This window comes from Corynebacterium urinipleomorphum, from assembly GCF_900155535.1.
Taxonomy (GTDB): domain Bacteria; phylum Actinomycetota; class Actinomycetes; order Mycobacteriales; family Mycobacteriaceae; genus Corynebacterium; species Corynebacterium urinipleomorphum.
Map to the genome: position 1 here is coordinate 1 of NZ_LT706962.1, position 55,331 is coordinate 55,331.

Here is a 55,331-nt window from a genome sequence, read left to right on the forward strand (position 1 = left end):
ATACACCAACCAACAAACCACAACAATTGTTCAACCCCGACACGGGCGAAAACACGCAAAAAACGCAGACAAAATGACCTGCCGCGTCCACTATGCAGTATCTGACACACCACACACCCCTAACGTGTGGCCACACAGAACAGATAACTCAATAACCCGCACACACACTCGTGTGATGCGACCATGACACAAACCCCCAAAGGTGTGTCGGTGGTTGATAGCGGTGGGGAAACGCCCGGACCCATTCCGAACCCGGAAGCTAAGCCCACCCGCGCTGATGGTACTGCACCCGGGAGGGTGTGGGAGAGTAAGTTACCGCCGACCAAAAACTTAATTTAACGCGGCGCTCCTCGAGGAATAGACTCCTCAAGGAGCGTCGCTTTTTCGTGTTCTATACCCCGTAATCGGCTTCAGGAGAATTGATTCGATGAGTGTTCTATCCGGCCTGTTGTTGTTCGCCATGGGCATCATGGCCGGCATCATCAACTCTGCAGTTGGTTCGGGTTCGCTACTGACGCTGCCCGTGTTGTTGGCCCTTGGCGTCCCTCCGGGAGTGGCGGTGCGCACGAACACAATCGGCATGATGTTCGCGTCCTTCGGTTCTGCCTACGGTTTCCGGAATGAGACGAAGAGGGAGATGCCGTATCTCGGCCCACTTATTGTGGCGACCGTTCTTGGTGCGGCTGCCGGCTCGCTGCTTCTGCTGTTCACGCCCTCTTCAGCTCTGGATTGGGTCATTCCTGTTCTCATCGTTGTTGCTTTGATTCTTGTGATCTTCCAACAGAGGTTTGTGCAGGCGTTCTCGAAGAATCAAGTTGTCAGTGAGGAAGACAGCGACGGCTTCATTGGTCAGCCGTACAAGAGGCCGGGGCTTGTCGGTGCGATGGGACTGGCGTCTATGTACGGTGGCTTCTTCACGGCTGCCCAGGGTGTTCTGTATATGGCGATCATGGGTGTGGGCACCGGCCATCCGTTCAAGGACGTGAACCCTGTCAAGAACTTTCTCTCCATGATCGTGAACACGGTCGCGGCGCTGGTCTACCTGGTGGCGTTTGTGTTCTTCGACGCGGAGATCCTGTGGGTCGGTGTGGCGGTTCTGGCAGTGGGCGGTTTGATTGGCGGCCTGGTCGGATCGCGGATCGCTAAGAGGTTGTCTAATACGTTCCTGAAAGGCCTGATCGTCGTCGTGGCGCTGTACGCGCTGGTGCGGCAGTTCATTTAGACGATCCACAAAGCGTCAAGGAGCCGGGCCCATTGTTGGGACCCGGCTCCTTGAGGTTTGAAGCGGCAGAGGCGTTTACTTCTTCACAATGCCGTAGGAGTTGTACAGCTCCACTTCACGTTCTTCGCCCGTGTGCAGGTCGCCCTTCACCTTGTAGAAGTCGATCTTGAAGGTGTCGTCGGTGACGGTGTAAACGGCGAAGCACTGGACCGTCGACTGGCGGTAGTTCTCGTGCTTGTGGTCGAACTTCGGGGTGTCGAACGGCTGCTCGGCGACGTCGTAAAGGGAGTTCCAATAGTTGACGTCTTCCTCGGTCATCCAGTCGAGCTTCGGGCGGACTTTGTGGACGTGGTCGACGCCCTTCTTGTAGATGGCGTCGTACGCTTTGGTGCCCGACGTGTTCGGGATGATGTAGGTGACGCCTTCGGGGTTGACGTGGTGCTCAACGCCGTCGATGGTCTCCTTCTCGGTGTCTTCGACTTCACCGTAAGAGAAATTATCCGGGGTGTACACGAGGGACTTGGTGCGGGTCAGGTTGTGGTCGTGGCCCTGGAGGACGAGGTCGACTCCGAGCTCGTCGGCGATTTTCACGAACTCTTCGCGGGTGACTTGTACGTCTTTGTCCTGAAGAGCGTGGTAGGAGGCCGAGTATACGGGCTTGTGGTACGTCAACACGATCCACTTCGCGCCGGCTTCACGCGCTTTGGTGATATCCTGCTTCGCCCATTCCATCTGCTTTTTGCCGATCGCGCCCTGCTCCGGGTTGTCGTCCGATTCCTTGTTGTCGTTGGTGTTCAGGACAACGAAGTGCACGCCCGAGTGGTCGTAGGAGTAGTAGGAGCCACCGTCAATAGCGCCGTCAGTGACCGGTGCGTTGGTGTGCTCGTTGAATGCGGTGAGGTCCTTGCCGTCCTCCCACAGCAAGTTGTATTCGTCGTGGTTGCCGGGAGTGTATGCGTGGGGCAGGTTGAGGTTGGCCTTGCGGGACATGTTGAGGTTGTCTACCCACTCGTCTTCCACCGCGGCGGTTTCCACGAAGTCACCTGTGTGCACGGCAAAGTTAGCGTTCGGGGCGACCTCCATCGCCTTTTCCAGGGTGTTTGCGCCGTAGGCAGCCTCGTTGTTGACGTTGGCGTTCCAGTACGCGTTCTGTGTGTCGGTGTAGTGGATGAACTGCACCTCCTCAGCGTTCGGGTCGGAGGTAGTGAAGGTTCCGGTCTCGGAGAAGCCTGAGGATTCGGAGCCGACCTGGAAGTAGTACTTCTTGCCCGGTTCAAGGCCGGTTGCCTTGCTCTTGTTGCTGTTCTCTTTGACGTCGACGAGTTCGAGGTAGCCGATGCTCGGGCCTTCGGAGGTCCACTTGGTGTTTTCGCGGGTGATCTGCTGGTCGGTGAAGTAGCCCTTGATCTCCTTGGGCTTGCCTTCGTCATCGAGGATGAATTCGTCTTCGTCGTCGGTGGTTGCGGCGGCGTAGATGTAGTAGCCGTCTTTGTCGCGCTCGGCGTAGCGGCTGGTCACCTCGGTGGTCTCGGCGGGGAATTCCATGGCTCCGGACATGTCTTCCTGGTCGGAGACGCGGAGCATTGAGTCGTCGAGGTCGTCCTTGGTGTACCAGTTGAAGGCCATCTCGGTGGACGGGTCCTCCGTGATGTTCATTGCGATGCGGTCGGGCTCGTTGTCGACGACGACCTCGGCCACCTCAGGCTTGTCGTCCTGGAGTTCGATCAGGTCGAGGCCGTTCTTTTCCCCGTAGACCGGGTCGATTTCTTTCGCCTCAGTCTCGGTGTTCGTTGTTGTGGCGGTTTCTTCCACAGTCTCGTTGTTGGACGAGCATGCGGTGAGAACGACCGTCGTTCCGGTCAGGACGGCGAGAAGTTTGAAAGATGTGGATTTGGAGTGCACGGTTAAGAACCCTTCGGCAGTGTGGATACTGTCACTATCCACACTGCATGGTTGGGGTTAACTGGCCGTTGCCTTAGTCTGACCTCGTGGTGAACCTGGTAATAGTTTTCACTCCAGGGGGAGGAGGTTCATGGGGGTGGCTTTGACGTCGTCAAGCTTGGTGCGTGCTTTGTCGAGCATGTGCCACTGGTCCTGCGGGATGGCTGTGCGCGCTTGTTTGACCACGTTCTGGTCGGGCGTGGCCCATGCGATGGGCATCGGGGTGACTTCCTGCCAGTGGTCTTTGTCGCGGGTGGTGCGGCGGCCGCCGACGGCGACGGAGGGGATCTTCGTGCCCACTTTCGGGTCGTCGATGCCGGGGATCGAGGAGACTGTGCGCAGTGCGGCGGCGTATTTCGGCGGGAGGGATTCGTCGACATTGATGTTCACTAGCGCCATGAGCACCATGTCGCGCGGGTTGACTTCGGCGATGACGGCGGGTGCGAGCGGGTAGCGGTCGTAGAGTTCCTGCGCGCCGCCGACGGAGCGGGGGACCATGAGGCCGACGATGAGCATCACGAGGCCGAAGGGAACGAGGCCGATCACGCCGAACCAGCCCCATGCGGAGTTATCCGGAGTCAACGTCCACAGGAGAACAGCCGCGACAACGCAGATGACGAACAAGCTGACGCCCGAGATGGTCACCTTGCGGGTGTCGCGCAGCATCTCGTTGTGCTTTTTGGCGAATTCCTCGTCGACGTCGAAGTGAAAGCGATTCATAGCTTTCAAGTCTAAAGGTCGGCTGCGTCCACGAGACGGTAGGCGTATCCCTGTTCCGCGAGAAAGCGCTGGCGGTGCTGGGCGTACTCGGCGTCGAGGGTGTCGCGGGCAACGACGGTATAGAACAACGCCTCCGCGCCGTCGGCTTTGGGGCGCAGCAGCCGTCCGAGGCGCTGGGCTTCCTCTTGGCGCGATCCGAATGTCCCAGATACCTGGATGCCCACGGCGGCTTCGGGCAGGTCGATGGAGAAATTCGCCACCTTCGACACAACGAGCGTCGCAATGTCGCCGTTCCGGAACGCGTCGAAGGCTTCTTCGCGCTTCTTGGTGGATGTGGTGCCGCTGACCAACGGTGCGCCCGTGCGCGCGGCAATGTCTTCGAGCTGCTCGATGAACGCGCCGATGATCAGGGTCTGCTGTCCAGCATGCCGGGCAAGCAGCTTATCGACGACCCCCAGCTTCCCTTCACTGCACGCCGCCAGGCGGTACCGCTCCCGGGTCTCGGCGGTGGCGTACATCATGCGCTCGTCGTCGGTGAGCGTGGTGCGTACTTCGACGCACTCGGCGGTGGCGATGTAGCCGGCCATTTCGAGTTCTTTCCAGGGGGCGTCGTAACGCTTGGGGCCGATGAGGGAGAAGACGTCGTCTTCGCGGCCGTCCTCGCGCACGAGGGTGGCGGTGAGGCCGAGGCGCCGGCGTGACTGGAGGTCGGCTGCCATACGGAAAACGGGGGCGGGGAGAAGGTGTACCTCGTCGTAGATGATCAGGCCCCAATCGCGGGAGTCGAATAGTTCCAGCGCTTTGTATTCGCCCTTCGTTTTACGCGTGACCACTTGGTAGGTGGCGATGGTGACGGGACGGATCTCCTTGCGTTCGCCGGAGTACTCGCCGATTTCGTCGGAGGTCAACGTGGTGCGGCGCAGCAGCTCGTCGCGCCACTGGCGGCCGGCGACGGTGTTGGTGACCAGGATCAGGGTCGTGGTTTGTGCCTGCGCCATTGACGCCGCACCGACGATGGTCTTGCCGGCGCCGCACGGCAGGACGACCACTCCGGAGCCGCCTTCCCAGAAAGATTCGGTGGCGTACTGCTGGTAGTCGCGCAGCTCCCAGCCATCGTGATTGAGCTGGATCGGATGGGATTCGCCGTCGACGTAGCCGGCGCGGTCGTCGACGGGCCAGCCGAGCTTGGTCAGTTCCTGCTTGATCCGGCCGCGTTCGGAGGGATGGACGGGGACCGTGGTGGCGTCGATAAGCGTGCCCACCATTGGCGCGATCTTCTTGTTGCGGGTGATCTCGGTGAGGATCGCGGCCTCGTCCGCCTCGAGGATGAGGCCGTGCGCGGGGTGCTTGAGCAGGCGCACGCGGCCGTAGCGCGCCATGGTCTCGGCGACGTCGATGAGGAGCGCCTGGGGGACGGGGAAACGAGAGTAGCGCTCGAGGACGTCCACCGCTTGCTCGGCGTCGAAGCCGGCCGCCCGCGCATTCCACAGGGCCAGGGGAGTGATGCGGTAGGTGTGCACGTGCTCCGGCGCGCGCTCCAACTCCGCGAAGGGGGCGAGCGCAGCGCGTGCCGCCCCCGCTTCCGCATGCGCGACGTCGAGGAGGACAGTTTTATCGGATTGCACGATGAGCGGACCGTCACCTAAAGGCATGGGGGACATTATGCCCGCCTGGTGATGGTGAAGCGCTGGCGGGGCTTGGAACGCTAGGCAGAGCCACAGGGCGAGGTACCTAAAATTGGTACTATAGGCCCATGGCTAAAAACACTTCGGTGACTCTCGGGCCGCATTATGAGGAATTCATCGCTCAAATGGTGGCAAGTGGGCGCTATGCAACGTCTAGTGAAGTGATACGCGCTGGCCTCCGCATGATTGAAGACTATGAGCGGCGGCTCGAGGTCTTGCATCGTGAGATCCAGAAGGGGGAGGAATCGGGGCTTGTAGAGGACTTTGATTTCAATGAATTCATAGAAAAGATGAAGCGTGGCGATGACGTACCGGCTTAGGGAAGAAGCCGTTGAGGACTTGCGGGGGATCTGGTCCTATTCCGAGGCTCAATGGGGGCCAGCGCAAGCGGAGTTCTACTTGCGAACTGTGGAAAGGCAATTTGAATGGATTGCTGATCATCCCACGTCAGGAAAGCTTGTTCCGGGGATTCCTGGGTATCGCCAACGGGCCGCAGGTAGTCACATGATCATCTATCGTCTCGATGATCAAGGCGTGATTGTCATTCGCGTACTCCATCAAAAAATGGACCCGTCCCGTCACCTCTAAGGTGCGCGGGAAGGATCCAGGCAGAGAGGTTAACCCCGCAGCGCCTCCGACCATGTGGTGGTCTTGCCGTTGTTGAGAATGGAGCGGCGGTAGATGCGGGCGGTGACCCACACGACCGCGAGGGTTGCTACGGCGGCGATGGCCAAGGATACGGCGAGCTGGCCGCCAGTGAAGTCGCCGGCAGCGTAGGACAGCGGCGCGGCGAAGATAGATACGGGCGGGATCCAGCTCATGACCTGCATCCAAGTGGCGTCGGTGCTCATCCAGCCGAAGGCGGGGACGTAGGCGCTGGCGAGGATGAGCAGCAGGACCGGCATCTGGGTGGACTGCAGGTCCTCGGTGCGCTGCACCATTGCACCGGCGGCGGCGTAGAGGCCGCCGAAGAAGACCATGGCCAGAAGGTAGGCGACCAGCATGACGGGGAGGACGGACCAAGCGATCTCAATGTCGTCGAGAAGCCCGGTGACCTGCAACCCGATGAACCCGGCAGCGAGCAGGATCGCGGTGGAAATGAATCCGAAGACGAGGTTGCCCAGGATCTTGCCGGCGAGGAAGTCGAAAGGGCGCACGGTGGAGAGGATGAGCTCGACGACGCGGGAGGACTTCTCCTCCGTCACACGGCTGCCCACTTGGGCTGCGAAGGTGATCACCATGAACACGATGAGCATGATCAGGATGAAGACGGTGAGCAGGCGGATGAAGTCTTGTTTGGAGGCCTCGTCGTCTTTGCCGGCGTCGAGGTCGCCGATGTCCACCGGGACGACGTCGATGGCGGGAGCGGCCGCCTGGTATTCAGCAGGCGAGATGCCGAGCTTCTCTAGCGCGGTTGCCTGGGAGTAGGTCTCGGCGAGGGCGTCGACGCTGCTCATCACGCCATCGTCGGGGAAGCCGTCGGAAACGACCTGCCATGTGTCGTTCTCGGCGATGAGTGCGGCTTCGACGTCGCCGTCGCGCACGAGACGCTCAGCGTCCGCACGGTCAGCGGCATCGCGCGGTTCCAAGCCGGAGCCGTCGAGCAATTGCTTATCGACGTTCACCACAGCCACCGATTGCGCCTTGTCCTCCGGGTCCTTGTCCTTCTGCCAGGCGGCGAAGCCGATGCCGCCGATGATGGCCAGCAGCATGATCAGCAGCGTGATCACCACGGATTTCTTGCTGAAGAGGATCTGGATTTCGCGCTTGGCGGTGGTCAGGATGGTGTGGAGAGGGGAGTAGGTGCTCGTATTCATTACTTCACAACCTCCTTGAACAGGTCGGTCAGGTCGGGGACGACGCGGGTGAATTCGTGCACGTCACCGGCGGCGAGAGCGGCGCGGAGGATGCGCTGGTCGTCGTCAGCGGAGGTGGTTTCGAGGGTGACGTGGGTGGGGGTGTCGTGGATAAGCTGCGTGCCCTCCGGGAGCCATCCGCGGGCTGTGGTGCCCACGCGGAAGCGGACGGGGCCTTTAGTGCGCAGGTCGTCGACCGTGCCTTCGGCGACCATGCGGCCGCGGGTGACAATACCGACGCGGTCGCACAGGCGCTGGACAAGGTCGAGCTGGTGGGAGGAGAAGACGACGGGGACGCCGCGGCGTGCGCGGTCGGTGAGCATGGTGCTCATCACGTCGACGGCGACGGGGTCAAGGCCGGAGAACGGCTCGTCGAGGATGAGAATGTCCGGATCGTGAATGAGCGACGCGGCGAGCTGGACGCGCTGCTGGTTGCCCAGCGAGAGGTCGTCGAGCTTGTCGTTCACCCGCTCGCCTAGGCCGAGTCCGTCGAGCAGCTCGGTGCCCCGCTGCTTTGCGGCGGCGCCGTCCACGCCGTGGAGCTTGGCCAGGAAGACGAGCTGGTCGAGGATCTTTTCTTTGCCGTAGAGGCCGCGCTCTTCGGGCATGTAGCCGATGCGGCGGCGTGAGGCGTCGTCAAGCGGGGTGCCGTCGAGAAGTACCTCGCCCGAATCTGCCTCGAGCACGCCGAGCGCGATACGCATGGTCGTGGACTTGCCGGCGCCGTTGGAGCCGACGAAGCCGTAGAGCTCCCCGTCGCCGACGGTGAAACTCATCCCGTCGAGTGCTTGCGTGTCACCGAAGCGTTTGTGCAGGTCCCTGATTTCTAGCGTGGTCATTTTCAGTCCTCTTTGCGGTTGAAGGTGATGGCGTAGCCGATCATGGGCAGCGGATAGACGATGAGGAAGGTGAACAGCATGAAGTAACCAGCGGCTGTGAGCGCTGTGCTGTCGGGTGCGTCACGGAGCGAGCCTGTGAGCAGAAACGCGAAGCCGCCAATTCCTGTCAGCAGTGAATATGCGCTGAGGGTGCGCTTTCGCCAGGTGCTGAGCACGCTGCGCTCGTATTCGTCGAGTTCTTCCTCGGGGGCGGTGTCGGCGTTGTTGTTCGCTGCGCGGAGCTTGGACCAGCAGAGCATGCTGACCAGGATTCCGGGGATGAGAAGCGCTTTGAGGATCCAGCTCTCGTCGACAATCAATCCGGCAACTGTGCCGCCGAGCGCGACAGCGATGCCGAGCCAGAACACCGCGATCAGCGCGCTAGTGCCATTCTGGGTTTTGTATTTCATTTCGGGTAGAGCTCCTTCGACATGGGGGCGAACTCATCATGGGAGAACACGGCCTCGACGGGGAGGTCGAACACGTCGCAGATGCGGAACGCTAGGTCGAGGCTTGGTGAGTGGTCTCCGCGTTCGAGAGCGCCGATGGTCTGCGGGTTCACGTCGATGAGCTCCGCGAGCTGAGCGCGCGACATGTCGCGTTCTGCCCGCAAGACGCGAACCCGGTTGTGAATCGGGATCTTCGGTTGTTTTCGTGGTGACACACAAGTAAGTGTTGTATAACTACAACGAACTGTCAATGAATTGAACGAAAAAAGTGAGATGAAGGCCGTCGGGATAGCATGAAGCTATGACTGCGACAATCACCTCCCCAGCCGCGCACCTGGTTCGCGAATTGGGATCGGACCAGACCATTTCCACCCGTCAGATCGACCGGATCAAGTACGCGCACGACGCGTCGCACTTCCTGTACACGCCGCAGGTGGTGGCGGAGGCGCGCAACGCGAATGATGTCGCTGCCGCTTTCCGGGCATCGATTTCTTCCGGCACGCCGGTGGTGCTGCGCGCGGGCGGCACGTCACTGTCCGGGCAGGCCGGAGGCGGGGGAATGCTTATCGACGTCCGCAAGCACTTCCGCGGCGTCGAAGTCCTCGACGCCGGCAAGCGCGTGCGGGTGCAGCCCGGCTCGACAGTGCGGCAGGTCAATGCGCACCTCGCCCCCTACGGGCGGAAACTGGGGCCTGACCCGGCGTCGGAGGGTGCGGCGACCTTGGGCGGCGTGATCTCCAACAATTCCTCCGGCATGGCGTGCGGCACGCGGTACAACACCTACAACACGCTTGAGTCCTTGACGTTCGTGCTGCCGTCCGGCACCGTCATCGACACTGCGCACCCGGATGCGGAGGCGCAGTTTGCGCGGGAGGAACCCGAGCTCGTCGAAAAGCTCGAGCAATTGAAGCGCCGCGTTCGAGGCAATGCGGAATCCGTGGCGAAGATCGAGCAGCACTTCGCGCTGAAGAACACGATGGGCTACTCGCTCAACGCATTCCTGGATTTTGATACTCCGCTGGAGATCTTCACCCACCTGCTCGTCGCGTCCGAGGGCACGCTGGCATTCATCGCCGAGGCTGTCCTCCGCACGGTGGAGGTGCCCAAACTGAAGACCACCACGATCGCGGTGTACCCGACGATCGACGCGGCGACGCGTTCCCTGCCCGCCCTGTTCGATTCGAAGGCGGCCACGCTCGAGCTAATGGACTCCCGCTCCATCGCTGTCGGCCGCGGTTTCGACTCCGTGCCAGAGCAGATCACCGGCTTCGAGCTGGACCAGCATGCCGCTTTGCTGATCGAATACCACGCGAACGAGGAAGAGCAGCTGCGCGAATACGAGCAGGCGGGCACGACACTCCTGAGTGAGCTGGACTTGTCCACCACGGCGGAGTTCTCCACCGACCCGAAGCAGGCGGCCAAGGCATGGGCCTTCCGCAAAGGCCTCTACGCGCAGGTGGCTGAGGCGCGCCCGTCCGGGACGACAGCCCTGCTCGAGGACATTGCCGTGCCTGTCGAGGACCTCGCCGACACGTGCGGCGGGCTGCAGCAGCTATTCGACGAATACTCCTACGACGACGCTGTCATCTTCGGCCACGCCAAGGACGGCAACATCCACTTCCTCATCACCGACCGGTTCGAGGGCGACGAGAACCTGGGCCGCTACGACGGCTTCAACGAGGCGATGGTGGACCTGGTGCTCGGTGCCGGCGGCAACCTCAAGGCGGAGCACGGCACCGGTCGCGTCATGGCGCCGTACGTGCGCCGCCAGTACGGCGACGAGCTCTACGAGGTGATGGTGGAGGTCAAGCGGGCCGCCGACCCGCGCGGGGTGATGAATCCGGGTGTGATCATCACCGAGGACGAGCGCGAGCATATGAAGAATTTCAAGCTCAACCCGCAGGTCGAAGACGAGATCGACTCCTGCGTGGAGTGCGGCTACTGCGAGCCGGTGTGCCCGTCGCGCGACCTGACCATGACGCCGCGCCAGCGCATCGTCGTGCGGCGCGCCCGCGCGCAGGCGATCAAGGACGGCGACACCGAGCTGGTCAGGCACATCGATAAGGAGTACCAGTACGAGGGCATTGACACGTGCGCCGTCGATTCCATGTGCGTGACGGCCTGCCCGGTGGGTATTGACACCGGCAAGTTCATCAAGTCCCTGCGCCGCGGACAGGCCGGTGCCGTGGAATCGGCTGGCTGGGCGGCGGCCGCGAGAGCCTGGGGGCCGGGCAATAAGCTCGCCTCCACAGCGCTAACCGGTGCGCACTACCTGCCCGCCTCGCTGGTGGAGAAGGTCACCGATGTCGCCCGCGCACTCGTCGGCGAAGACACGGTGCCGTCCTACCGGCCGGAGCTGACCAAGGGCGGTGTCTCCCGCTCCAAGGCGTTCGGCACACGCATCGGCGACCCGAACGCAGAGCCCGTCGGTGTGTTCGTGCCCGCCTGCGTGAACTCCATGTTCGGCCCGCAGGGCGAAGGCATCGGTGCGTCCGCGGCATTCGCAAAACTCGTCGAGCGCGCCGGGCTGTCGCTCGTCGTGCCGGAGGGCATCGACGGCATGTGCTGCGGCACCCCGTGGGCGTCGAAAGGCATGGCCACCGGCCACGACATCATGCAGCGCCGCGTGAACGACGAGCTCATCGCCGCCACCGACGGCGGCCGCCTGCCCGTCATCGTGGACGCGACCAGCTGCACCCACGGCTTCATGGACATGGCGGAGACCATCGGCATCACTGTCATCGACGCCGTCGCGTTTGTGAACGACGAGGTGGTGGACAAACTCGAGGTTTCCACGAAGGTTGATTCGATCACGATCCACCCGACGTGCTCCGCCACGCACCTTTCGCTTATCGACGCCCTGACGCAGGTCGCCTCCGCCGCCGCCGAGAAAGTCAACGTGCCACCGGAGTGGAACTGCTGTGGCTACGCCGGTGACCGCGGCATGCTCCACCCGGAGCTGACTCGCGCCGCCACGAAGCGCGAGGCCGAGGAGGTCGCCGAATTCGGTGCACAGTGCCATGCCTCCTCGAACCGCACGTGCGAGCTCGGCCTGACCGCAGCGACGGGCCGGGATTATGAGCACGTCCTGGAGGTGCTCGAGCGGGTGAGCCGCTAAGCCAGCACCACTTTGGTGATGCGCGGCAGTGCGATGCGCACCACCGAGTCGGTGGCGGCCACGTGCACGTCGACCTGCCCCGCGGTGACAGACAGCGGCCGGGCGGTCAGGGTTTGACCGCGGCCGTTCTTGTCCACGTAGCCGAGGGTGACCTGGCGTTTCCCGCGTGCTGCCGCCCGCAGAGTCTCGAGGGTGTCGCCGGTGGAGTGTTCCGTCGGCACCTCCCCGGACCGCAGGCGGGCGATGATCTGATTGGCCTGCTCGTCGGTGACGGTGGTCGGCCGCGGCAGGTGGGAAGGTGTCGCGGGGACCAGTGCAGGTTCAGGCGCCATGTTCAGCTGCGCCCCAGTCTCATCCTCCGCGGTGGGTTGCAAACCAGCTTTGCGCAGCGCGACCATGAGCTTCGGCAGCGGCAATTGCGACACTGCCACGGTCGGTGCAAGAGGGCGGAGAAGCGCACCGAGCTTCTCCGTTGCCGTCGTGATAAGTGCCGGGTCCGCACTGCGGATGTAGCTCACTGCCGCGCCGGCGCGGATGGAGCCGTGGGTGCGGGCGATGTCGTCGACCAAGAACGTGATGCCCTGTGGGACCTCGCCAAGGACGTGCGCGTCCAACCACGCGTGAATCTCGTCAGCAGTCAGTCCGTTATCCAACCCCCGGCGCACAGATGCGTCGGTGAGGCGCCACACGCTGGCCACTCCGGGGGATTCAAGCTCCGCGATGGATTCCATGAACGCGCCCATCTCCGGCTCCAACGGTCCGGGCGCGAGAACAGTGAGATCCGCCTGCGCGATCAACGTGTCGACGGCCGGCGGGACGAGAGCACGCGTGGCCGCTGCGATGTCTTCACCGTCGAGCAAAGCGGTGAGGGGAGTGGACGCGGCCGGGGTCGCGTCGAGGGCACCGACGAACTGAGCTTCCCCCGCCACTGTGTCGATGAACGTTGGAGGCAGTTGGGACGCCGCCAACGGCGCGTGGAAGAAGAGGCTTAAGGGATCACCGTGGTGGCGGAGCACAGTCAAGCGGGCACCGCGGGCATCGGGGGAGTGCATCTCGGGGGAGAGCAGCTTCTCGTCTGTGTCCGTGCGCCACGGGGATGCGGCCCAACCCACAAGCAGAATCGCCCACTGATCGGGCAACGTGGCGTCAAGCCATGTCAATGCGTCCCGCGTCGCGGCGAGAACATCAGTGTCGTCTACATTGCCGCGCCCGATGAGGCCGGCAGATTCACCAACGGTGATCAGCAGGGCGGGATCGAATCCCAGGTCCTTGCTCAAGTTCGTGCGGGCTCGGACACCCACGGAGCCGTCTTTGTTCAAAGCGACGGGGTCGGCGAGCAACAGTGTGATCAGTTGGCGTAGCTGGCGCACCGCATCGAGTCCTTGAGTCGCCGCCGCTTGATCGACGGCATCCTGGTCGATGTCTTTTTCCATTGGCTCGGTCATGGGGAAGGTTCGCGGGGGATGACCGCGCAGTACGTCTCGGACGGGCCGGGGGAGACGGACTGTGGAGGAGTCCACGCGGACAAGGAGACCTTGGGTGATAAGCCTGGCGATGGGCGTGCCCGGGTCCGCATCCGGTGCCGCCGCTTTGGTGGTGCCCACTCCGCCGTTGACGGCGAGAGTCTCCAGGACTTTCCGCTCCGGGGAAGAAAGATCATCCATGAGCTCGGCGAGGTTGTCGGGCACAGGATCGGTGACCCGCCAGCCGGATGGGACGGCGCTGAGTACTCCCGGAGCTATTCGCAGCTCGTCGTCTGGGCCGAAAACGAGGGCGAGGGAACGGAGGTTGTCGAGCTTCCCAGCTTCAGCTTCCGTGGTGGCGTCGAAGGGGTCGAATTCGGCACCGGCATCCGCAAGGCGCTCGAGGAGGGCGAGATCGGGGGCGGTGAGATGTCGTAAAGCACGCGCCATCGACCCTGGAAGCGTGAGCCGCGTTGCTAGCGAACTCATCTGCGGCGGCGCGGGGAAGAACGCGTCGGGGCGCGCAGAAATGAGCGCGCGTAGCGCCGAGTCGTCGAGCTGGGTGAGAGAGCGGGAGAAGGAAGTCATTGCGGGGGTGAGTTTACGTGCGTTTCCGGCGGTGACGTGAAAGAATGAGGCTTATGGCTAAAGACGTTGACAACATCACCCAGATCAACCCGGCGTGGCCTGCGCACACCCCGGGTAACGGCCACCCGGTGACGGAGATTTCCTCCAAGCTCGCGGGTGCCAACAGCCCCTTCGGCAACGACCTGATCTTGCCCCGCCCGTGGGAGGAGACCGGCTACGTGCACAACACTCTGCGCATCAACACCGCGCAGTAAGTCCGCGTACTGAGGGAGCCGCGCACTATCCCCGGTGAGGGGTGCTGCGCGGTTTCTTTCGCTTAGATGAAATAGACAAAGCGGTATGCTTAATTGGGCCACTTTCTAGACTAATTGGTATGTAGATTGTAGACTTCCCAGTGTTTTGCTAACTCATAACAAGCACTGGAGGTTTCCATGGTTGTGACCGGCTTGGCGGTCGGCGCCGCCCTCGGCATCGTCATACAGCGCGGACGATTCTGCGTAACGGGTATGCTGCGCGACGTGTTCCTGCAAAAGCAGGGGCGCGGTCTCGTCGCTTTCTTCATCGTCATCGCTGTCCACGCGATCGGGTTGGCGGCGCTCACGTCGTTGGGCGTCATCTCGCCGGAGTACCGCACCTTCGCCCCGCTCGCCGTGGCCGTCGGTGGGTTCATCTTCGGCCTTGCCATCATCCTGGCCGGCGGTTGCGCATCGGGCACCTGGTACCGCTCGGGCGAGGGCCTCGTGGGGTCGTGGTTCGCGCTCCTCTTTTACGGTCTTTCCGCCGCCGCGATGAAGAGCGGCTTCCTGTCGGGGTTCAATGACTGGATGAAGCAGTGGGACACCGGCTGGACCACACTGCCGCAGACATTCGGCGTTTCGGCGTGGTGGTTCGCCATTCCGCTGGCTCTTGCCACCGCCTATGTCGCGCAGCGCTACCTCACACGCGACGCGGCGAAGCCGAAGGTGACGCTGCAGCAGCCGTGGTACCGCAAGCCGCTGCACCCGTACACCGCTGGTGCGGTCATCGGTCTGCTCGGCGTCCTGGCCTGGCCGCTGTCTGCGGCGACCGGGCGTAACGACGGCCTTGGAATCACCACCCCGTCCGCGCACCTGATGAGCTACATCACCACCGGCGACGGCAAGTTCTTGAACTGGGGCACCCTGCTCGTCCTGGGCATCCTGGTCGGCTCCTACATTGCCGCGAAGGTCTCGGGCGAATTCCGCATCCGCGTTCCGGACGCCCGCACCTCCGTCCGCGCGATCTTCGGCGGCATCGGAATGGGCGTCGGCGCATCGCTGGCCGGCGGATGCACCGTAGGCAACGGCATGGTTCAGACCTCCCTGTTCAGCTACCAAGGCTGGGTGGCTATGGCCTTCATCGCGCTCGGTGTATTCGTCGGCGCGAAGCTGTGGCTGAAGCCGTCCGGTGTCAAGCAGGGCAGCGCCGACTCTGGGGTGTACACCACTGATGAGTCCATCAGTGACCCGCAGCTCGCCGGTGTGGCGTCCCGCGAGACCGAGGTGGAGGAGGCGCCGAAGTTCAATATCGTCTCCGCTGGCGGCGGTGTCGGCCTGAAAACCAAGCCGAAGCAGGCGACCACGGCCCGACCCTTGGGCAACGGCCGTTACGCCCTGGACACTCTCGGCGCGGTGTGCCCGTTCCCGCTGATCGAGGCAAAGCAGGCCATGTCGGAGCTGGAGCCGGGTGAAGAGCTGGTCATCGACTTCGACTGCACCCAGGCCACCGAGTCCATTCCGCAGTGGGCCGCCGATAACGGCCACAGCGTGAAAGGCTTCGTTCAAAACCAGAACGCTGGCTGGCAGATCACAGTGGTCAAGTAGTCGGGCATAGAAAAAGGGCGCTCTCCCCGTGATGGGGATGAGCGCCTTTTGGCGTGTTGGCTGAAGATTTAGCCGAGGTACTGCTTCTTCACACCGTCCACGTAGTCGTTGACGTTGGCCTGGACGGCAGCGCCGACAGCCTGCGCGTCACCAGCGAGGACAGCATCGACCAGGTCCTTGTTGGCCAGGTAGAACGCGTTGTAGTCGTTGCGGTTTGCCTTGTAGGTGGCGGTCACCTGAGCCGGGACAGCGATGCCGCGGTTGTTCAGCTCGCGGGTGATGGAAGAATAAACAGCGTCAACCTCGAACTCGGCGCTCTTCGGTGCCGCAGGCTTCGGGGCAGCGGGCTTCGGAGCTGCCGGCTTCGGGGCCGGCTTGTTTGCCGAGACGTTGCGCGGGGTCGGTGCGGAGTTCAGGCCCAGACGTGCGGAGCATGCCGGCCATGCGCCCCAGCCCTGGCTGGCGAGGGTCCGCTCTGCAACAGCGATCTGCTGCTCGCGGGTGGCCTGGTGTGGAAGGGCTGCGAACTCTCCGCCACCGTATGCGCGCCACGTTCCGGCGGAGAACTGCAGGCCGCCGTAGTAACCGTTACCGGTGTTGATCTGCCAGTTACCGCCAGCCTCGCACTGAGCCAGACGGTCCCAGTCGGAGTCCGGGGCGGCGGAAGCGATCGGGCTCACCAGGGCGGTGGTGGCCAGAGCTGCGGTGGCACCGGCGACGGCCTTGGTGGTGAAGTTACGGTTCTGCTTGCTGTGTCGTCCCATGCGGGTGTGTTTCCTCTCTTGTTCTACGTCTGCGAGGTGAGCTGTCGGGTTCAGGCTGAGGTTGTGGGCGCCTGGCCGCTTGTGGCGGCTTCACCCCGAGCGGATCGCTCCGCGGTGCACGACATCTGTCGCGCGGGTGGGTCCCCCGCTTTTGTCCTATGGATTTGTACTCGGGTACTTGCTTGTTCTCGTGCCAGCCGGACAAAACTGAACGTGGCTGGCAGATATAAAGGTCACGCCCGTTCTCGGGGCATGCCCAAGACTGTATCGGTTTATAACGATTGAGTCACGTTCCTGGCACGTTTTGTGATGCGTGTGAAAAGTGTGGCTTGAATAGGGGCCACCTAAGGGGCTCTCACCTGTGGAAAAGTGTGGAAAGTGACGTGCCCCACAAGGTGCTGTGCCAGCGTGTCGCGTTCAGGCGGGACTAGGCGCTCGGGGACGCGAGCGCTACACTGAATCCTTTGAATTATTTCGACCATCGGTGGTGATCGCGCATGCCAGTAGGAAAAGTGAAGTGGTTCGATGCCGAGAAAGGCTTCGGATTCGCCTCTAACCCGGGGGACGAGGATGTCTACGTGGGTAAGAACGTCTTGCCCGAGGGCGTTGATGAGCTCTTCGCTGGCCAGCGGATCGAGTTCGACTTCGCGGCCGGCCGCCGCGGCCCCCAGGCGCTGCGAGTGAAGGTGCTCGATGAGCCGCGCCGTCGCCCGGTGCACCGCCGCAAGCCGGCGGAGCTCGCCAGCATGCTCGCGGATGTCATGTCCATGCTGGAGACCCAGGTGCAGCCGGCGTTGGATGCGGGGCGCTACCCCGAGCGCAAGGAATCGCGCCAGATCGCTGAGATTCTCCGCGCGGTGGCCAAGGAACTCGACGCGTAGACGCCTGCCCGACGTTCTAACTAGCCTCCGTCGTGAATGCCCACGTGGTCACGACGGGGGTTTCTTCGTTATTGTCGTCCGTACCCACGAGGAGTGCGGAGACTTCCATGACTACGAGACGGGCCTCGTTACCGTCGTTGTCGGTGGTCAGCGGGATATCCACCTCATCGGCCTCGCCGGGGGTGAAGGTGCGCTCGGTGTTCGCGGCCGGGTCGTCGTAAATGCTCAGCACAGACCATTGCTGCTGCGCGACATCCTTCGGCACGCTGATGCGGATGGACTCGGCACCGGTCGCGTCGATGCGCGCGACATCGCCTTCCGGGCACTCGGCGCCAAACTCGCACACGCTGAACGGCCGCGAGACCACATCTTCTCCGTCTGCGGTCGCTGTGACTTCAAGCTGGTCGGGCGGAGTGGTCGGGCGGCTGTCCTGCCAGTTCAAAAAGAAGTACAGGCCAGTGACGATGGCTATGACTGAGACCGCGATCAATGCCACCGTGAGTGCGGTATTGGACTTTCCTGCCTTGCTTTCCACCATGACTACGCAGTCTAACGTTGCGGTGTTTACGGAGGATTACTTCGGTTCAAAGGTGACCCGGTACATGTCCGGCCAGCGTTTTCCGGTGAGGTAGAACTCGCCGTCGCTGCCCGGGATGTGGGCGATGCCGTTCAGGACGTGGTTGGGGTCGGGGGTGGCGTTGTTGGGGAGGGCGGAGGCGTCGATACGCGCCTCGATACGGCCTGTCTCGGCGTCGATGCGCACGATGTCTGTGGTGGTGAACACGTTGGCATAAATGTCGTCACCGACGCACTCCAACTCGTTGAGGCCTGTGATCGGTTTGCCGTGGTAGCGGACGGTAAAGCGTCCGCGTTCCGTGAGCGTGTCCGGATCCATTCGGCGCAGTTCGGCTGAGCCGTCAGAGAAGATCACCTCGTCCGCATCCTGGCGGTAGCAAAGCCCCCATCCTTCGCCGTCGAAAGCCGCCCGGTCGACCTCCTCGAGCGTGGTGGCATCGCGCTTGATGGCGGTGTTGTTCTGCCACGTCAGCTGCCACAGGTGGTCGCCCACGCGCGTGATGCCTTCTCCAAAGAATGTCGGGTCAAGGTCCTTGCTGGCCAACTCTTTTCCGTCAGTGGTGGTGCGGTAGATGCGGGATTCACCCTCCATGCCGGTGGCGACGTAGAGCGTTCCGTCCGGTGCTACCTCGAGGCCTTGCGTGAAGCTCGTTTGATCGAACGGGAGCGTCTCGTCCACTTTCACAGTGAGCATGTCCACCATATCGGCGGTGTCCACCACCTCTTCTGTTGTGGAGTTGTCCCCGGAACCTGCAGGACTGCAGGCGCTCATGAGCGCTGCGAGGGAGACGATGGACACGGACGACACGACGGCAGCGGCACGGGGGAGATGGACCATAAGGTCTATCTTGCAACAGCGTCGGCCATAATGGTGTGCGTGCCCCGGAGAAGAAACGACAAGAAAGCAGGACCGTTGCTCGGCGACCGCGCGGTGCGCATTGCGCGCGAGGCGTTGCTTGAGCTCGACCACGGCGAGGTCGGCGACCACATCGGCGTTTCGGGGCTGAGCTCCAACGTGGCCACTCACCGGTTTGAGGCGGATGTGCCCGGTTATCCCGGCTGGGAGTGGAATGCGGTGTTGGCGTGCGCGACCGGGACGGACTACATCACCGTCAACGAAGTCGCGCTCGTGCCCGCACCAACGGGCGACGCATTGCAGGCGCCGGACTGGGTGCCCTACACGGAGCGGGTCCGCCCCGGCGATTTAGGGCCGGGCGATCTCATGGAGCCCGCACCGGATGACGAGCGTCTCACCGACGATTCCTTCTCCAAGGACGCGGTGGTGTTCATGGGCCGGGATACCAAGCAGTATCTGACAACTACCGGTTTGAAGGACGCGAAGGAGCGGTGGCGCCGCGGGGAGTTCGGCCCGAATTCGGAGCACGCATCACAAGCCGCGCTTCAGTGCCGCACATGCGCCTTCTACATTCCCGCGGCGGAGCCGGTGGGCAAGAACTTCGGCATTTGCGCTAACGAGTACTCCGCGGACGGACACGTTGTTTCCGCAGTGTACGGCTGCGGCGCGCACTCGGAGACAAAGGTGGACATCGAGGACGCAACGCCGCGCAGCGAGCTTTACGACGACGAAAAGCCCCTGTACTAGCCCCTCCCGCCCACACCGCTCATTTTGATTTTCGCGCTGTCAGTGGGACGCTATTGCCGTTATTGACATGCAAACGTCAGGGGAATCACAGTGAGTGACACGACGAACACGTCCGGGTCCACGAAGGTGGCCGGCGCACCAAACGGGGCAGAAGAACAGTCTTCCGGTCTCGACCGTTTCTTCCACATTTCTGAGCGCGGCTCCACCGTCGGCCGCGAGGTGCGTGCCGGTGTGGTCACGTTCTTCGCCATGGCGTATATCGTCCTGCTCAACCCGCTCATCCTGGGCACCGGCGCCGATTCGGGAGGCACCGTGCTGGGCATTCCGCAGGTGGCAGCGGCCACGGCCCTTGTCGCCGGCATCATGTGCATCCTGTTCGGTGTGGTGGCCAACTACCCGTTCGGCATCGCGGCCGGCCTGGGCCTGAACACCCTCGTCGCAGTCACGCTGGTGGGTAATGAGGGCCTGACATGGCCTGAAGCGATGGGTCTCGTGGTCATCGACGGCATCATCATCGTGCTGCTGGCCATCTCCGGCTTCCGCACTGCAGTGTTCCGCGCGATCCCGCCGTCGATGAAGGCCGCGATCGGCGTGGGCATCGGCATGTTCATCTCGCTCATCGGTTTCGTGGACGCGGGCTTTGTCCGCCGCATCCCGGATGAAGCGATGACCACGGTCCCGGTCCAGCTGGGCATCAACGGCTCCATCGCGTCCTGGCCGACGCTGGTCTTCATCCTCGGCCTGTTCATCTGCGGCTTCATGGTGGCGCGCAAGATCCCGGGCGGCCTGTTCATCGGTATCGTCCTGAACACCCTCATCGCTCTGGCTGTCGAAGCTGCTACCGGCGCAGGCTCGTCCGCGGAGAACGGCCCCACTGGCTGGAACCTCGCTGTGCCGAGCCTGCCGGATTCCCTCGGCGGCATCCCGGACCTGTCCATCGTGGGCAAGGTGGACCTCATCGGTGCCTTCACCCACATCGGTGTGGTCACCGCATCGCTGCTGGTGTTCACCCTGGTTTTGGCTAACTTCTTCGACGCGATGGGCACCATGACGGCACTGGGCCGCCAGGCTGACCTCGTCGACGAGAACGGTGAGCTGCCGGACATGAAGAAGGCTCTTGTTGTCGAGGGCTTCGGCGCTATCGTCGGCGGTGCGGGCTCCGCGTCGTCCGCCACCGTGTACGTCGACTCCTCCGCAGGCATTGCCGACGGTGCGCGCACCGGTCTGGCCAACATTGTCACCGGCCTGCTGTTCCTGGCCGCGATGTTCTTCACCCCGCTCTACGAGATCGTGCCCATCGAGGCAGCCGCACCGGTGCTGGTCATTGTCGGTGCGCTGATGATGATGCAGGTGACCGAGATTGACTGGACGCAGTTCCACATCGCCTTGCCGTCCTTCCTCACCATCGTGGCCATGCCGTTCACGTACTCCATCGCCGACGGCATCGGCATCGGCTTCATCACCTTCGCGCTGTTCGCGGTCTTCGCGGGCAAGGCGAAGGAGGTCCACTGGATCATGTGGCTGATCTCTGCGCTGTTCGTGGTGTTCTTCGCCATGGACCCGATCATGGCGGCGATCTCCTAACACCATGATTGCCATCACCGACCCCGCCGATCCGCGGCTGGATGACGTCCGAGACCTAAAGACCATGGACAACACCAAGGGCCTCGTGTTCGGCGAAGGCCCGCTTGTGGCCGGTCGCGTCATTGATTCGCGCTACCCGCTGCGGTGCGTCGTGGGATTCGAGAAAAAGCTCGCCACATTCTTCGCCCAGCGGGCAGAAGAGGGCTTGCCGCCTATCGACGTCCCCGTGTACTCCGTCACCCGCGAACTGCTCGCCGAGGTCGCCGGTTACGACATGCACCGCGGACTCATCGCGGTAGCGGACCGGGCGCCGGAATGGCCCGTCGATAAGCTGCTGGACGCGAACACGCTCGTGGTACTGGAAGGGGTCGGGGACCACGAGAATATCGGCGCGATCTTCCGCAACGCCGCCGGCATGGGTGTCGATGGTGTACTGCTCGGTGCGGGCACGGCCGATCCGCTGTACCGCCGCAGCGTCCGCGTGTCCATGGGGCACGTGCTGCGCCTCCCGTTCGCGCATCTCGAGGGCACCGTGACCACGTGGCAGCGCTCGCTCGAGCAACTGCGCGAAGCCGGGTTCCACCTCGTCTCGCTCACCCCCGACGAGCGGGCGGAGCATCTCGCCGACGCGCTTGTCGACGGCACCGGTGCCCCCTACGAGAAAGTCGCCCTCCTCGTCGGCGGCGAAGGCCCCGGCCTGACGGAGCACGCGATGCGCGCCACCGACATCCGCGCTCGCATCCCCATGGCGAACGGCACGGACTCCCTCAACGTGGCCACCTCGGCCGCGATAGCGTTCTACGAGAGGGACCGCTCACTCAACCTCAGCCGTTAACGGTCCGAGTGGCGGATCTTCTCCACGACAGTGTCTTTGAGGTTCCGCCAGCGTCGTGTCAGTCCCCGGCCGACACGACGGGCAGCGGCTGCCGACGCGTCCGCGAGTTGGGCGAACTCTCCGCCCTGGTCCTCGTCGCTAGTCTCCTCGTAATCGTCGTAGTCCGCGTTCGGGCTGGCGAACTTCGCGGCGACCTCCGTGACATCCTTCGCCTTCGGTTCGCGCGGCTCCACCTTCGGCTCCGGGCGGCCGTCCACGGCATAACCGACGACGTTGATGTCCGGCCCGCTGGGGGAGACATCAACCCCGAGCCATGCTGATTCCGCGGCGTGCATGAGGTCCACCGGCTCGAAAGGCAGGGAGATCCCGCCGATCTGTTCCGCGCGCTCTCCAGCCCAGAACGGGGCCTCGAACGGCTCGGGCAGACCGAGGTCCTCCAATAGCGCGGTGCGGGTGGCACTAAGGCTGCGGGTGACGGTCTCACCGGCGAAGTGCGCGAACCCGCCGTAGCCGGCGCCCTCACCGATTCCTTCCGCGAGCACGTACACGTCCGATGCAGGCACGGCGGACAGGAGCTCCGGGGAGATCTCCGACAGCTTCCCGCAATCCTCAACGAAGGTCTGCAGGACTGCTACGCCGGGGTATCCCGCGATGTAGAACTCCGCCCGGGACGGCTTGGTGGACCGGTTGAGGGGGAATTGGCCGATTGGAGTAATGGGCCATCGCGGATTCAGTTGCGCCAAGAGTTTGCGGCCGAATCCGCGGTCGGCTTTAGGTTCCGCCTCCAGCACTGCTGCCGGGTTAGCTGCGCCCACGTACCAAAAAGTCACTACTGCCGGGAAGCTCATAGTTCCCGCCTACTTCGGCCGCTTGGTGTTGGTGCGCACACCGAGAAGCACGTCCTCCCAATGCGGGGTGACAGCTTTTCTGCGGCGTTTCTGTGGTTTGTCCTCCGCATCGGGGTTCTGCAGGAACTCGCCCTCGGCGAAGACGTTGGGCTGCGTCTGGGTGGTGGACAGCTCGTCGTCGCTCTCACTGGCCGCGTTGTCAGACTGCTGCGCGTGAGCGGTGTCCTCGTCGTCCCACTCTGGTTCGTCGACGGGAACGTAGCTATTGCGCGCGGACAAGGAGCGCACCGGCTGGGCAAAGGACGGGTCGATGAGGTCCGCCGCGACCGGGTCGCGCGGTTCAGTGGTCGCCGGGCTGCCCATGGAACGGCGGAAGAACCATTCCGCGCTGTGCTCCTGCAGGCCCGCCTGCCACGTCACACGCACGACCCATGGCTCGCCAGCTTCGCGGACCGCATCCCAGTGAGCTTCGGACAAGGCGTGGCCGCGCGCAGCGAAAGCCAGCGCCAAGATCTCAAAGAGAGTGTCCGGCGCGGTACCGTCATCTCGCACCGGGTGCGACTGCTTGGCGGCCTCAGCCACCTGAGCGCGCTCCAACAAGACCGGGTGGGCGTAGGGCTCCACGCGGCTTTCGGCCACACCCATTTCCTCCGCTAGTGCTGCGGTATCCGCGCCTGCGCGGATCCGGGCCTGGATCTCATTCGGACGCAGCGACAGGGGAGTGGAGAAGAGCGGGTCCGGCTCCACGGGAGTGCGCACGGGTTCCTCAGGTTCAGCCTGCTCCACCTGGGCTATCGGTTCCGGCTCGAGCGGCTGCTCAGGCTCATCGTCTTCGGCCCGTTCGCTGAACTCAGCCGGATCGGCGGGCTCAGCGGACTCTGCGGGCTCAGCAGGGGACTCGAAGTCCTCGCCGGAGTAGACGGTGAAGGTGGGGCGGGACGGTTCGTCGATAAGCTCGGCGTCGACGATCTCGTAATCGTCGCGGGAATTGTCAAAGGTGTCGGTGTACCCGCCGGAGTAGTCGCGCTGGGCCTCGAACAGGACGGGATCGGGTTCGCCCGCCTCGCGGAGGTCGGCGCGGGGGATGCGGAACCGCTCGCCGTCATCGGTGCGCAGCACCCAGACGGTGTCCGTCGATTCTTCGGCAACTACAAAGAGCTCGCGCATCCCCAACTCCTTACACGGGTGTCGTTCACTGACCTACCTTAACGGCTGCGAACCCCCTTATTTCGCACCGACTCCCTGGCCCAGAAGGAAGTCGATCGCGCCGGTCAGCTTGGTCACGTCCTCGGTGTCCACTGCCGGGAACATGCCGATGCGCAGCTGGTTGCGGCCCAGCTTGCGGTACGGCTCCGTGTCGATGATGCCGTTCGCGCGCAGCGCCTTAGCCAGCTCAGCGGCGTCAATGGACTCGTCGAAGTCGATCGTGCCCACCACGTAGGAGCGCTTGTCCGCCTCCGCGACGAACGGGGTGGCGTGCTCGTGGTTCTCCGCCCAGGAGTACAGCGCCTCGGAGTTCGCGCGGGTGCGCTTCACCATGCCGTCGAGGCCGCCGTTCTCGTTCATCCACTTCACCTGGTCGGCGAGCATGAGCAAAGTGCCCACGGCCGGGGTGTTGTAGGTCTGGTTCTTGCGCGAGTTGTCCACGGCTGTCTGCAGGTCCAGGAACGCCGGAATGAAGCGGCCGGACTCCTTGATCTTGGCGATGCGCTCGATCGCCGCCGGGCTCATCGCCGCCAGCCACAGGCCGCCGTCGGAGGCGAAGGACTTCTGCGGGGAGAAGTAGTAGGCGTCGGTCTGAGAAATGTCGACGGGGAGGCCGCCGGCACCCGAGGTGGCGTCGATAAGCACGAGCGCGTCGGTGTCCGGGCGGGTGACAGGCACCATCGTGCCTGTGGACGTCTCGTTGTGCGCCCATGCGACCACGTCTGCGTCGGTGCCGTCGAGCGCACTGGGGTCCGGCGCGGTGCCCGGCTCGGACTCGACGATTGACGGCTCCTCGAGCCACGGTGCCTGCTTGGATGCTTTAGCGAACTTGGAGGAGAACTCACCGTAGGTGAGGTGGGCGGACTTGTTCTCGATGAGACCGAAGGTCGCCGCGTCCCAGAACGCGGTCGCGCCACCGAGGGACAGAACGATCTCGTAGCCTTCCGGCAGCGAGAACAGCTCGGTCAGACCTTCACGCACGCTACCGACGAGGTTCTTCACCTCGGGCTGGCGGTGGGAAGTGCCCATGACAGTGATCGCGCCTTTGCTCAGCGCCTCGATCTGGGAAGGCCGCACCTTGGACGGGCCGCATCCGAAACGGCCGTCGCCGGGCGCGAATTCTGCGGGAAGTGCTGGGTAATCAGTCATGGAAGCCCCTTTACAAATCACGTGAAAGTATGCAGTATTCCGTTTACTTTAACTGAAACACTGCGTCCACCAGATGGAATTATGCACGGGGTTCGGCGGGGGTACTTGTGGTGGTCCCCGCTAGCGCAAAACAGTGTCGCGGTTGTCACATCTGCTGATAGAGTTGGCTCATGTCAATTTCGGTGCATGCTTATGTGTGCGGGCGACTACCTCTTTTTATGGTGGTCGCGCCGGGGCCGGGCACGCACCGCCCAACGACTCTGTGAAAGGTTCACTGTGGCTTCTGAGAATCAGGACAAAGCGGTACTGCAGTACCCCGGCGGCGAGTACGAGATGGACTTCATCCGTGCCACCGAGGGCAACGACGGCTTCGTCCTAGGTAACCTCCTAGGCGAGACCGGCCTGGTCACCTTCGATCCGGGGTACGTCTCCACCGGCTCGACCGAGTCCAAGATCACTTACATTGACGGCGATGCCGGTATTCTCCGCTACCGCGGTTACGACATTGCAGACCTGGCTAACAAGGCCACCTTCAACGAGGTCTCCTACCTGCTCATCAACGGTGAGCTGCCGACGACGGATGAACTGGAGAAGTTCAACGACAACATCCGCCACCACACCCTGCTGGACGAGGACTTCAAGGCCGCGTTCAACGTCTTCCCGCGCGACGCCCACCCGATGGCGGTGCTGGCATCCTCCGTGAACATTCTCTCCGCCTACTACCAGGACCAGCTTGACCCGTTGAACGAGGAGCAGCTGGACAAGGCCACCGTGCGCCTGATGGCTAAGGTGCCCATGTTGGCTGCATACGCCTACCGCGCATCGCAGGGTAAGCCGTACATGTACCCGAACAACGCACTGAACCCGCGCGAGAACTTCCTGCGCATGATGTTCGGTTACCCGACGGAGCCGTACGAGGTCGACCCGGTCGTCGTGGACGCCCTGGACAAGCTGCTCATCCTGCACGCGGACCACGAGCAGAACTGCTCCACCTCCACCGTGCGCATGATCGCCTCCGCGCAGGCCAACATGTTCGTCTCCATCGCCGGCGGCATCAACGCTCTGGCTGGCCCGCTGCACGGCGGCGCTAACCAGGCTGTGCTTGAGATGCTCGAGGACATCCAGAACAACAACGGCGGCGACGCTTCCGACTTCATGAACCGCGTGAAGAACAAGGAAAAGGGCGTCCGCCTGATGGGCTTCGGCCACCGCGTGTACAAGAACTACGACCCGCGCGCCGCCATCGTCAAGGAGTCCGCCCACGAGGTGCTCAACCACCTCGGCGGCGACAGCCTGCTCGACCTGGCTATGGAGCTCGAGGAGATCGCGCTGAGCGACGACTACTTCATCGAGCGCAAGCTGTACCCGAACGTGGACTTCTACACCGGCCTGATCTACCGCGCGATGGGCTTCCCCACGGACTTCTTCACCGTCCTGTTCGCCATCGGCCGCCTTCCGGGCTGGATCGCCCACTACCGCGAGCAGCTGGCAATGAACTCTAAGATCAACCGTCCGCGCCAGATCTACACCGGCGCAACCCAGCGCGAGTTCGTCCCGCGCGACCAGCGGTAATGATCCCTTCGGGCAGTCGCTTCTAAGCTGCCCGAAACTGAGCGCGATTCCGCCGATCTGAGAAACCGGGCCTATAATGGCCCGGTAATCTTTTCGGCGGTGTCGCGTTTTTGCGTAGAGCGTCTGTGCTAATCCGTGCGCATGATCGCCGCACCGAATGTCAAGGAGAATCTTTTATGGACAAGCCGACCATCGACGTCCCCAATGAGCCGGCCCCCACTGACCTCGTGATCGAAGACCTCGTCGTGGGCGAGGGCGAAGAAGCGCAGGCCGGCGGCATGGTCAAGGTCCACTACTTGGGCGTTGACTACCAGACCGCTGAGGAGTTCGACAGCTCCTGGGACCGCGGAGAGGCCGCTGAGTTCCCGCTCGCCGGACTCATCGAGGGCTGGCAGGACGGCATTCCGGGCATGAAGGTCGGCGGCCGCCGTCAGCTGACCATTCCGCCGGAGAAGGCGTACGGCCCGGCAGGGGGCGGCCACCCGCTGTCCGGCCGCACCCTCGTCTTCGTCATCGACCTGCTTGAGGCGAACTAAATGGGCGCCGCTGACCACTTCGAGTTGAACAGCGGCGCTTCCATGCCGCGGCTCGGCCTGGGCACATACAAGCTCGACGGTCCCGCATCGGAGACCGTTGCGCTCATCCGCCGCGCTATCGAGCTCGGCTACCGCCACTTCGACACCGCGTCCCTGTACGGCAACGAGGAAGCTGTGGGGCAAGCGCTTATCGACGCTACCCGTGCCGGCGACGTCACCCGCGAAGAGCTCTTTGTCACCTCGAAGCTGTGGAACGACGACCAGCTGCGCGCGGCGGAGGCGTTCGGGGAATCCCTGAAGCGCCTGGGCCTGGATTACTTGGACCTGTTCATGGTGCACTGGCCGTGGCCGCAGAACGGCACGTACGTCGACGCGTACCGCGCGTTGATTGAGGCTCGGGACCGCGGCGATATCGTCTCTGTCGGCGTAGCCAACTTCTACGAGGAGACCCTCGATGCGTTGATCGATGCCACCGGTGTCGCTCCCGCAGTGAATCAGGTGGAGCTCCACACCGGTTTCACTCAGCCGGAGCTGCGCGCCTACCACTCCGAGCACGGCATTCTCACCGAAGCGTGGGCTCCGTTGGGCAGGGGAGAGATCCTCGGCGAACCCGCGATCACTGAAACGGCCAAGGCCTACGACGCCACACCCGGCCAGATCGCGCTGGCGCATCTTTTGGCCCACGGCATTTCCGTCATCCCGAAGACAGCCAACCCGGAGCGGCTGGTTGAGAACTTCGGCGCGCTAGACATCACGCTTAGCGACAACGAGGTGGCCCGCCTCGACGCGGTCCAGGGCCGCCGCCAGTCCAACGACCCGCGCACCTTCCCGGGGTAATTCCGAGCTATTTGATGAACTGGCGGGCGAACTCCGCCGCGTTCTTCAGGTCTTGCGCGTTGAGGTTGCGCGCGAAGTTCTCAGCCTCCGAGGACAAGCCTTGCGGGGTGGGGTTGGAGGAGAAGTCCGGCAGTGAGGAGTTCTCCGGGATCCTGTATGCCGGCGCTGGCTGCGGCTGCTGCTTCGGCTGGGTGAGCTGCGCGTCGATGGACGGCTTGGCCTGCGGCCCCGGTGCGGGAGCACCGGTCTGCCCAGGCTGCCATTGGCCCCAGTCGGTGGTGTAGACGTTGTTGATGTCGCAAAGGTGGCCGTCGATATGCGTCTGCCACTTCGCCTTCTGGTGGATATTCGCGCGCGGGTGCAGTTTGCCGCCTGAACCCCAGTCATGCTGCCAGAAGTAGGTACCGATGCCGTCTTCAACGCACCACTGGATGGTGTTGTAATTGCCATACACGCCCGTCTTCAGGCCGGCGGCCGCCAACGCTGCTTGGAAAGCCCGCAGGTAGGGGCGGATCTGGTTGGTGTATTGCTCACGCGTCGGGTTGTCGTCGATGGCGACGTAGATCGGTTTGCCGTTCGGGCCGCCTGCAGCGCGGTGAAGTTGAATTGCCTGTGGGGCGTGGGTGGCGGCCCCGACAGCTCCCTGCAGCCAGTCGGCGGTGGTGGCGCGGCCGAACTGGTAGACGGAGGCGGTGAACAGGCCGTTCGCAGCGAAATCCTTGGTCTCGGCGATCCGGACTGGCTTCGCCTTCATCCAGCTCACTGAGTCCGGTCGGGCATGAGAGACGTAGCGCACGGCACCCATGTGTCCGGCTGCTTTGATGGAGCGGCCCGACGGCACGCCGGCTGCGTAGTCGAGCACGGTGCCAATGGGGCGCCGGTTCTGTGCGTCGGCGGACGGAATGCGGGTCACCCCGGCGACGCCAGCCGTGCCGAGGAGTGCGAGAGCCGAGGCTCGGCCAAGGAAACGGCGGCGGGAAAAAGCATTGCTATTCACATGCGCAACACTAGCAACATGAATAACAAGTATCCAGCGCAAATGAAATAGTCTCACAAGGACCCTTGTTTTCTCGACTGGAAAATGTCATGCTTGCTCATGTGGAAAACAAGGGAGATGTCATGAATCCGAATGAGGTGAATGAATCGCTCGCGGCCGTCCGCGACATTGAGGCCCGCGCCGCGCAAGCGCCTATCCCGTGGGGGATGATCACGGTGGCCGGCATTGTCTTCGGTCTCGGCATCGGCATCATGCTCGCCGGCCATGTCTGGGGGCTGTTGGTCCTCGTTGCGGCGATGGTTGTGATGCTGGTTCTAGATACTGGCAGTCAGCGAACTGTCCGTACAGCCGTGAAGCAAGACGTGCAGGCGGAAGAAAATAACTGGAGCTGGAAGAGGTTCCTCGGCTTCATTGCCCTGTACACGGTGGCCTACATTGCCATGCAGGTCTTCGCGGACCGCTACCCCGAAGGCAATACTGCCGTCGGGATTGTCGTAGGCACGATCGTGGCTGCGGTGACAATCGCAGGTTACGGACTGACGTGGAGGCGGTGGCATTGATCGACCCAGTCATTCACCCCCTGAACCGTTTGAAGATCTGCGCGGCTTTGCGCGCTGGCGGGGCGACGGAGGGGACGACGCGCCGTGAGATGAAATTCTCCCGGCTACGCGACATCACCGAGCTTTCGGATGCCACGTTGTCCAAACAGCTCACTGTCCTCGAGGAACATGGGTATGTCTCCCGTTTCCGCGAATACGGCTCGAGCCGGGCCAAAGACACTGTGTGGGTGACACTCACGCGGGCGGGCGAGAAAGCTCTTGAAGGGCATCTGGAAGCGTTGAACCGTTACGCCGAGCCACAGGACGACAAAGCTCAGGCCCCTGCGGAAGATTAAAGGTTCCCCGCGGCGAACGGAAAAACCGCCTACGTGCGGGCGGACGTGACAGCAGCGATCACGTCGGGGTCCGCTGTCTCCGCGTCGACGGCGACCGGGTCCATCGGGCCGGCGTCCGTCGGAGTCTCGTGGCGGGGGAGGCGCAGCACCGGGCACACGATCGGCACGCCGGCGTCGTTGATGATGCGGGCGGAAATGCCATAGACGCGCTCGAGAAGTTCCGGGGTGAGCACTTCCGCAGGGGTGCCTTTCGCGATGGCGTGTCCGTCCTTGATCACTAGCAACTCATCGCAGAAGCGGGCGGCCAAGTTCAGGTCGTGCAGTGCGACGAGTGCTTGGCGGTCGTCGCCGCGGACCTCATCCTGGATGATCTGCAGCAGCTCCACCTGGTGGCGGAGGTCGAGGGCGGAGGTGGGTTCGTCGAGAAGCATGACGCGCGGTGAGCGGACGAGCATCTGCGCAACAGCGACGAGCTGGCGCTGGCCGCCGGACATGTCCGAGATCATGCGGTCCGACAGTTTGGTGATGCCCAGGCGGTGCATGACCGCCGCCGTCTTCTCTAGTGCGTTTCCGGTTCCTTCGCCGCGGCGGCGGGCGGAGACCATGACGGACTCGAAAGCGGTCAGTGTGGCGCGAGAGAGCATGTCCTGCGGCACGTACCCCACGGCCTGCACACGTTCCTTGGGCGTCAGCGCGCGGCCGTCGACGACGATGTCACTGCTGCCGTCAGTGGGTTTGTTGATGCCGGCGAGGGTCTTCACAAGCGTCGATTTACCGGCGCCGTTCGGGCCGATGAGGCCGGTGATCTTGCCGTCCTCGAGCGGGCCGAAGGTCATGCCGTCGATGATGGTGGCCCGCCCGTACCTCACCGTGAGATTGCTTGCGCTGATGGCCATGAGGCTTAAGCACTCCTTCCGCGGGTGCGGGTGAAGATCAGGAACACGAAGAACGGTACGCCGACCAGAGAGGTGATGATGCCGAGCGGGATGGCCACGCCCGGAATGATCGACAGGGAGACGGCGTAGGCGAGGCTCATCAGCATGGCGCCCGCGGCGGCGGCACCGGGGAGGAAGAATTTCTGGTCCTCGCCGACGATCATGCGCGCGATGTGCGGGCCGACCAGGCCGATGAAGCCGATGACGCCGGTGAACGCGACAGATGCAGCGGCGAGGAGCGAGGCGACGACCAAGGTGGTCACGCGCAGGCGCTGGACGTTGATGCCGAGGGCGGCGGCGCGGTCGTCGCCAAGCCGGAGTGCCGTGAGGCGCCAGGAGTTGACCACGCAGAAGGGGATCGCCAGGGCCAGGACAACGGCGATCACGGCGTTCGCGGTCCAGGACGCGCGCTGCATGGAGCCCATGGTCCAGAACACGATCTGCTGGAGGGCCTCATTGCTGGCCACGTACTGCAGCAGCGACAGAACGGCCTGGAAGAAGAAGGACAGGGCGATGCCGAGCAGAATCATGGACTCCGCGTTGGCGCCGCGCCAGATGGCTGCGCCCGCGATGATCAGCACCGCGAACAGGGCGGACAGTGCCGCGGTGAGCGCCAGGTTCAGCTGGGCGTTCAGGATCAGCGTCCAGCCCATGACGATGGAGATCGCCGCGCCCAAAGCAGCGGCGGCAGAGATGCCGAGGGTGAACGGCTCAGCCAGCGGGTTGTCCAGGATCGTCTGCATCTGCGCGCCGGACAGCCCCAGCGACGCACCGACGAGCACCGCCATCACCGCGGCGGGGAGGCGGAGAGTCCGCACGACGGTCTCAGTCTGCTGGTCGACGGATTCGGGGTCGAAGACGGCACGGAAGACGTCGTTAAGCGAAAGCTCGATGGGCCCAACGACCACCGCAACGAGGAAGCTCGCGATAGCGCCGAGCACGAGGAGAGCAATAGCTAATGCTTTTCGACGTCCCCTGCGACGGTAACTTTCAATCGCACGGTCCGGCGAATCCTCTCTCAAGTCGGAGTCTGGCGCTACGCGTGTGGTCATTGAGCTCTTTTCTAGGTTGTCTACGTGGCCTTACTCGGCTTTGTACCCGTCGAGGAAGAAGGTGCCGCTGTACTCGAACGGCATCCACTCAGCGTTGAAGTCCTCGAAGTCCTTCGCCGGATCCACATCTCCGAATTGCTCAGGGTGGAGCCACTTGGCAAATGCCTCGAGAGCGAACACGTTGTACGGGCTGTCGTAGAACTGATGGTAGACGGCGAAGTAATTGCCTTCCTTCGGGGCCGTCAGTTGCTCCATGCCCGGCGTCTTCAACGGGCCGCCGAAGGACTCGCGCGCCGCAGCTTCGTCTGCCTGGTAGCCCAGCTCAACGTGGCTGAATGCGTCGGTCTTCTGCGGGTCGCGCGCCCACTCGCCGCCGGTGACGATGAGCTTGTCAGGGTTGACCTCGACGAGCTTCTCCGGGGTGATGGTGGTCTCGTCAGTGCCCAGGATCTCTGGACCGATGTTGTGGCCGCCTGCTGCGTCCACGAGCTTGCCCATGTTGGCGTCGCCGGCGATGGAACAGCAGTCGTTGAAGCCGGCTGCCATCCACACGGCGGTCTTCGGTTTCTCCGTAGTTTGAGCCACACGGTCCGTGATGCCGGTGACCTTCTCGTTCCAGAACGCGTTGTACTCTTCGGCGCGGTCTTTGTTTCCGAAGAGGTCGCCGAACAGCTTCATCGATACCTCGGTGTTGGACAGCGGGTCTTGGCGGAAGTCCGTGAACACGTACTTCAAGCCCAACGCGTCCATGTTGGTGAGGAAGCCGTTCTGCTCCGCGACCTTCTTCTGGTCCAGAGTCATCACCACGACGTCCGGCTTCTGCGCCAGCAAGTTCTCCACGGTGACGTCGCCCTTCTGCAGGGAGCCGATCATGGGCAGCTCCTTCGCCTCCGGGAACTTCTCCAAGAGCTTCTCGCGCATCGCCGGCGCGGCCTTCTCAAAGTCATCGCCGTACGCGACGACCTTTTCGAACGGGTTGTCCTGCAGGATCGAGGTGGCGAAGAGCCCGCGGCCCTCACCGAGGAGGATGCGCTCCGGCTGCTTATCGAAGTCGACGGTGCGGCCCGCCGCGTCGGTGACGGTCAGGACAGTCTCGCCGTTCTTAGCTCCGTCGTCAGTGCCGCCGTCGGTGCTGCTGGAGTCCGACGAGCAGCCGGCGAGGCCGAGCACTGCCATGAACGAGAACAGCAGCGCTGCGAGTGTGCGTGGAAAATTCACGATCCACCTTTCAATAGAAGTAAGCCTATGCTTATTTCGGGCATTTCTCCGCATGCTAAGGCATGCCTAAGTTGAAATCAAGACTCTGTTCGGGATCGCAGGGCGTCCCGTCTTTCGCGCCCGGAGAAAGGTCCTGTAACGTAGTTTCTCGTTGCCTCAGTAGCTCAGTGGATAGAGCACGGCTCTCCTAAAGCCGGTGTCGGAGGTTCGATTCCTCTCTGGGGCGCAAATTTTCGCTGGTCAAGTCAGTGCGCGGTGGCGCGGTACCCGTGAGTTTTCTCAGTTGGCATGAATTGATGGGCATGAACCGTTGGCCGCCGGGGGCATCCCAACTGGCCACTAAGTTCATGCCCACCCATTCATGCCGACTTTCGAATAGGGGCTGGTGGGGGCACGGGCGTGAGCGGCCCGCCGGAGACGGCTTCCGCGTGGGCTAGTTCAGCTCGGTGAGCTTTGCCAGCACGTCGCCGGCCGGCGGGTTGGTGGCGTGGGTGCCGTCGGAGTAGAGGACTGTTGGCACGACACGGTTGCCGTTGTTGACGGACTCGACCCATGCGGAAGCGTCCTCGTTGCCGGGGGCTTCGACGTCGACGACCTCGTGCGGGGCGTCTGCTTTACGCAGATCGGCCAGCAGCCTGGTGCAGAACGGGCACCAGCTGGTGGCGAAGACGGTGACGGGGGAGGTGGTCTCAGTAGTAGTAGCCACGGGGATCAAGCCTTTCGTTCAAAGCGTTGGAAGCGGTAGCGCAGCGGGGTTGCCTCAGCGCCATGAACCGTCAGCCGGCCGCGTTCGGAGGTGAACCAGTCGGACTCACGGACCAGTGCGAAATCGTCGGTGATGCGCGGTGCATGCACGGCGTTGTGGGGGAGGAGGGGGGCTAGGGAGACGTCGATAAGCGTGCGCTCAATGATGTCGACCTCGTCGAGCGTGGCTTCGTAGAGTTGAGCCCCGCCGATGATCCAGGCGTCGGAGATGTCTGGGAGATCGCGGTAGACGAACGCGCCGTTCGACCATGGGCCCGCCTCGCGGGAGGAAATGATGATGTTGGCGCGGCTGGGCAGCGGGGTGACGGGCAGCGATTCCCACGTGCGGCGGCCCATGATGACGGGGCAGCCCAGCGTGGTCTCCTTGAAATGCTTGAGGTCCTCGGGCAAGTGCCACGGCATTCCGGCACCGTCGCCGATGATGCCGTCGAGGGACTGCGCCCAAATCGCGCCGATCATACGGACACCTGAGCGGTGATGGTCGGGTGCGGGTCGTAGCCGGTGACCGCGATGTCCTCGAAGCTGTAGTCGAAGATGGACTCCGCCTTGGTGAGTTCCAGCTGCGGGTAGGGGCGTGGATCGCGGGAGAGCTGCTCTTTGACCTGCTCAATGTGGTCGTTGTAGATGTGGCAGTCGCCGCCCGTCCAAATCAGCTCGCCGACCTCGAGGCCCGCCTGCTGGGCGAACATGTGCGTCAGCAGGGCGTACGACGCGATGTTGAACGGTACCCCCAAGAACATGTCCGCGGAACGCTGGTAGACCTGCATGGACAGCTTCCCGTCGGCGACATAGAGCTGGAAGAGCAGGTGGCACGGCATGAGCGCCATCTTGTCTAGCTCGGCGACGTTCCAAGCGGAAACGAGGTTTCTGCGTGACGACGGATCCTGCTGCAGCAGGTCCAGCGCGTTCTGAATCTGGTCGATGTGCTGCCCATCGGGGGTGGGCCACGAGCGCCACTGCACGCCGTAGACGGGGCCGAGCTCGCCGTTCTCATCCGCCCATTCGTTCCAGATGCGGATGCCATTCTCCTGCAGCCAGCGAACGTTCGAATCGCCTTTGAGGAACCACAGAAGCTCACCGACCACTCCCTTGAAGTAGACCTTTTTAGTAGTCAACAGCGGGAAGGAATCCGAAAGGTCGTAGCGCAGCTGCTTACCGAAGACGCTGATGGTTCCCGTACCGGTACGGTCCGACTTCGGGGTGCCGCTGGCCAGGATTTCCCGGAGCAGATCTTCGTACGGGGTGGGGATAGTCCCGGTCATTCATTCACCTTTTGCGGGTTGTGCAATTTCGTGCGGCGCAGCTACTTGGCAATGCCTTCGTAGCTACCGTGCTCTTCCTTATACGCCGCGGCATGCTCCAGAATTTCATCGGTGAGCTCCGGGCGGCAGATCAGCAGGTCGGGGATGTAGGTGTCCTCATTGTTGAAGCGCACCTCGGACCCGTCGAGGCGGGAGGCGTGCAAGCCAGCGGCCTGAGCGACGCCCACCGGGGCGGCTTGGTCCCACTCGTACTGGCCGCCGGCGTGAATGTATGCGTCATAATCCCCGAGCAGCACGTGCATTGCCTTCGCTCCGGCGGATCCGATGCCAGCCGCCTCGAAGCCCATCTTCTCCGCCACGTACTTCGCCACAGCCGGCGGCCGGTTGTGGGACAGTGCGATCTTGCGGGACAGGGGGCCGGCAACGTGGCGGACATCGGAGGACTTGAACACCACGCCCAAGTCCGGCAGACCCACGGCTGCGTGGATGGGCACGCCGTTTTCCACCAGCGCGATGTGCACAGCCCAGTCCTGGCGGCCGGTGGCGAATTCCTTGGTGCCGTCGAGCGGATCCACGATCCACACACGCGGGTTGTCCAGTCGGGAGAGGTCGTCCACAGCCTCCTCGGACAAGAAGCCGTCTTCCGGGCGGTGCTGTTCGAGGACTCGCGCGATCCAGTTCTGTGCGAGGTCGTCGCCCGCCTCGCCCAGCTCCCGGCCGCGCAAGAGGCCCACTCCGCGGATGCCCTTGAGAATCTCGCCCGTGCCAAGCGCAATGAGGTTAGTCAACCGTGAGTCCGAGTACGTTGCCGTCATGGACTCGACCTTACCGGTTGCGCCTTATCCCCGCGGGGTGTGGCTAGTCGCACTTCAACGGGAACATAACACTCAACTTCCCACTTAACATCCCACAAGTGTTAAGTAGTGGGAAGTCAGGTGTTATGTTCCAGCCGGTTAAGGTGAATGCGTGCCTGACACTCCTTCCGACCACGCCGTGAACAGCGAGTCCGGTCGTATCCTCGACCGGTTCCACCCGCAGGTGGCCACGTGGTTCGAGGAGGTCTTCGCCGCGCCCACCCCGGTGCAGGAGGGGGCGTGGGAATCGATCTCCCATGGCGAGAACACCCTCGTCGTCGCGCCGACGGGTTCCGGTAAGACACTCGCGGCTTTCCTCTGGTCGCTCAACGCGATGGTCCAGCGCTCCGGCCAGCAGGCCCTGCATTTTGGCGACAACGCGGAGCTCCAGCGCACCACCCAGGGCACGCGCGACGGTGTGCGGGTGCTTTACATCTCCCCTCTGAAAGCCCTCGGCGTGGACGTGGAGAACAACCTCCGCGCACCTCTGACCGGCATCGCGCGGGTAGCGCAGCGGATGGAATTGGACATGCCGGACATCTCCGTCGCGGTTCGCTCAGGCGACACCCCGCAAGCGGAGCGCAACCGGCAGGCTCGCAAACCCCCGGACATTCTGATTACCACCCCGGAGAGCCTCTATCTGATGCTCACCTCCAAGACCGCGGGAATCCTGAAAACGGTGGACACAGTGATCATCGATGAGATTCACGCGCTCGCCGGGACCAAGCGCGGCGTGCACCTCGCTTTGTCCATGGAGCGCCTCCGCCGCCTGGCAGGCGATTTCCAGCGCATCGGCTTGTCCGCCACGGTGCGTCCGCTCGATGCCGTGGCCAATTTCTTGGGGGAGCGGACCACTATTGTGAATCCGCCCGCGGAGAAGAAGTGGGAGCTCACCGTCCGCGTGCCCGTCGAGGACATGAGCGACCTTCCTGTGCCCGAAGACGGTTCACCGATCGGGGGCGCGGTGGTTGACACCTCTTCCATTTCCGACGACGTGCTCGACTTCAACTTGGATGCTCCAACCGCAGCCAGCGAAGGGGCCAGCACGAAAGACCTCGCGGCCCCTCCCACGCCGGGCCAATCGAGCATTTGGCCGCACATTGAGGCGCAGCTCTACCAGGAGGTGATGGCGCACCAGTCGACCATCGTCTTCGTGAACGCACGACGTACAGCCGAGCGCCTGACCAGCCGACTCAACGAGATTTGGGCGGCGGAGCACGACCCGGATTCGCTCAGCCCGGAGCTGCGGCGCACCCCGGCGCAGCTGATGAAGGCGACCGATGTGGCAGGCAAAGCCCCGCCCGTCATCGCCCGCGCCCACCACGGTTCGGTGTCGAAGGAGGAGCGCAAGGCCACGGAGACTGCACTGAAGGAGGGCACGCTCAAAGCGGTGGTGTCCACCAGCTCGCTGGAGCTGGGCATCGACATGGGCGCGGTGGATCTGGTTGTCCAGGTCGAGTCCCCGCCGTCCGTCGCCTCCGGCCTGCAGCGCGTCGGCCGCGCCGGGCACTCAGTGGGTGCGGTTTCGGAGGGCTCGTTCTACCCGAAACACCGCTCCGACCTTGTGCAGACTGCGGTGACAGTTCCACGTATGAGGGAGGGCCTCATCGAGGAGCTGCACACACCGAAGAGCCCGCTCGACGTTCTCGCTCAGCAGACCGTCGCAGCAGTCGCGGTGGAGGACCTTGAGGTCGACGACTGGTACGAGACCGTCACCCGCGCTTGGCCGTACCGCGACCTCGCCCGCGAGGTGTTCGACGCCGTCATCGACCTCGTTGTCGGCGTCTACCCGTCCACCGACTTCGCTGAACTGCGTCCCCGCGCCATCCTCGACGGCACCACCCTCAAAGCCCGCCCGGGCGCCCAGCGTGTCGCCGTGACCAACGCGGGAACCATTCCGGACCGCGGCATGTTTGGAGTATTTCTCGTGGGCACTGATGCGGAAGGGGGAGTGCCCAGACGCGTCGGCGAGCTCGACGAGGAAATGGTGTACGAATCCCGCGTCGGCGACGTGTTCACCCTCGGCGCATCCAGCTGGCGGATCGAGAACATCACCCGCGACCAAGTGCAGGTCAGCCCCGCGCCGGGTCACACCGGTCGCCTGCCGTTCTGGTCCGGCGACAGCCTGGGTAGGCCGTATGAACTCGGTCTGGCTCTCGGTGCATTCCGGAGAGAAGCGAGAAGCGACAACGCGATCGACCCGAGCCTCGACGCCTACGCGCGCGACAACCTGCTGAAATATCTGGACGAGCAGGAGGAAGCGACGGGCATCGTCCCCGACGAGAAGACGCTAGTCCTCGAGCGCTTCACCGACGAACTGGGGGACTGGCGCGTCGTCCTGCACACGCCCTTCGGCAAAGGCGTCAACGCCGCGTGGGCGCTAGCGACTGGTTGGCGCGTGGCTCAGGAGACCGGCATGGACGCGCAAGCGGTCGCGGGCGATGACGGCATCGTGCTGCGCCTACCTCAGGGGGAGAAAGACCCGGATGCGTCGATCTTCGCTTTCGACGCCGACGAGATCGCAGACATTGTCACCGAACACGTGGGCAACTCCGCGCTTTTCGCCTCCCGCTTCCGGGAGTGCGCCGCCCGCGCGCTGCTCCTCCCGCGCCGCAACCCCGGCAAGCGCGCACCGCTATGGCAGCAGCGCCAGCGCGCCGAGCAGCTTCTCGACGTCGCCCGTAACTACCCGTCCTTCCCCATCATCTTGGAGACGGTCCGCGAGTGCCTCCAAGATGTCTACGACTTGCCCGCACTCCAGGACGTGATGCGCAACCTGGCCACCCGCCGCATCCGCGTCGCCGAGGTGACCACGGATCAACCGAGCCCCTTCGCCTCGAGCCTGCTGTTCAATTACACCGGCGCGTTCATGTACGAGGGCGATACCCCGCTCGCCGAAAAACGCGCCGCGGCACTCTCGCTCGACCCGTCGCTCCTGGCCAAGTTGCTGGGCACCGTAGAGCTGCGCGAGCTTCTCGACGCCGACGTGATCGCCGACATCGACGCCTCCCTGAGGAGAGTCGGTAAGGCCGACACCTCGGAGCAGTTCGCAGACACGCTCCGGATCACGGGTCCCGTGCCAGTCGATGAGCTGGAGACCTATACTTCTGTGCCCATCGCTGGGCTCGAAGAGAGCCTGGGCAAGCGCATGATGCGCGTGCGCATCGGCGGCCGCGAGCACCTCGCGCAGGCGCTCGACGCACCGCTGCTTCGCGACGGCCTCGGCGTCCCCGTCCCTCCCGGCATCGCCGCTCAGGTGGCCACGATCCCGGATGCACTCAACCAGCTGGTCAGCCGCTGGGTGCGTACCCGCGGGCCGTTCACGCTGCGCGATCTCGCGGACGCGTTCGGGCTCTCGGTCGGTGCCGCGTACACTGCACTGACACCGCTCGTGGATGCCGATAAAGTCATCGAAGGGCGCTACCGCCAAGGCGTCGACGAGCAGGAGTACATGGCCGCCGAGGTCCTGCGCATCGTGCGCACCCGGTCGCTCGCCGCGGCGCGTGCTCAGACCCGCCCGGTCTCGCAGTCGGCGCTCGGCCGATTCATGCCCGCGTGGCTGAACATCGCCCCGGTGGGGCAGCGTCCTGCGCTCCGGGGTGCCGACGGCGTCTACTCCGTCATCGAGCAACTCGCGGGTATCCGCCTGCCCGCCAGCGCGTGGGAGTCGATGATCCTGCCCAGCCGCGTCGGCGACTACTCGCCGGAGATGCTGGACGAGCTCACCCTGAACGGCGAGGTCGTCATCGTCGGCGCGGGCAAAGCCGGCGCGCGCGACCCGTGGATCATGCTGCTGCCCGCCGACTACGCCGCGCAGCTCATGCCCGTGCCCGAAGAACCAATGCTGAGTCTCACTCAGCAACAGGTGGTGGAGACGATTCAACGAGGCGGCGGTTATCTTTTCACCGATCTCCTTGAATCCGTTGGCGGCGCTCAAAGCACGACCACCGAGGAGCTGCGCGAATCCATCTGGGACCTCGTTGAGGCAGGCGTCGTCGCACCGGATTCGTTCGCGCCGATCCGTGCGCGCTTGGCCGGCGGCAAGCACGGGAAGACGGCGCACCGGGCGAAGCGGCGGCCACAAAGAAGCCGCGTCCGTTCCGGGCGCACGGCATTTGCCACCGTCACTCCGCCGGACATGACGGGGCGGTGGGCGGCGACGCCGAAACCCGACACCGACCCGACGCAGCGCTCAGTCGCGCACGGCGAGGCATGGCTGGACCGCTACGGCGTGGTCACGCGCGGCAGTATCGTCGCCGAGGACATCCTCGGCGGGTTCGCGCTGGCCTATAAGACATTGTCCGGGTTCGAGGAATCCGGCAAAGCGATGCGCGGGTACCTCGTGGAGGGCCTCGGCGCGGCGCAATTCTCCACGCCCGCGACGATCGACCGCCTGCGTGGCCACCAGGACTCGGATGACTTGGTCGGCTGGCCCTCGGGCACGAAGGAGCCGAAGGTCTACGTGCTCGCTGCGACGGATCCCGCCAACCCATACGGCGCGGCATTGCCGTGGCCGGAGTCCGGTCCCACCCGCTCAGCCGGGGCGTTGGTCGTGCTTATCGACGGCCTCCTCGCCGCCCACATCACCCGCGGCGGCAAGACCATGACCACCTTCTTCGAGGGCTTCCCCGAGGGCACCGGATCCGAGGATGAACTACTGGCCATGGTCGTCGGAGCGCTTTCTGACGCGGTGGCGGCGGGAAGGTTGTCACCGTTGACCGTCGAAAAGCTCAATGGCGGCGCGGCGTTCAGCTTGAAAAATCACGGAGCCGCTCCCTCTCCACGCGGTGCGAAAATCGGAGGAAAGTCCGTCTCCTCCCCGAAGCGGCGTGGCCGGACGGTGACCGACGCGATCAAAGCGATGGAGCTCGACGAGGACCTGAACTTCGACGATTGACGGATTAGTACTGGTACCAGGGTGGTACCATCAGTTCTATGGCCATGAATTTGAGGTTGACCCGCGAAGTCGGGGAGAAGCTCGATGCTCTCGCCGCGATGGATGGAGCCTCGAAACAGCAGGTGATTTCAAACTTGATCAGTGAGCGCTTCGAGCGCGAGACCGCCCGCGAATTCGCCGAACGTGAACTCAGCTCATTTTTCAATTCGCGCCAAGATCTCATGAATCGCCTCCGGGACGCTTGATGAACCCTCGTTCCGTCCTGCGCTTGGAATCCGTGTGCCCGTGGCTTGAAGAGCACGGATTTCATGTCGCTGACCGGGGCCTGCTCGCCGCCGCATTGGAACGTCCCTGGCTCACTTTTGAGGAGACGGACTTATATCCTGGGCCGTGGTTGAAAGCTGCTGCGCTAATGGACAGCATCATTTCAACCCACCCGTTTGTAGACGGTAATAAGCGCTCTGGTGTTCTGCTTACAGTGTTGCTACTGCGTGCATACGATATTCCCGTAGAGGGCACCTCTTCGGATGACTGGTTTGAACTCGCAGTTTCCACAGCGACCGCGTCGCCGAGTGTCGAAGAAATCGCGGCGAGATTGCAAGCAATGGTTGAGGAACACTAAGAGCGAAATCTCTTGCTTAGCTATTTCGCCTGTTGACTTCTTTGATGAGGTGGCTAGCAGCCGCCAACCCAAGTCTCTGGTTAGCGGTGCGAATGTCTTTGACAGCTTTGACGTATTCACGTTCGGGATCGGTTCCCGTGCGTGCGAGAATGCTGCGGGCCCATTCAACTGCGGCATCCATGTCGGTGAAAAACCCTACAAGTGATTCTTCAGGGGTCGGTTTGTGGCCCAAGAAATTGAACATAGTATGCCAGTATGCCCGAAGGTGATTCCGTCTATCAGCTGTCCAAGCGGCTGCAATTCATGGCCGGGCGTGAGGTGACTCGCTGTTCATTGCGCGTCCCGCGGTTCGCCACCGTCGACTTCACCGGCATGACAGTGGAGCGGGTCTGGCCGTACGGCAAGCACCTGTTCATGCAGTTCGGGGCGGACGGGTATGAGCCGCAGATCCTGCACACGCACCTGAAAATGGAAGGGACATGGTCGGTGCACCGCGCGGGCACTCGGTGGTCGAAGCCCGGCCACACGGCGCGGGTCGTTCTGCAGCTTTTCGACGCCGCCGGCGACATTGAGCTCGTCGGCCATTCTCTCGGCCACGTCGACGTGTTCCCCGCCCGCGAGTACGAAGCGGAGATGGGCTATCTAGGCCCAGATCTGCTGGCGGAGAACTTCGACCATGAGGAAGCGAAGCGGCGCATCCTTGCGGTCCCAGACCGGGAGATCGGCAGAAGTCTCCTTGACCAGTACCGTGTCGCCGGCATCGGTAACGAGTACCGTGCTGAGATCTGCTTCCTCGGCGGCGTGCATCCGGCGAGGACGGTGGCTGAGGTGGGGGAGGGCGGCGTGGATAAGCTCCTGCTCATCGCGCGCCGCCTCATGTGGGCGAACAAGGACGAGGTGAAGCGCGTGACCACTGGCGTGAAGCGCGCCGGCGAAACCACCTACGTGTTCGGGCGCAACAAAAAGCCCTGCCGCCGGTGCACCACCTTGATCACCAAGGGGTTTCTGGGCGGGCAGGGCGATTTAGAGCGCGTGATCTGGTGGTGCCCCACCTGTCAGCCGGAGCCGGACTAAGCGGCCGCCGTCTCGTTCTTTTCGCGGATCGCGCGGCGGATGAAGAAGACCAGGAAGCCGAGCAGGATCAGAATGAGGATCACGTACACGACCTTGGAGTACTGGTCGATGTAGCCGGTGACGGCCTCCCATTTCTCGCCGAGTTTGAAGCCCAAGAAAATGAGGATGAAGTTCCACACCGCCGACCCGAGGGTGGTCCACAGGCCGAAGGTGAGCAGGTTCATCCGGTCAAGGCCAGCCGGGATAGAGATCAACGAGCGGATGCCGGGGATCAGTCGGCCGAAGAGGATCGACGGCTTGCCGTATTTGTCGAACCAGGCGAGGGACTTATCCACGTCGGACGCCTTGACCAGCCACATCCAGTCCGCGATCGCGCGCAGGCGGTCCGCGCCCAGCCAGGCGCCGATGCCGTACAGCATGTACGCGCCGACGACAGAGCCGACGGTGGCCCAGATGAAGACGGGCAGGAAGCTCAAGGAGCCCTGCGCGACGGTGAAGCCGCCGAGGGGCAGAACCACCTCGGAGGGGATGGGCGGGAAGAGGTTCTCAAGCAGGATGGCAATGCCGACACCGGGGGCGCCGAGCGTATCCATCAAACTGACAATCCAGTCAATGATCGCGGACATGGCAAGTATCTTGCCTTATGAGAAGTCAGTCGACCAAGAATGAACCGGCGCGCCCGTCTTCTGATTCTCTAGGTACAGCCGCAGCACCTTCGCCAACGCTTCCTGCCGTTCCGGGGTGCCCGGTTTGGTTCCGACGCCCAGGTGCTCCAGCGCTTTCAGCTGCCATGTCGCGCCGTTCTGGCGGTGCCACGCGCGGCCCTCGATGATGCCCAAGTACTTGTCGGCCAGGTCCTCGTCGACGCCGAGTGCACGCAAGCCCTCGTGCGCCTGGTCGAGGAGGTGGTTGAGGACCAGGTTGGAGACGTCGATACGCCCCAGCGTCGGCCATGTCATCGTCGCCCCGATGCCGTCGCGGGCGCCGGCGTAGAAGTTCTCGCGAGCGTCCTCGAACGTCAGGCGCGACCACACCGGCCGGGTCTGTTCACCCAAGAACTTCACCAAGCCGTAGTAGAAGGCGGCGTCGGCAATGATGTCGATCGTGGTGGGGCCAGCGGCGAGCAGGCGGTTCTCCACGCGGATGTGCGACAGCTCCAGCGAGGGATCATAGATCGGGCGGTTCCAACGCCACACTGTTCCGTTGTGCAGGTTCAGGTAGTGCAGGCCTGGGCTGTTGCCATCCATCATCGGCTTGCCCGCCGCCGCGCGGGATTCCGGGATGAGGGGAGAGAAGTACCGGACATTCTCCTCGAAGAGGTCGAACACGCTCGTGATCCAGCGCTCGCCGAACCACACACGCGGGCGGACGCCCTGGTTGACCAGTGTGTCCGTGCGGGTGTCAATGGACTGCTGGAACACCGGGATACGCGACTCATGCCACGTTTTGTGCCCCATGAACAGCGGCGAATTCGCGCTCAGCGCCACCTGGGGGCCGGCGATCGCCTGGGACGCATTCCACGCCTCGGGGAAGCGGTCCGGGGCGACCTGGAGGTGCAGCTGCATGGACGTGCAGGTCGATTCGGTGGCGATGTCGTCGAAGGTTGCGCGGTAGCGCTCCTGCCGCGCGACGTCGATATGCACGAGCTCCCCGCGTGCCTCGACGACCATGTTGGAGAGCGCGGCGTACCGGTTCTCCGGCGTCATCCACTCGTCGCTTTGGAGGTAGTCCGTGGTCACTGTCGGCAGGGTGCCGATCATGGCCAGATTCGCGCCCGCCTTTTTCGCTGCCGCCCCCACGGCATGCAGGCGCTCGTTCAAGCCTTCGTGCAGCCTGGTAAGCCCGTCGCCGGAAAGATCCAGCGGCGGGTGGTTCAGCTCGACGTTGTAGCGGCCGACCTCAGCCTGGTACTCGTCCGTCAACTCCGCGAGCACGGCCTCATTGCATCCGGCGGGGGTCATGTCGTTGTCGACAAGGTTGAGCTCCAGCTCAAGCCCGATCGTGCCGTGGTCGACGAACTCGGCCTCCTGGAGGTGCTGGTCGAAGATCTCCAGATCATCCAGGAGAGCCTGGCGGTATTTCGTCCGCTCTTTGGGGGTGTAAGAATCGCGTGAAACGGCATCGCCCATGCGGAAATCTTATCCGTCTTTGCAGCGCAACCGCTGCATCGACGGTGAATTTCCATTCACGCTACTTTTGGTTGCGGTACCACCCGATGAGCGCGTCGGTGGAGGAATCCCCGGTGTCAGGGGCCGTCTCACCGGAAACCGCCGAGGCGAGCTCGTTCGCCTGCGCCTTGCCCAGCTCAACGCCCCACTGATCGAAGGAGTTGATGCCCCAGATCACGCCCTGCGTGAAAGTGATGTGCTCGTAGAGAGCGATGAGCGCGCCCAGGGCATGCGGGGTGAGCTCCTCCGCCAGGATCGTCGTGGTGGGGCGGTTGCCCGGCATCACCTTGTGCGGGGCGAGCTGCCTATCGACGCCACCCGCTTCCACCTCCTCCTGCGTTTTCCCGAAAGCGAGCACCTTGGTCTGGGCAAAGAAATTGCCCATGAGGAGGTCGTGCATGGAGCCCTCGCCGCTGGCGGTGGGGAGGTCTTCCTTGGGGTTGGCAAAGCCGATGAAGTCCGCCGGAATCATCGTCGTTCCCTGGTGAATCAGCTGGTAGAAAGCGTGCTGGCCGTTGGTGCCGGGTTCACCCCAGAAGACTTCGCCGGTGGCGTAGGTGACCGGTGTGCCGTCGATACGCACGCTCTTGCCGTTGGACTCCATGGTGAGCTGCTGCAGGTACGCCGGGAAGCGGGACAGGTCCTCGGAGTAGGGGAGCACCGCGTGGGTCTGTGCGCCGTAGAAGTTGCGGTACCAAATGTTCAGCAGACCCATCAGCGCCGGGACGTTCTCAGCGATCGGGGTCTCACGGAAGTGCTCGTCCATGGCGTGGAAGCCCTCGAGGAAGCGCATGAAGTCCTGCGGGCCGATGACAGCCATGAGCGACAGGCCGATCGCGGAGTCAACAGAGTAGCGGCCGCCGACCCAATCCCAGAACGGGAACATGTTGTCGGTGTCGATGCCGAACTCGGCGACCTTCTCCGCATTCGTGGACACCGCCACGAAGTGCTTCGCAATCGCCGACTCATCCCCGTCGAACTGCTCCAGCAACCACCGCTTCGCGGCGTGCGCGTTAGACAGGGTCTCCTGGGTGGTGAAGGTCTTGGACGCGACGATGAACAGCGTCTCGCCCGGGTCAGCGTTGTCGAGCACACTGGTCATGTCAGCTGGGTCGACATTGGAGACAAACTCCGCCGTGATCCCCGCCGTGGCGTACGTGCGCAGGGCCTTCGTTGCCATCGCCGGGCCCAGATCAGAGCCGCCGATGCCGATGTTGACCACCTGCTTGATGGTGTGGCCCGTGTGGCCCAGCCACTCGCCGGAGCGCAGCTTGGACGCGAAATCGCGCATGCGTCCCAGCACCTCGTGGACGTCCGCGGCGGCATCCTGCCCATCGACTTCGAGGTCCTCTTCCACCGGAATGCGAAGAGCAGTGTGCAGAACCGCCCGGTCCTCCGTGGAATTGATGTGCTCGCCGGTGAACATCTTCTCCGTGGCACCCTTGAGGTCCGCTTCCTCGGCAAGCTTCACCAGTGCGCCCAAAATGTCGCCGTCGACCAGGTTCTTGGACAAGTCGACGTGAAGGCCGGCAGCGTCGAAGGTGAACTTCTCGGCGCGTCCGCCGTCTCGGTCGAAGAGCTCGCGCAGTGTCGTCTTGTTCTTCTCCGCGTGGAGCTTCAGCAGGTCGTTCCAGGCAGTCGTGGAGGTGATGTCGGTCATGGCCACTCCTAGGGGTTCATCGATCAAATGTGCAGTCAATGTCTCCCAGACTAATGAAATTCGTGTCCGCGTTTGGGCCATAATGGGAAGGCATGAGCATTATTAAAATCAACGCGATCACCGTTCCCGAAGGTGCCGGCGAGCAGCTCGAGCAGCGCTTCCAGGCCCGCAAGCACGCCATCGACTCCCAGCCGGGCTTCGAAGGTTTCCAGCTGCTTCGCCCCGTCAAGGGCGAAGACCGCTACTTCGTGGTCACCCGCTGGGCTGACGAGGAGTCCTACAAGAACTGGTGGGCCGGTGAAGGCAAGGCTGCACACGGCCGCAAAGAAGGTGAAGAGCCCCGCAAGCCGGTCGCATCCGGTGCGGAGCTGCTCGAGTTCGAGGTCGTCCTCGATTCGCTCGAGGAGGACTAGGACCTAGCCCCTAACCCAATTTGCCCCGGCCCAGCCGCAGCAGGATCGCGGCGAGGTTGGGGCCTTCTTCTCCCAGTTCGTCCCGGAACTGGTTGATGATGGCCACTTCCCGGGTGTGCACGAGGCGCGTGCCGCCGGACCCCATGCGAGTTTTGCCGATGGCCGCGGAAATAGTGGAGCGGCGCTTCACCGCGTCAAGGATGACTCGATCGAGCCGGTCGATTTCTTGGCGGTAGGCCCGGATCTCCTCATCCGACAACGGGTCGTCTGTCCCGGACGGGTGCCTGATATCGCTGTTATCCACGCTCATAACCACTGATTCTGCCACGGATTCAATCGTGTATTCGAGCGGAGGAGAACGGATGGTTCACCCTGCCAAGTACGGTAGTACCCATCATGGGAACAGATTTGATTTTGGGGTTGAATCCGCAGCAGAAGGCAGCCGTCGAGCATTCCGGTAGCCCGCTGCTTATCGTCGCCGGTGCGGGATCCGGCAAGACCGCGGTGCTTACGCGGCGCATCGCGTATTTGCTGCAGGAACGGGGCGTGGCACCGTGGGAAATCTTGGCCATCACGTTCACTAACAAGGCTGCGGCGGAGATGAAGGAACGTGTGAGCCAGCTCATTGGCCCGCAGGCGGAGCGCATGTGGGTGGCCACGTTCCACTCGGTGTGTGTGCGCATCCTTAGGCAGCAGGCGCAATTGGTGCACGGGTTGAACACCAACTTCACTATCTACGACGGGGATGATTCCCGCCGTCTGTTGGGGATGATCGCCAAAGAGGCCAACCTTGATTTGAAGAAGTTCTCGCCCCGTGCGCTGGCGAATGCGATCTCAAACTTGAAGAACGAGCTGATCGGGCCGGATCAGGCGCAGGCGAACGCGGAGAAGACTAAGAACCCGTTCGAGGTCACTGTTGCGCGCGTGTACGGCGAGTACCAGCGGCGCTTGCGCGAGTCGAATGCGGTGGATTTCGACGATCTGATCGGTGAGGTCGTGGGGTTGTTCAAGCGCCACCCGCAGGTGGTGGAGTATTACCGCCGTCGGTTCCGCCACGTGCTCGTGGACGAGTACCAGGACACGAACCACGCGCAGTACGAGCTCATCCACACCCTCGTCGGTGATGGCCCGGATGCGCCGGAACTCGCGGTTGTGGGCGATTCGGACCAGTCCATCTACGCGTTCCGTGGCGCGACGATCCGAAACATCGAGGAATTCGAGCGTGATTATCCGAATGCCACCACGATCATGCTGGAGCAGAACTACCGTTCCACGCAGAATATTCTCGCCGCAGCGAATGCCGTGATCGCGCAGAATGCGGGGCGCCGCCCGAAGAAGCTGTGGACGGATTTGGGGCAGGGCGAGAAGATCGTCGGTTACGTCGCGGACAACGAGCATGATGAGGCCCGCTTTGTTGCCAGCGAGGTCGACGCGTTGGCTGATAGGGGAATGGATTATTCCGACATCGCGGTGATGTACCGCACGAATAACTCCTCCCGCGCGCTCGAGGACATCTTCATCCGCGCGGGCATTCCGTACAAGGTCGTGGGCGGCACACGATTCTATGAGCGGAAGGAGATTCGGGACGTGGTCGCCTACCTGCGCGTGCTAGACAATCCGGATGATTCAGTGAGCATGCGCCGCATCATCAACGTGCCTAAGCGCGGCATCGGGGACAAAGCCCAAGCAATGGTCGCGCTCTACGCGGAGAACCACCAAGTCAGTTTTGGGCAGGCGCTTATCGACGTCGCGGGTGGCGAAGGCGACGCAATCTCCTCCCGTTCCCGCAATGCCATCAGAGTTTTTGTGGACCTCTTGGCGGGGCTCCGGAAGGACATGGGTGAACTGGTCAATGAAGTGACGGGAATGCCCGACCTCGGTGGACTGGTGGCCCGCATCCTGGATGCGACCGGGTACCGCGCAGAACTGGAGGCCTCCAACGACCCGCAGGACGGCGCGCGCCTGGACAACCTGAACGAGCTTGTCTCCGTAGCGCGGGAATTCTCGTCGGAGGCGGCTAACCAGATGGCCTACGAGGATTTTGATCCTGAGAGCGGGGAAGCGCAGCCCGGTTCGCTGCAGGCTTTCTTGGAGCGCGTTTCACTTGTCGCTGACGCGGACCAGATCCCGGACGAAGGGCAGGGCGTGGTCACTCTCATGACCCTGCACACGGCGAAGGGGTTGGAGTTCCCCGTCGTGTTCGTCACCGGGTGGGAGGACGGCCAGTTCCCTCACTTACGGTCGCTCGGCGACCCGGATGAGCTCGCGGAGGAACGCCGCTTGGCGTACGTGGGTATCACCCGAGCACGTGAGCGGCTCTACCTCACTCGCGCTCTGCTCCGGTCGTCGTGGGGGTCCCCGGTGACGAACCCCGCCAGTCGCTTCCTCGCAGAAGTCCCGGAGGACCTCCTCGACTGGCGGCGGGTCGAGCCGGAGCGCTCCTTCTCGTCGGACGCCTGGGGGAGTCCCGCCCCCGTAAGGCGCAGTAAGCGGCGCACGGAGAGCAGCGTGAAGGTGAATAAGAACCTTCAACTGGCCAAAGGAGACCGCGTCAATCACGCGAAATACGGGCTGGGCACGGTCATGAGCGTCGACGGTGTGGGTCCCAGGGAGACCGTCACTATCGACTTCGGCTCCAGCGGCACGGTGCGCCTCATGCTCATCGGCGGTGTGCCGATGGAGAAGCTCTAACCGTCTAGACCGTGATGCCGCGTGCCTGGAACCACGGCACCGGGTCCACCTTGTTCTCACCGTCAGGCATGATCTCGAAGTGGAGGTGCGGGCCGGTGGAGTGGCCTTCGTTGCCCATCTCGGCGATCTGCTGGCCGGCGGTCACGCGCTCACCCACGCTGACGCTGTAGGAGTGGATGTGGCCGTAGACGCTGATGGAGCCGTCGTCGTGGCGGATGCGGACCCATTTGCCGAAGCCATTGGCAGCGCCCGCGTTGATCACAGTGCCGTCCATGACCGCAAGGATCGGGGTGCCAATGCCGTTGGCGATGTCGATGCCCTGGTGGAACGAGCCCCAGCGGGAGCCGAACCCGGAGGTGAAACGGCCCTCGGCTGGCATGACCACTTTCTGGCCGTTCGATGTCGTTCCCGTCTGCGGAGTCACCGAGGTGGTGGGCACCCCGACGGTGGCTTCTTCCTCGTTGTACTCGGGGAGGGCGCGGGGATCGTAAACGATGTTGTAACCGGCGGCGGAGAAGGTGGCGCCCTTGGAGAAGATGTCGTCGAGCGCCATGCCGATAGAGGGAAGGGCGGGGCCGATGCCGTCGACTTCCTGCCCATTGACGGAGACAGAGAATGCGTGGGCGGGGATGGCGGTCAGGGGAATCGCGAGCGCCACGGCGGCGACGAGTAGGCGTCGTTTCATGTCGTCCTTCTTCGCTTCTTTTGGGAACTAGTGAGAGGCCATAGGTCCTCCAACTCGACACATGGTATCGGCCGCTCAACACCCAATCAACGGGCATTTCCGCTGTTGGAACGCGACTAACGGTCGAACGTCGCAGAAAACACCTGTATATAGCTGTGAACCAATGTGACTAATGTGATTTCTGTGAGTTTGGGCCGGGGGTGAAAAGTGGGACGAAAAATCCCCCCGACTAGGTCGAGGGGATGAGGTGCTCCAGAAGAACTTAGAGGTTGATGCCGCGGGAAGACAGCCACGGAACCGGGTCGATGGCATCGCCGCCCGCCGGGTGCACCTCGAAGTGGAGGTGGGAGCCGGTGGAGAAGCCACGGGAGCCCATGCCGGCGATCTTCTGGCCGGCGTGAACCTTCTGGCCCACTGCGACATCGATGGTCTCCATGTGGCCGTAGACCGTGATGGTGCCGTCCTCGTGGCGCAGGCGAACCCAGTTGCCAAAGCCGCCGGCCGGACCAGCGTCGATCACTTCACCGTCGGAGACAGCGAGGATCGGGGTGCCAACGGCGTTGGCGATGTCGATGCCCTTGTGGAAGGTGCCCCAACGCGGGCCGAAGCCGGAGGTGAAGCTGCCCTCCGCCGGCTTCACGGACAGAGGCGCACGGGCTGCGAGGTCGGCGGCAGTGCGGGCCTTGGCGTACTCAACGGCCTTGCCCAGCTGCTCGGACAGGTTGTCGACCGGCTTGTACTCGCTGATGGCGAGGATCTGAGGTGCTTCCTGGGCGATCTCATCGGTGTCACCGTCGAGGGCGGCCTGAGCGGCGCTCGCGTTGTCCGCGTTCGCGGCGGACGCAGCGGAAATGCCGCCGGATGCGACCGCGCCGGTTGCTACCGCGACCAGTGCGACACGACCCTTGTTGGGGCTCTGCTTGCGGTGCTTGCCAGTGGTGCGGCGTGCGCTCGAAGAGTTCAAGGTTTACCTCGTTGAGATCGTCATTGGGTAACGCTTCGTTCCAGAATCGTAACCTCTTTGTTATCTACGGGAGGTAACACTAGCCAGTGCCGGGCGGTCAAGCAACCTAAATGATCGAAATCACTTATTCGTGTGCCCACGTTCATGCGTTACACGGTTAGGGACCAGGATCACACCATCGTGTCCCACCGCCGAAAAGCACTGCGCGCGTGCCAAGGTTGAAGGCAATGAGCAAGAAGTCTAGTCCTCCCACCAGATCAGCCCGCACGTCCCCGGCGGTGTCTCGCCGCCGTAGGGGTTCCGGCGCTGCGGATTCCGCTGTGCGCACCACGGCAGCCGATCGCGCACCCACCACTATGAAGGAGCGTGCGCGGCATTACCTGCCTTTCGTCGGCATCCCCAACCTGGTGCTAGTGCTCGGGGCGGTTGTCGCGTGCTTGGCTGCCATCCTTCTGAGCGGCGGCCGGTTGGCGGCGCTGCCGGCATCGATCGGTGAGACGTGGTTTGTCCTGCACGGTGTGCCAGTGACGTTCCAGGGCGTGACATTAGGGGCGATGCCGGTTCTGCCACCGATCGGGGTTGCAGCACTCATCGCGTGGCGCGTGCGCGTGGCAACGCGGGAGCGGGTCAGCATTCTCGACTTGTACGTGATTTTCGGGCTCGTGGTGCTGATTCCGTTCACGTTGTCCGCAATAGCCTGGTTCATGGTTGAGGACGCCACCGCGGTTTTCCCTGTGGCTCCGCCTGCACTCCACAAGGCGCTATTGATCCCGGTCTTCGTTCATTCGGTGGGCATGGCGTGCGGCATGAGCGGCCGTTTGTGGAAGGCGTTGCTCGTCAGCATCGGGGCTCCAGATTCGCTTTACGACGCCTCCCGGGCCCTCGTCCACCTCTCCCTCCGCCTTCTCGGTGCCGCTGCGGTCGTCTACCTGATTCTTCTGGCCGCCGGATACAGCCGCCTCGGCGAACTGCTCGACCAATTCCCGGTTCTGGGAAGTGGTGGGGGTTTCGCTCTTGTGTCGTTGAGCGTGCTTTACCTGCCCAATGCGGCGGCCTCCACGTTGGCGGTTCTCTTGGGGGCTCCGTTCGATATCGCGCAAGGAGGTGTTTCACTGTTCGGCTCGGCTTTGGTTCCGCTGCCGCCCTTCCCGCTTTTCGCCGCGATCCCCGGCGAGGTTCCCGTGTGGGCACCCGTATTGCTCGTCGTGCCGGCTGCCGTGATGATTCATTTCGTGCTGTCCCGCCGACTGGGGTGGACGGAAATCCTTATTGCCGCGGTACTCTCGGCTGTCTTTGCCGCATGTGCGGGACTCATGTCCGGCGGCGAGGTCGAGGCGTACGGCTGGATTGGCCCCAATCCGTGGTTCTTCGCCCTCGCCGCTGCAGTGTGGGTCACCGTGATTGCCGGTACCGCGTGGATCATCGCCCGCTTCACCCAGAAGCCGGAGACACAGGACGAACCAGCCGCTGAGGAAGAGACGGACGAGACCGGCGTGATCGACGCTGAGACTGACTCCGCAGCCTCTGAAGAAGGCGAGGAGGAACGTGAAGAGAAAGCGGAGGGCGCAGAAGAAACTGAGTCAGAGGCTTCAGAGGCTTCAGAGGCGGAGCCCGAGGAAGAGGTGAAGCCCGAAGAAGAGTCAGAGACCGACGTAGAGCCAGAAACAGCGACTGAACCAGAGGTTGAAGAAGAGGATTCTGACGGGGAGGAAGAGGAAGAAGGGGAAGCGGGGGACGTCGATAAGCAATCTGGCTCGACGGCGATCTCGGTTTTGCGCGGGGACCAGCTAGACTGATCAGACGTGACAGACTCTTCTCAGACTTCTGTGGCGGTGCTCGTCTCCGGTTCAGGGACGTTGCTCCAAGCGATTCTTGATCACCAGGGTTCGTACCGGGTCGATCTCGTGGTCGCTGATGTGGAATGCCCGGCGTTGGACCGGGCACGGTCGGCGGGTGTCCGGGCCGAGGTTGTGCCGTTGTCGGGCGACCGCGACGAATGGAACCGGCGGCTCGCTGAAACGGTGGGGGACCCGGACATTGTGGTGTCCGCGGGCTTCATGAAGATCGTGGGGGAGGCTTTCCTCGCACGATTCGAAGGCCGCTTGATCAACACCCACCCCGCGCTGCTGCCGTCTTTCCCGGGTGCCCACGCCGTGCGCGACGCGCTCGCGTACGGCGTGAAGGTCACAGGAACGACCGTCCACTACATCGATGCCGGCGTGGATACCGGCGAAATCATCGCTCAGCGTGCGGTGGACGTGCACGCGGGGGAGACTGAAGAAGAGTTGCACGAACGCATCAAGGAAGTGGAGCGCGCTCTCATCGTGGACACGCTGAACCGCGCCGTCACCTCAACTACCGGAAAGGTCGAATTTCCAGCATGAGCACCCGCACCCCCATCAAGCGCGCACTGATCAGCGTCTACGACAAGACCGGCATTGAGGAGCTCGCCGCAGCTCTCGCCGAGGCCGGTGTGGAGATCGTCTCCACTGGTTCCACTGCGCAGCGGATCAAGGACGCCGGCGCGAACGTGACGGAGGTCGCGGAACTCACTGGCTTTCCGGAGGTTCTTGAAGGCCGTGTGAAGACCCTGCACCCCCGCGTCCACGCTGGCATTCTGGCGGACCTGCGGAAGGAGGACCATGCGAAGCAGATCGAGGACCTCGGTATTGAGCCCTTCGAGCTCGTAGTGGTGAACCTCTACCCGTTCTCCGAAACAGTCGCTTCCGGAGCGAGCTTCGACGAAGTCGTGGAGATGATCGACATCGGGGGCCCCTCCATGGTCCGCGCGGCAGCGAAGAACCACCCGTCCGTCGCAGTCGTGGTCGACCCAGCCAAGTACGGCGAGGTCATCGAGGCCGTCAAGAACGGCGGGTTCGACGAGGACCAGCGCCGCCAGCTCGCCGCAGACGCGTTCGCGCACACCGGGCTTTACGACGCCGCAGTGTCCTCCTGGTTCGGCGAGCAACTGGGCAACCCGGATAAGGCGACCACTCTCCGCTACGGCGAAAACCCACACCAGGCCGCGAGCCTCATCTCGGACGGCACGGGTCTGGCCGGCGCGACCCAGCACGGTGGCAAGGAAATGTCCTACAACAACTACCAGGATGCGGACGCTGCATGGCGCGCCTGCTGGGACCACGAGCGCCCATGCGTCGCCGTGATCAAGCACGCCAACCCGTGCGGCATTGCAGTGTCCGATGAGTCCATTGCGGACGCGCACAAGAAAGCCCACGCTTGCGACCCAATCAGCGCCTACGGCGGTGTGATCGCCGCCAACCGCGAGGTCACCCTTGAGATGGCTGAGCAGGTCAAGCCGATCTTCACTGAGGTCATCATCGCCCCGAGCTTCGCCGACGATGCTCTTGAACTGCTACAGACCAAGAAGAATCTCCGCATCCTCACGGCCGAGAAGCCGGAGCGCGAGGGCAAAGAGATCAAGCAGATCTCCGGCGGCACGCTCATCCAGGACATGGACATCTACCAGGCCGAGGGTGACAAGCCGGAGAACTGGCAACTCGTTGCTGGTGAGCCCGCCGACGAGCAGACGCTCAAGGACCTCGAGTTCGCGTGGAACGCAATCCGCTGCGTGAAGTCCAACGCCATCCTCATCGCCAGCGACGGTGCCGCCGTCGGTGTGGGCATGGGGCAGGTCAACCGCGTCGACTCCGCGAAGCTGGCCGTCGACCGCGCTAACACCCTCGACGAGGGACGCAACCGTACCAACGGTGCCGTCGCTTCCTCTGATGCATTCTTCCCGTTCGCCGACGGTTTCCAGATTCTCGCTGATGCCGGAGTCAAGGCCGTCGTCCAACCTGGTGGCTCCATCCGCGATGAAGAAGTCATTGCAGCAGCGAATGAGGCGGGTGTGACCATGTATTTGACCGGGACGCGCCACTTTGCCCACTAGGTCCCACTAGGATGTAAGACTCTTGAAGGAATTTTTGACCGGACAAGAATTCCTGCCCAGACAAAAGGACAACGAACGTGAGCATCCCGACGTGGGGCGGACCTGAGCCCCAGTACC

Annotated in this window: 54 protein-coding genes, 1 tRNA gene, 1 rRNA gene and 1 riboswitch (1 of these 57 running past the window's edge); of the genes, 27 read left to right on the plus strand and 29 right to left on the minus strand. The window is 63.3% G+C overall.

Annotated features, from left to right (window positions below; translation table 11 throughout):
* Positions 1-206: 206 nt before the first annotated feature.
* Positions 207-324: ribosomal RNA gene (gene rrf / locus CZ338_RS00640) — 5S ribosomal RNA — on the plus strand.
* A gap of 103 nt (positions 325-427) precedes the next feature.
* Complete coding sequence (locus tag CZ338_RS00645) at positions 428-1,222, plus strand: sulfite exporter TauE/SafE family protein (RefSeq protein WP_087116171.1); 795 nt, start codon at positions 428-430, stop codon at positions 1,220-1,222.
* 75 nt (positions 1,223-1,297) lie between these two features.
* On the opposite strand, the gene CZ338_RS00650 is transcribed toward CZ338_RS00645, so the two are convergent.
* The 3 genes from CZ338_RS00650 to CZ338_RS00660 all read right to left on the minus strand — a co-directional run bounded on the left by CZ338_RS00650 (position 1,298) and on the right by CZ338_RS00660 (position 5,535).
* On the minus strand, positions 1,298-3,124 hold the full coding sequence (locus CZ338_RS00650) for a purple acid phosphatase family protein (RefSeq protein WP_087116173.1): 1,827 nt from the start codon (positions 3,122-3,124) through the stop codon (positions 1,298-1,300).
* Between the two features lie 108 nt (positions 3,125-3,232).
* On the minus strand, positions 3,233-3,883 hold the full coding sequence (locus CZ338_RS00655; protein ID WP_087116175.1) for a DUF3239 domain-containing protein: 651 nt from the start codon (positions 3,881-3,883) through the stop codon (positions 3,233-3,235).
* An 11-nt stretch (positions 3,884-3,894) separates the two neighbouring features.
* Positions 3,895-5,535, minus strand: a complete 1,641-nt coding sequence (locus CZ338_RS00660) for a DNA repair helicase XPB (protein ID WP_087116755.1) — start codon at positions 5,533-5,535, stop codon at positions 3,895-3,897.
* A 101-nt stretch (positions 5,536-5,636) separates the two neighbouring features.
* Between CZ338_RS00660 and CZ338_RS00665 the strand changes: the two genes are divergently transcribed.
* Together CZ338_RS00665 and CZ338_RS00670 are read left to right on the plus strand one after the other, a co-directional pair.
* Complete coding sequence (locus CZ338_RS00665; RefSeq protein WP_087116177.1) at positions 5,637-5,888, plus strand: type II toxin-antitoxin system ParD family antitoxin; 252 nt, start codon at positions 5,637-5,639, stop codon at positions 5,886-5,888.
* On the plus strand, positions 5,872-6,156 hold the full coding sequence (locus tag CZ338_RS00670; RefSeq protein ID WP_087116179.1) for a type II toxin-antitoxin system RelE/ParE family toxin: 285 nt from the start codon (positions 5,872-5,874) through the stop codon (positions 6,154-6,156). Before CZ338_RS00665 ends, CZ338_RS00670 begins: the two co-directional genes overlap by 17 nt.
* Before the next feature lie 29 nt (positions 6,157-6,185).
* On the opposite strand, the gene CZ338_RS00675 is transcribed toward CZ338_RS00670, so the two are convergent.
* The 4 genes from CZ338_RS00675 to CZ338_RS00690 are packed head-to-tail and all read right to left on the minus strand — an operon-like array spanning position 6,186 to position 8,966.
* A complete protein-coding gene (locus CZ338_RS00675; RefSeq protein WP_087116181.1) occupies positions 6,186-7,385 on the minus strand; it encodes an ABC transporter permease in 1,200 nt (399 codons plus the stop codon).
* Positions 7,385-8,263, minus strand: a complete 879-nt coding sequence (locus CZ338_RS00680) for an ABC transporter ATP-binding protein (RefSeq protein ID WP_087116183.1) — start codon at positions 8,261-8,263, stop codon at positions 7,385-7,387. Before CZ338_RS00680 ends, CZ338_RS00675 begins: the two co-directional genes overlap by 1 nt.
* Before the next feature lie 2 nt (positions 8,264-8,265).
* A complete protein-coding gene (locus CZ338_RS00685) occupies positions 8,266-8,712 on the minus strand; it encodes a hypothetical protein (protein WP_087116185.1) in 447 nt (148 codons plus the stop codon).
* A complete protein-coding gene (locus CZ338_RS00690; RefSeq protein ID WP_087116187.1) occupies positions 8,709-8,966 on the minus strand; it encodes a helix-turn-helix transcriptional regulator in 258 nt (85 codons plus the stop codon). The genes CZ338_RS00685 and CZ338_RS00690 overlap by 4 nt, the downstream gene beginning before the upstream one ends.
* An 86-nt stretch (positions 8,967-9,052) precedes the next feature.
* Between CZ338_RS00690 and CZ338_RS00695 the strand changes: the two genes are divergently transcribed.
* Positions 9,053-11,869, plus strand: coding sequence for an FAD-binding and (Fe-S)-binding domain-containing protein (locus CZ338_RS00695; protein ID WP_087116189.1), 2,817 nt, complete (start codon positions 9,053-9,055; stop codon positions 11,867-11,869).
* Here the strand turns inward: CZ338_RS00695 and CZ338_RS00700 are convergent.
* The gene (locus CZ338_RS00700) at positions 11,866-13,920 is read right to left on the minus strand and encodes a helicase-associated domain-containing protein (protein ID WP_087116191.1); all 2,055 of its coding nucleotides are present in this window, start codon (positions 13,918-13,920) and stop codon (positions 11,866-11,868) included. The two genes, CZ338_RS00695 and CZ338_RS00700, sit on opposite strands and share 4 nt — an antisense overlap.
* A gap of 53 nt (positions 13,921-13,973) precedes the next feature.
* On the opposite strand from CZ338_RS00700, the gene CZ338_RS00705 reads away from it, so the two are divergent.
* Positions 13,974-14,174, plus strand: coding sequence for a hypothetical protein (locus CZ338_RS00705; protein WP_087116193.1), 201 nt, complete (start codon positions 13,974-13,976; stop codon positions 14,172-14,174).
* A gap of 177 nt (positions 14,175-14,351) precedes the next feature.
* Complete coding sequence (locus CZ338_RS00710) at positions 14,352-15,761, plus strand: YeeE/YedE thiosulfate transporter family protein (RefSeq protein WP_087116195.1); 1,410 nt, start codon at positions 14,352-14,354, stop codon at positions 15,759-15,761.
* A 68-nt stretch (positions 15,762-15,829) separates the two neighbouring features.
* Here CZ338_RS00710 and CZ338_RS00715 read toward each other — a convergent pair whose 3' ends face one another.
* Positions 15,830-16,525, minus strand: coding sequence for a resuscitation-promoting factor Rpf1 domain-containing protein (locus tag CZ338_RS00715; RefSeq protein WP_087116197.1), 696 nt, complete (start codon positions 16,523-16,525; stop codon positions 15,830-15,832).
* A gap of 11 nt (positions 16,526-16,536) precedes the next feature.
* A riboswitch (cyclic di-AMP (ydaO/yuaA leader) is annotated at positions 16,537-16,706 on the minus strand.
* Positions 16,707-17,022: 316 nt separating this feature from the next.
* On the opposite strand from CZ338_RS00715, the gene CZ338_RS00720 reads away from it, so the two are divergent.
* The gene (locus CZ338_RS00720; RefSeq protein WP_087116198.1) at positions 17,023-17,406 is read left to right on the plus strand and encodes a cold-shock protein; all 384 of its coding nucleotides are present in this window, start codon (positions 17,023-17,025) and stop codon (positions 17,404-17,406) included.
* Between the two features lie 16 nt (positions 17,407-17,422).
* On the opposite strand, the gene CZ338_RS00725 is transcribed toward CZ338_RS00720, so the two are convergent.
* Positions 17,423-17,944, minus strand: a complete 522-nt coding sequence (locus CZ338_RS00725; RefSeq protein WP_087116200.1) for a DUF2771 domain-containing protein — start codon at positions 17,942-17,944, stop codon at positions 17,423-17,425.
* A gap of 36 nt (positions 17,945-17,980) precedes the next feature.
* Positions 17,981-18,820, minus strand: coding sequence for a glutaminyl-peptide cyclotransferase (locus CZ338_RS00730; protein WP_087116202.1), 840 nt, complete (start codon positions 18,818-18,820; stop codon positions 17,981-17,983).
* Positions 18,821-18,859: 39 nt separating this feature from the next.
* On the opposite strand from CZ338_RS00730, the gene CZ338_RS00735 reads away from it, so the two are divergent.
* The 3 genes from CZ338_RS00735 (at position 18,860) to CZ338_RS00745 (ending at position 22,004) form a co-directional block, all read left to right on the plus strand.
* Positions 18,860-19,585: a DUF3027 domain-containing protein gene (locus CZ338_RS00735; RefSeq protein ID WP_087116756.1), complete on the plus strand. Its 726-nt coding sequence runs from the start codon at positions 18,860-18,862 to the stop codon at positions 19,583-19,585.
* A gap of 126 nt (positions 19,586-19,711) precedes the next feature.
* Positions 19,712-21,169: an NCS2 family permease gene (locus tag CZ338_RS00740; protein ID WP_087116757.1), complete on the plus strand. Its 1,458-nt coding sequence runs from the start codon at positions 19,712-19,714 to the stop codon at positions 21,167-21,169.
* Positions 21,170-21,173: 4 nt separating this feature from the next.
* On the plus strand, positions 21,174-22,004 hold the full coding sequence (locus CZ338_RS00745; protein ID WP_087116204.1) for a TrmH family RNA methyltransferase: 831 nt from the start codon (positions 21,174-21,176) through the stop codon (positions 22,002-22,004).
* Here the strand turns inward: CZ338_RS00745 and CZ338_RS00750 are convergent.
* The 3 genes from CZ338_RS00750 to serC are packed head-to-tail and all read right to left on the minus strand — an operon-like array spanning position 22,001 to position 25,207.
* On the minus strand, positions 22,001-22,852 hold the full coding sequence (locus tag CZ338_RS00750; protein ID WP_087116206.1) for a DUF6928 family protein: 852 nt from the start codon (positions 22,850-22,852) through the stop codon (positions 22,001-22,003). The genes CZ338_RS00745 and CZ338_RS00750 overlap by 4 nt on opposite strands.
* A 9-nt stretch (positions 22,853-22,861) precedes the next feature.
* Positions 22,862-24,019, minus strand: coding sequence for a septation protein SepH (gene sepH, locus CZ338_RS00755; RefSeq protein ID WP_087116208.1), 1,158 nt, complete (start codon positions 24,017-24,019; stop codon positions 22,862-22,864).
* Between the two features lie 57 nt (positions 24,020-24,076).
* Positions 24,077-25,207 carry a phosphoserine transaminase gene (gene serC / locus CZ338_RS00760; RefSeq protein ID WP_087116210.1) on the minus strand — a complete coding sequence of 377 codons (1,131 nt, stop codon included), beginning with the start codon at positions 25,205-25,207 and terminating at the stop codon, positions 24,077-24,079.
* A 276-nt stretch (positions 25,208-25,483) separates the two neighbouring features.
* Here serC and CZ338_RS00765 point away from each other — a divergent pair, with 276 nt between their 5' ends.
* The 3 genes from CZ338_RS00765 to CZ338_RS00775 all read left to right on the plus strand — a co-directional run bounded on the left by CZ338_RS00765 (position 25,484) and on the right by CZ338_RS00775 (position 28,152).
* Entirely contained in the window at positions 25,484-26,779 is a 1,296-nt protein-coding gene (locus CZ338_RS00765) for a citrate synthase (RefSeq protein ID WP_087116212.1), read from the plus strand.
* A 176-nt stretch (positions 26,780-26,955) separates the two neighbouring features.
* Positions 26,956-27,315: an FKBP-type peptidyl-prolyl cis-trans isomerase gene (locus tag CZ338_RS00770; protein WP_087116214.1), complete on the plus strand. Its 360-nt coding sequence runs from the start codon at positions 26,956-26,958 to the stop codon at positions 27,313-27,315.
* Positions 27,316-28,152, plus strand: a complete 837-nt coding sequence (locus CZ338_RS00775; RefSeq protein ID WP_087116216.1) for an aldo/keto reductase — start codon at positions 27,316-27,318, stop codon at positions 28,150-28,152.
* A 7-nt stretch (positions 28,153-28,159) separates the two neighbouring features.
* Here the strand turns inward: CZ338_RS00775 and CZ338_RS00780 are convergent, their stop codons facing one another.
* Complete coding sequence (locus tag CZ338_RS00780; protein ID WP_087116218.1) at positions 28,160-29,149, minus strand: DUF1906 domain-containing protein; 990 nt, start codon at positions 29,147-29,149, stop codon at positions 28,160-28,162.
* 122 nt (positions 29,150-29,271) lie between these two features.
* Here CZ338_RS00780 and CZ338_RS00785 point away from each other — a divergent pair, with 122 nt between their 5' ends.
* Together CZ338_RS00785 and CZ338_RS00790 are read left to right on the plus strand one after the other, a co-directional pair.
* Positions 29,272-29,709, plus strand: coding sequence for a hypothetical protein (locus tag CZ338_RS00785; RefSeq protein WP_143341220.1), 438 nt, complete (start codon positions 29,272-29,274; stop codon positions 29,707-29,709).
* Positions 29,706-30,044: a transcriptional regulator gene (locus CZ338_RS00790; protein WP_407919350.1), complete on the plus strand. Its 339-nt coding sequence runs from the start codon at positions 29,706-29,708 to the stop codon at positions 30,042-30,044. Before CZ338_RS00785 ends, CZ338_RS00790 begins: the two co-directional genes overlap by 4 nt.
* A gap of 29 nt (positions 30,045-30,073) precedes the next feature.
* Here CZ338_RS00790 and CZ338_RS00795 read toward each other — a convergent pair whose 3' ends face one another.
* Genes CZ338_RS00795 through CZ338_RS00805 form a run of 3 tightly spaced genes read right to left on the minus strand, consistent with a single transcriptional unit; the run spans position 30,074 to position 33,207 of the window.
* A complete protein-coding gene (locus CZ338_RS00795; protein WP_087116221.1) occupies positions 30,074-30,940 on the minus strand; it encodes an ABC transporter ATP-binding protein in 867 nt (288 codons plus the stop codon).
* 5 nt (positions 30,941-30,945) lie between these two features.
* On the minus strand, positions 30,946-32,031 hold the full coding sequence (locus CZ338_RS00800) for a FecCD family ABC transporter permease (protein ID WP_087116223.1): 1,086 nt from the start codon (positions 32,029-32,031) through the stop codon (positions 30,946-30,948).
* Positions 32,032-32,061: 30 nt separating this feature from the next.
* On the minus strand, positions 32,062-33,207 hold the full coding sequence (locus tag CZ338_RS00805) for an ABC transporter substrate-binding protein (protein ID WP_407919354.1): 1,146 nt from the start codon (positions 33,205-33,207) through the stop codon (positions 32,062-32,064).
* A 195-nt stretch (positions 33,208-33,402) separates the two neighbouring features.
* Between CZ338_RS00805 and CZ338_RS00810 the strand changes: the two genes are divergently transcribed.
* Positions 33,403-33,475, plus strand: a tRNA-Arg gene (locus CZ338_RS00810).
* A 207-nt stretch (positions 33,476-33,682) separates the two neighbouring features.
* Here CZ338_RS00810 and CZ338_RS00815 read toward each other — a convergent pair.
* Genes CZ338_RS00815 through CZ338_RS00830 form a run of 4 tightly spaced genes read right to left on the minus strand, consistent with a single transcriptional unit; the run spans position 33,683 to position 36,091 of the window.
* Entirely contained in the window at positions 33,683-33,955 is a 273-nt protein-coding gene (locus CZ338_RS00815) for a mycoredoxin (protein ID WP_087116226.1), read from the minus strand.
* A gap of 5 nt (positions 33,956-33,960) precedes the next feature.
* Positions 33,961-34,473: a dihydrofolate reductase gene (locus CZ338_RS00820; RefSeq protein WP_087116228.1), complete on the minus strand. Its 513-nt coding sequence runs from the start codon at positions 34,471-34,473 to the stop codon at positions 33,961-33,963.
* The gene (locus CZ338_RS00825; protein WP_087116230.1) at positions 34,470-35,276 is read right to left on the minus strand and encodes a thymidylate synthase; all 807 of its coding nucleotides are present in this window, start codon (positions 35,274-35,276) and stop codon (positions 34,470-34,472) included. The genes CZ338_RS00820 and CZ338_RS00825 overlap by 4 nt, the downstream gene beginning before the upstream one ends.
* Before the next feature lie 41 nt (positions 35,277-35,317).
* A complete protein-coding gene (locus CZ338_RS00830; protein ID WP_087116232.1) occupies positions 35,318-36,091 on the minus strand; it encodes a 3'(2'),5'-bisphosphate nucleotidase CysQ in 774 nt (257 codons plus the stop codon).
* Between the two features lie 151 nt (positions 36,092-36,242).
* On the opposite strand from CZ338_RS00830, the gene CZ338_RS00835 reads away from it, so the two are divergent.
* From CZ338_RS00835 to CZ338_RS00845, 3 genes are read left to right on the plus strand one after another with little or no spacing between them, the layout of a single operon-like run.
* Positions 36,243-41,027 carry a DEAD/DEAH box helicase gene (locus CZ338_RS00835; protein ID WP_235839374.1) on the plus strand — a complete coding sequence of 1,595 codons (4,785 nt, stop codon included), beginning with the start codon at positions 36,243-36,245 and terminating at the stop codon, positions 41,025-41,027.
* A 38-nt stretch (positions 41,028-41,065) separates the two neighbouring features.
* Positions 41,066-41,272: a hypothetical protein gene (locus CZ338_RS00840; RefSeq protein ID WP_087116233.1), complete on the plus strand. Its 207-nt coding sequence runs from the start codon at positions 41,066-41,068 to the stop codon at positions 41,270-41,272.
* On the plus strand, positions 41,272-41,649 hold the full coding sequence (locus tag CZ338_RS00845; protein ID WP_087116235.1) for a type II toxin-antitoxin system death-on-curing family toxin: 378 nt from the start codon (positions 41,272-41,274) through the stop codon (positions 41,647-41,649). The genes CZ338_RS00840 and CZ338_RS00845 overlap by 1 nt, the downstream gene beginning before the upstream one ends.
* A 16-nt stretch (positions 41,650-41,665) precedes the next feature.
* Here CZ338_RS00845 and CZ338_RS00850 read toward each other — a convergent pair whose 3' ends face one another.
* Positions 41,666-41,893 (minus strand): hypothetical protein, encoded by a 228-nt coding sequence (locus tag CZ338_RS00850; protein WP_087116237.1) that lies wholly within the window; start codon positions 41,891-41,893, stop codon positions 41,666-41,668.
* Between the two features lie 11 nt (positions 41,894-41,904).
* Between CZ338_RS00850 and CZ338_RS00855 the strand changes: the two genes are divergently transcribed.
* Positions 41,905-42,723: a DNA-formamidopyrimidine glycosylase family protein gene (locus CZ338_RS00855; RefSeq protein WP_087116239.1), complete on the plus strand. Its 819-nt coding sequence runs from the start codon at positions 41,905-41,907 to the stop codon at positions 42,721-42,723.
* On the opposite strand, the gene CZ338_RS00860 is transcribed toward CZ338_RS00855, so the two are convergent.
* The 3 genes from CZ338_RS00860 to pgi all read right to left on the minus strand — a co-directional run bounded on the left by CZ338_RS00860 (position 42,720) and on the right by pgi (position 46,551).
* The gene (locus CZ338_RS00860) at positions 42,720-43,349 is read right to left on the minus strand and encodes a DedA family protein (protein WP_087116241.1); all 630 of its coding nucleotides are present in this window, start codon (positions 43,347-43,349) and stop codon (positions 42,720-42,722) included. The genes CZ338_RS00855 and CZ338_RS00860 overlap by 4 nt on opposite strands.
* A gap of 15 nt (positions 43,350-43,364) precedes the next feature.
* Positions 43,365-44,852 carry a glutamate-cysteine ligase family protein gene (locus CZ338_RS00865; RefSeq protein ID WP_087116243.1) on the minus strand — a complete coding sequence of 496 codons (1,488 nt, stop codon included), beginning with the start codon at positions 44,850-44,852 and terminating at the stop codon, positions 43,365-43,367.
* 61 nt (positions 44,853-44,913) lie between these two features.
* On the minus strand, positions 44,914-46,551 hold the full coding sequence (gene pgi, locus CZ338_RS00870) for a glucose-6-phosphate isomerase (RefSeq protein WP_087116244.1): 1,638 nt from the start codon (positions 46,549-46,551) through the stop codon (positions 44,914-44,916).
* A gap of 92 nt (positions 46,552-46,643) precedes the next feature.
* On the opposite strand from pgi, the gene CZ338_RS00875 reads away from it, so the two are divergent.
* A complete protein-coding gene (locus tag CZ338_RS00875) occupies positions 46,644-46,964 on the plus strand; it encodes an antibiotic biosynthesis monooxygenase family protein (RefSeq protein ID WP_087116246.1) in 321 nt (106 codons plus the stop codon).
* Between the two features lie 10 nt (positions 46,965-46,974).
* Here CZ338_RS00875 and CZ338_RS00880 read toward each other — a convergent pair whose 3' ends face one another.
* Positions 46,975-47,274 (minus strand): chorismate mutase, encoded by a 300-nt coding sequence (locus CZ338_RS00880; RefSeq protein ID WP_204211824.1) that lies wholly within the window; start codon positions 47,272-47,274, stop codon positions 46,975-46,977.
* Between the two features lie 86 nt (positions 47,275-47,360).
* Between CZ338_RS00880 and pcrA the strand changes: the two genes are divergently transcribed.
* Complete coding sequence (pcrA, locus tag CZ338_RS00885; protein ID WP_087116250.1) at positions 47,361-49,655, plus strand: DNA helicase PcrA; 2,295 nt, start codon at positions 47,361-47,363, stop codon at positions 49,653-49,655.
* A gap of 4 nt (positions 49,656-49,659) precedes the next feature.
* On the opposite strand, the gene CZ338_RS00890 is transcribed toward pcrA, so the two are convergent.
* On the minus strand, positions 49,660-50,340 hold the full coding sequence (locus CZ338_RS00890) for a M23 family metallopeptidase (RefSeq protein ID WP_087116252.1): 681 nt from the start codon (positions 50,338-50,340) through the stop codon (positions 49,660-49,662).
* A gap of 262 nt (positions 50,341-50,602) precedes the next feature.
* Positions 50,603-51,304 carry a M23 family metallopeptidase gene (locus CZ338_RS00895; RefSeq protein WP_087116254.1) on the minus strand — a complete coding sequence of 234 codons (702 nt, stop codon included), beginning with the start codon at positions 51,302-51,304 and terminating at the stop codon, positions 50,603-50,605.
* 227 nt (positions 51,305-51,531) lie between these two features.
* Between CZ338_RS00895 and CZ338_RS00900 the strand changes: the two genes are divergently transcribed.
* The 4 genes from CZ338_RS00900 to CZ338_RS00915 all read left to right on the plus strand — a co-directional run.
* A complete protein-coding gene (locus CZ338_RS00900) occupies positions 51,532-53,100 on the plus strand; it encodes a cell division protein PerM (RefSeq protein ID WP_143341221.1) in 1,569 nt (522 codons plus the stop codon).
* 6 nt (positions 53,101-53,106) lie between these two features.
* Positions 53,107-53,688, plus strand: coding sequence for a phosphoribosylglycinamide formyltransferase (gene purN / locus CZ338_RS00905; protein WP_087116258.1), 582 nt, complete (start codon positions 53,107-53,109; stop codon positions 53,686-53,688).
* Positions 53,685-55,214, plus strand: a complete 1,530-nt coding sequence (gene purH / locus CZ338_RS00910; protein WP_087116260.1) for a bifunctional phosphoribosylaminoimidazolecarboxamide formyltransferase/IMP cyclohydrolase — start codon at positions 53,685-53,687, stop codon at positions 55,212-55,214. Before purN ends, purH begins: the two co-directional genes overlap by 4 nt.
* 77 nt (positions 55,215-55,291) lie before the next feature.
* Positions 55,292-55,331: the beginning of a hypothetical protein gene (locus tag CZ338_RS00915; protein ID WP_143341222.1), read on the plus strand. Its footprint extends 518 nt past the window's final position; 40 of the gene's 558 nt are visible here — the first part of the coding sequence; its start codon is at positions 55,292-55,294; its stop codon lies off the right edge, out of view.

Coding starts and splice junctions, on each gene's coding strand:
- CZ338_RS00645 (WP_087116171.1), top strand. CDS start 428: ATGAGTGTTCTATCCGGCCTGTTGTTGTTCGCCATGGGCATCATGGCC.
- CZ338_RS00655 (WP_087116175.1), bottom strand. CDS start 3,883: ATGAATCGCTTTCACTTCGACGTCGACGAGGAATTCGCCAAAAAGCAC.
- CZ338_RS00660 (WP_087116755.1), bottom strand. CDS start 5,535: ATGCCTTTAGGTGACGGTCCGCTCATCGTGCAATCCGATAAAACTGTC.
- CZ338_RS00665 (WP_087116177.1), top strand. CDS start 5,637: ATGGCTAAAAACACTTCGGTGACTCTCGGGCCGCATTATGAGGAATTC.
- CZ338_RS00670 (WP_087116179.1), top strand. CDS start 5,872: ATGACGTACCGGCTTAGGGAAGAAGCCGTTGAGGACTTGCGGGGGATC.
- CZ338_RS00675 (WP_087116181.1), bottom strand. CDS start 7,385: ATGAATACGAGCACCTACTCCCCTCTCCACACCATCCTGACCACCGCC.
- CZ338_RS00680 (WP_087116183.1), bottom strand. CDS start 8,263: ATGACCACGCTAGAAATCAGGGACCTGCACAAACGCTTCGGTGACACG.
- CZ338_RS00685 (WP_087116185.1), bottom strand. CDS start 8,712: ATGAAATACAAAACCCAGAATGGCACTAGCGCGCTGATCGCGGTGTTC.
- CZ338_RS00695 (WP_087116189.1), top strand. CDS start 9,053: ATGACTGCGACAATCACCTCCCCAGCCGCGCACCTGGTTCGCGAATTG.
- CZ338_RS00700 (WP_087116191.1), bottom strand. CDS start 13,920: ATGACTTCCTTCTCCCGCTCTCTCACCCAGCTCGACGACTCGGCGCTA.
- CZ338_RS00705 (WP_087116193.1), top strand. CDS start 13,974: ATGGCTAAAGACGTTGACAACATCACCCAGATCAACCCGGCGTGGCCT.
- CZ338_RS00710 (WP_087116195.1), top strand. CDS start 14,352: ATGGTTGTGACCGGCTTGGCGGTCGGCGCCGCCCTCGGCATCGTCATA.
- CZ338_RS00715 (WP_087116197.1), bottom strand. CDS start 16,525: ATGGGACGACACAGCAAGCAGAACCGTAACTTCACCACCAAGGCCGTC.
- CZ338_RS00720 (WP_087116198.1), top strand. CDS start 17,023: ATGCCAGTAGGAAAAGTGAAGTGGTTCGATGCCGAGAAAGGCTTCGGA.
- CZ338_RS00725 (WP_087116200.1), bottom strand. CDS start 17,944: ATGGTGGAAAGCAAGGCAGGAAAGTCCAATACCGCACTCACGGTGGCA.
- CZ338_RS00730 (WP_087116202.1), bottom strand. CDS start 18,820: ATGGTCCATCTCCCCCGTGCCGCTGCCGTCGTGTCGTCCGTGTCCATC.
- CZ338_RS00745 (WP_087116204.1), top strand. CDS start 21,174: ATGATTGCCATCACCGACCCCGCCGATCCGCGGCTGGATGACGTCCGA.
- CZ338_RS00750 (WP_087116206.1), bottom strand. CDS start 22,852: ATGAGCTTCCCGGCAGTAGTGACTTTTTGGTACGTGGGCGCAGCTAAC.
- sepH (WP_087116208.1), bottom strand. CDS start 24,019: ATGCGCGAGCTCTTTGTAGTTGCCGAAGAATCGACGGACACCGTCTGG.
- serC (WP_087116210.1), bottom strand. CDS start 25,207: ATGACTGATTACCCAGCACTTCCCGCAGAATTCGCGCCCGGCGACGGC.
- CZ338_RS00770 (WP_087116214.1), top strand. CDS start 26,956: ATGGACAAGCCGACCATCGACGTCCCCAATGAGCCGGCCCCCACTGAC.
- CZ338_RS00775 (WP_087116216.1), top strand. CDS start 27,316: ATGGGCGCCGCTGACCACTTCGAGTTGAACAGCGGCGCTTCCATGCCG.
- CZ338_RS00785 (WP_143341220.1), top strand. CDS start 29,272: ATGAATCCGAATGAGGTGAATGAATCGCTCGCGGCCGTCCGCGACATT.
- CZ338_RS00795 (WP_087116221.1), bottom strand. CDS start 30,940: ATGGCCATCAGCGCAAGCAATCTCACGGTGAGGTACGGGCGGGCCACC.
- CZ338_RS00800 (WP_087116223.1), bottom strand. CDS start 32,031: ATGACCACACGCGTAGCGCCAGACTCCGACTTGAGAGAGGATTCGCCG.
- CZ338_RS00805 (WP_407919354.1), bottom strand. CDS start 33,207: ATGGCAGTGCTCGGCCTCGCCGGCTGCTCGTCGGACTCCAGCAGCACC.
- CZ338_RS00820 (WP_087116228.1), bottom strand. CDS start 34,473: ATGATCGGCGCGATTTGGGCGCAGTCCCTCGACGGCATCATCGGCGAC.
- CZ338_RS00825 (WP_087116230.1), bottom strand. CDS start 35,276: ATGACCGGGACTATCCCCACCCCGTACGAAGATCTGCTCCGGGAAATC.
- CZ338_RS00830 (WP_087116232.1), bottom strand. CDS start 36,091: ATGACGGCAACGTACTCGGACTCACGGTTGACTAACCTCATTGCGCTT.
- CZ338_RS00840 (WP_087116233.1), top strand. CDS start 41,066: ATGGCCATGAATTTGAGGTTGACCCGCGAAGTCGGGGAGAAGCTCGAT.
- CZ338_RS00845 (WP_087116235.1), top strand. CDS start 41,272: ATGAACCCTCGTTCCGTCCTGCGCTTGGAATCCGTGTGCCCGTGGCTT.
- CZ338_RS00850 (WP_087116237.1), bottom strand. CDS start 41,893: ATGTTCAATTTCTTGGGCCACAAACCGACCCCTGAAGAATCACTTGTA.
- CZ338_RS00855 (WP_087116239.1), top strand. CDS start 41,905: ATGCCCGAAGGTGATTCCGTCTATCAGCTGTCCAAGCGGCTGCAATTC.
- CZ338_RS00860 (WP_087116241.1), bottom strand. CDS start 43,349: ATGTCCGCGATCATTGACTGGATTGTCAGTTTGATGGATACGCTCGGC.
- CZ338_RS00865 (WP_087116243.1), bottom strand. CDS start 44,852: ATGGGCGATGCCGTTTCACGCGATTCTTACACCCCCAAAGAGCGGACG.
- pgi (WP_087116244.1), bottom strand. CDS start 46,551: ATGACCGACATCACCTCCACGACTGCCTGGAACGACCTGCTGAAGCTC.
- CZ338_RS00875 (WP_087116246.1), top strand. CDS start 46,644: ATGAGCATTATTAAAATCAACGCGATCACCGTTCCCGAAGGTGCCGGC.
- CZ338_RS00880 (WP_204211824.1), bottom strand. CDS start 47,274: ATGAGCGTGGATAACAGCGATATCAGGCACCCGTCCGGGACAGACGAC.
- pcrA (WP_087116250.1), top strand. CDS start 47,361: ATGGGAACAGATTTGATTTTGGGGTTGAATCCGCAGCAGAAGGCAGCC.
- CZ338_RS00890 (WP_087116252.1), bottom strand. CDS start 50,340: ATGAAACGACGCCTACTCGTCGCCGCCGTGGCGCTCGCGATTCCCCTG.
- CZ338_RS00900 (WP_143341221.1), top strand. CDS start 51,532: ATGAGCAAGAAGTCTAGTCCTCCCACCAGATCAGCCCGCACGTCCCCG.
- purH (WP_087116260.1), top strand. CDS start 53,685: ATGAGCACCCGCACCCCCATCAAGCGCGCACTGATCAGCGTCTACGAC.